Annotated in this window: 34 protein-coding genes; 21 read left to right on the top strand and 13 right to left on the bottom strand. The window is 35.6% G+C overall.

Features of this window, described 5'->3' with window-relative positions:
* The first annotated feature begins 238 nt into the window (after positions 1 to 238).
* The 12 genes from AABL87_RS15175 to AABL87_RS15230 all read left to right on the top strand — a co-directional run bounded on the left by AABL87_RS15175 (position 239) and on the right by AABL87_RS15230 (position 17,456).
* Positions 239 to 3,442, top strand: coding sequence for a glycosyltransferase family 117 protein (locus AABL87_RS15175; protein ID WP_016650264.1), 3,204 nt, complete (start codon positions 239 to 241; stop codon positions 3,440 to 3,442).
* A gap of 76 nt (positions 3,443 to 3,518) precedes the next feature.
* Positions 3,519 to 4,577, top strand: a complete 1,059-nt coding sequence (thiL, locus tag AABL87_RS15180) for a thiamine-phosphate kinase (protein WP_041894723.1) — start codon at positions 3,519 to 3,521, stop codon at positions 4,575 to 4,577.
* Between the two features lie 469 nt (positions 4,578 to 5,046).
* A complete protein-coding gene (locus AABL87_RS15185; RefSeq protein ID WP_006262361.1) occupies positions 5,047 to 5,532 on the top strand; it encodes an acetyl-CoA carboxylase biotin carboxyl carrier protein subunit in 486 nt (161 codons plus the stop codon).
* 2 nt (positions 5,533 to 5,534) lie between these two features.
* Positions 5,535 to 6,974, top strand: coding sequence for an acetyl-CoA carboxylase biotin carboxylase subunit (gene accC / locus AABL87_RS15190; RefSeq protein WP_225600433.1), 1,440 nt, complete (start codon positions 5,535 to 5,537; stop codon positions 6,972 to 6,974).
* 7 nt (positions 6,975 to 6,981) lie between these two features.
* Positions 6,982 to 8,523 (top strand): acyl-CoA carboxylase subunit beta, encoded by a 1,542-nt coding sequence (locus AABL87_RS15195; RefSeq protein WP_006259844.1) that lies wholly within the window; start codon positions 6,982 to 6,984, stop codon positions 8,521 to 8,523.
* Positions 8,524 to 8,807: 284 nt separating this feature from the next.
* Positions 8,808 to 9,368: a DUF4190 domain-containing protein gene (locus tag AABL87_RS15200; protein ID WP_341277564.1), complete on the top strand. Its 561-nt coding sequence runs from the start codon at positions 8,808 to 8,810 to the stop codon at positions 9,366 to 9,368.
* An 80-nt stretch (positions 9,369 to 9,448) separates the two neighbouring features.
* On the top strand, positions 9,449 to 10,138 hold the full coding sequence (locus tag AABL87_RS15205; RefSeq protein ID WP_341277565.1) for a DUF2625 family protein: 690 nt from the start codon (positions 9,449 to 9,451) through the stop codon (positions 10,136 to 10,138).
* The gene (locus AABL87_RS15210) at positions 10,139 to 10,630 is read left to right on the top strand and encodes an SMI1/KNR4 family protein (RefSeq protein ID WP_006259847.1); all 492 of its coding nucleotides are present in this window, start codon (positions 10,139 to 10,141) and stop codon (positions 10,628 to 10,630) included.
* 149 nt (positions 10,631 to 10,779) lie between these two features.
* Positions 10,780 to 11,265 (top strand): hypothetical protein, encoded by a 486-nt coding sequence (locus tag AABL87_RS15215; RefSeq protein ID WP_341277566.1) that lies wholly within the window; start codon positions 10,780 to 10,782, stop codon positions 11,263 to 11,265.
* A 219-nt stretch (positions 11,266 to 11,484) separates the two neighbouring features.
* Positions 11,485 to 11,838, top strand: coding sequence for a hypothetical protein (locus AABL87_RS15220; RefSeq protein ID WP_006259849.1), 354 nt, complete (start codon positions 11,485 to 11,487; stop codon positions 11,836 to 11,838).
* 99 nt (positions 11,839 to 11,937) lie between these two features.
* Complete coding sequence (locus AABL87_RS15225) at positions 11,938 to 16,287, top strand: CusA/CzcA family heavy metal efflux RND transporter (RefSeq protein ID WP_341277567.1); 4,350 nt, start codon at positions 11,938 to 11,940, stop codon at positions 16,285 to 16,287.
* 5 nt (positions 16,288 to 16,292) lie between these two features.
* Entirely contained in the window at positions 16,293 to 17,456 is a 1,164-nt protein-coding gene (locus AABL87_RS15230; RefSeq protein WP_341277568.1) for an efflux RND transporter periplasmic adaptor subunit, read from the top strand.
* A 286-nt stretch (positions 17,457 to 17,742) separates the two neighbouring features.
* On the opposite strand, the gene AABL87_RS15235 is transcribed toward AABL87_RS15230, so the two are convergent.
* Positions 17,743 to 18,120: a DUF6591 domain-containing protein gene (locus tag AABL87_RS15235; protein WP_006266722.1), complete on the bottom strand. Its 378-nt coding sequence runs from the start codon at positions 18,118 to 18,120 to the stop codon at positions 17,743 to 17,745.
* Positions 18,121 to 18,620: 500 nt separating this feature from the next.
* On the opposite strand from AABL87_RS15235, the gene AABL87_RS15240 reads away from it, so the two are divergent.
* The 6 genes from AABL87_RS15240 (at position 18,621) to AABL87_RS15265 (ending at position 25,833) form a co-directional block, all read left to right on the top strand.
* Positions 18,621 to 19,784 carry a pyridoxal phosphate-dependent aminotransferase gene (locus AABL87_RS15240; RefSeq protein ID WP_341277569.1) on the top strand — a complete coding sequence of 388 codons (1,164 nt, stop codon included), beginning with the start codon at positions 18,621 to 18,623 and terminating at the stop codon, positions 19,782 to 19,784.
* A gap of 35 nt (positions 19,785 to 19,819) precedes the next feature.
* Positions 19,820 to 20,560, top strand: coding sequence for a subclass B1 metallo-beta-lactamase MUS-1 (locus tag AABL87_RS15245; RefSeq protein WP_006259855.1), 741 nt, complete (start codon positions 19,820 to 19,822; stop codon positions 20,558 to 20,560).
* A 92-nt stretch (positions 20,561 to 20,652) separates the two neighbouring features.
* On the top strand, positions 20,653 to 22,197 hold the full coding sequence (locus tag AABL87_RS15250; protein ID WP_025125211.1) for a glycine--tRNA ligase: 1,545 nt from the start codon (positions 20,653 to 20,655) through the stop codon (positions 22,195 to 22,197).
* A gap of 575 nt (positions 22,198 to 22,772) precedes the next feature.
* Positions 22,773 to 24,020: a lactate oxidase gene (locus AABL87_RS15255; RefSeq protein ID WP_225600438.1), complete on the top strand. Its 1,248-nt coding sequence runs from the start codon at positions 22,773 to 22,775 to the stop codon at positions 24,018 to 24,020.
* Between the two features lie 164 nt (positions 24,021 to 24,184).
* Positions 24,185 to 24,760 carry a YceI family protein gene (locus AABL87_RS15260; RefSeq protein WP_006266719.1) on the top strand — a complete coding sequence of 192 codons (576 nt, stop codon included), beginning with the start codon at positions 24,185 to 24,187 and terminating at the stop codon, positions 24,758 to 24,760.
* Between the two features lie 194 nt (positions 24,761 to 24,954).
* Positions 24,955 to 25,833: a hypothetical protein gene (locus tag AABL87_RS15265; RefSeq protein ID WP_341277570.1), complete on the top strand. Its 879-nt coding sequence runs from the start codon at positions 24,955 to 24,957 to the stop codon at positions 25,831 to 25,833.
* A 50-nt stretch (positions 25,834 to 25,883) separates the two neighbouring features.
* Here the strand turns inward: AABL87_RS15265 and AABL87_RS15270 are convergent, their stop codons facing one another.
* From AABL87_RS15270 to AABL87_RS15285, 4 genes are all read right to left on the bottom strand, one after another.
* Positions 25,884 to 26,513: an NAD(P)H-binding protein gene (locus AABL87_RS15270; RefSeq protein WP_016650249.1), complete on the bottom strand. Its 630-nt coding sequence runs from the start codon at positions 26,511 to 26,513 to the stop codon at positions 25,884 to 25,886.
* A gap of 141 nt (positions 26,514 to 26,654) precedes the next feature.
* Entirely contained in the window at positions 26,655 to 28,055 is a 1,401-nt protein-coding gene (gene aspA / locus AABL87_RS15275) for an aspartate ammonia-lyase (RefSeq protein WP_006259861.1), read from the bottom strand.
* 69 nt (positions 28,056 to 28,124) lie between these two features.
* A complete protein-coding gene (locus AABL87_RS15280; protein ID WP_341277571.1) occupies positions 28,125 to 28,511 on the bottom strand; it encodes a YchJ family protein in 387 nt (128 codons plus the stop codon).
* Positions 28,511 to 28,714, bottom strand: coding sequence for a hypothetical protein (locus AABL87_RS15285; RefSeq protein ID WP_006259864.1), 204 nt, complete (start codon positions 28,712 to 28,714; stop codon positions 28,511 to 28,513). Before AABL87_RS15285 ends, AABL87_RS15280 begins: the two co-directional genes overlap by 1 nt.
* A 111-nt stretch (positions 28,715 to 28,825) precedes the next feature.
* Between AABL87_RS15285 and AABL87_RS15290 the strand changes: the two genes are divergently transcribed.
* Together AABL87_RS15290 and AABL87_RS15295 are read left to right on the top strand one after the other, a co-directional pair.
* Entirely contained in the window at positions 28,826 to 29,512 is a 687-nt protein-coding gene (locus AABL87_RS15290; RefSeq protein ID WP_341277572.1) for a ComF family protein, read from the top strand.
* Between the two features lie 67 nt (positions 29,513 to 29,579).
* Positions 29,580 to 31,184, top strand: a complete 1,605-nt coding sequence (locus AABL87_RS15295; RefSeq protein ID WP_341277573.1) for an Ig-like domain-containing protein — start codon at positions 29,580 to 29,582, stop codon at positions 31,182 to 31,184.
* Between the two features lie 42 nt (positions 31,185 to 31,226).
* Here AABL87_RS15295 and AABL87_RS15300 read toward each other — a convergent pair whose 3' ends face one another.
* The 6 genes from AABL87_RS15300 to AABL87_RS15325 all read right to left on the bottom strand — a co-directional run bounded on the left by AABL87_RS15300 (position 31,227) and on the right by AABL87_RS15325 (position 37,642).
* Positions 31,227 to 31,994: a nitrilase family protein gene (locus tag AABL87_RS15300; RefSeq protein WP_006259868.1), complete on the bottom strand. Its 768-nt coding sequence runs from the start codon at positions 31,992 to 31,994 to the stop codon at positions 31,227 to 31,229.
* A gap of 45 nt (positions 31,995 to 32,039) precedes the next feature.
* Positions 32,040 to 32,879, bottom strand: a complete 840-nt coding sequence (locus AABL87_RS15305) for an ion transporter (protein WP_071306975.1) — start codon at positions 32,877 to 32,879, stop codon at positions 32,040 to 32,042.
* Positions 32,880 to 32,973: 94 nt separating this feature from the next.
* Positions 32,974 to 33,717, bottom strand: coding sequence for a succinate dehydrogenase/fumarate reductase iron-sulfur subunit (locus AABL87_RS15310; protein ID WP_006259870.1), 744 nt, complete (start codon positions 33,715 to 33,717; stop codon positions 32,974 to 32,976).
* Positions 33,718 to 33,768: 51 nt separating this feature from the next.
* Positions 33,769 to 35,769 (bottom strand): fumarate reductase/succinate dehydrogenase flavoprotein subunit, encoded by a 2,001-nt coding sequence (locus AABL87_RS15315; RefSeq protein WP_006259871.1) that lies wholly within the window; start codon positions 35,767 to 35,769, stop codon positions 33,769 to 33,771.
* Between the two features lie 17 nt (positions 35,770 to 35,786).
* Entirely contained in the window at positions 35,787 to 36,611 is an 825-nt protein-coding gene (locus AABL87_RS15320) for a succinate dehydrogenase cytochrome b subunit (protein ID WP_006259872.1), read from the bottom strand.
* A gap of 182 nt (positions 36,612 to 36,793) precedes the next feature.
* Positions 36,794 to 37,642 (bottom strand): ChaN family lipoprotein, encoded by an 849-nt coding sequence (locus AABL87_RS15325; RefSeq protein WP_006264510.1) that lies wholly within the window; start codon positions 37,640 to 37,642, stop codon positions 36,794 to 36,796.
* Positions 37,643 to 37,792: 150 nt separating this feature from the next.
* Here AABL87_RS15325 and AABL87_RS15330 point away from each other — a divergent pair, with 150 nt between their 5' ends.
* On the top strand, positions 37,793 to 38,575 hold the full coding sequence (locus tag AABL87_RS15330) for an alpha/beta fold hydrolase (RefSeq protein ID WP_006262384.1): 783 nt from the start codon (positions 37,793 to 37,795) through the stop codon (positions 38,573 to 38,575).
* A 29-nt stretch (positions 38,576 to 38,604) separates the two neighbouring features.
* Here AABL87_RS15330 and AABL87_RS15335 read toward each other — a convergent pair whose 3' ends face one another.
* A complete protein-coding gene (locus tag AABL87_RS15335) occupies positions 38,605 to 41,367 on the bottom strand; it encodes a PD-(D/E)XK nuclease family protein (RefSeq protein WP_341277574.1) in 2,763 nt (920 codons plus the stop codon).
* Between the two features lie 70 nt (positions 41,368 to 41,437).
* A partial coding sequence (locus AABL87_RS15340) for an OmpA family protein (RefSeq protein WP_341277575.1) occupies positions 41,438 to 42,189 on the bottom strand: 752 nt, incomplete at its 5' end.

The following is a 42,189-nucleotide window of genomic DNA, read 5'->3' on the forward strand; positions in this document are numbered from 1 at the left end:
CGAACCTAGAACGACTGAACCAAAATCAGCTGTGTTACCATTACACCATAGGCCAATACCTTTTTTACATACCGTAAAGCGTAATTACTTCATCAATGCGGATGCAAAAGTATAACTATTTTTATAATCTCCAAACTTTTCTATCAAAAAAATTAATTTTTTCTAATTCCTTCACGCAACACAAAAAAAATCTTTTCTTTGTATATACAATCTGAAAAAATATCTAGTAATTACAAATATGTTGACATTCAATTACAAGAAGTGGAATGTTATAGGTGGATGGCTATGTTTTGCCATTGCCCTATTGACTTATACACTAACAGTAGAGCCTACAGTAAGCTTTTGGGATCCAGGAGAATATATTGCTACCTCTGCTAAACTACAAGTAGGACACCCTCCAGGGGCTCCTTTTTATCAAATGTTAGGAGCTTTCTTCTCGATGTTTGCTACCTCTCCAGATAAAGTTGCCCTAATGGTAAACATGGTTGCTGTTATTTCCAGCGCGTTTACCATTCTTTTTATGTTCTGGACATTATCTAATTTACTTAAGAAAATCGTCGTTGCGAAAAGTGAGTGGACGAATATCAATGCTATCGTTGTTTTAGGTAGTGCTGCTGTTGGTTCATTAGCCTTTTCATTCACAGATAGTTTTTGGTTTAATGCTGTAGAGTCTGAAGTATATGCTTCTGCGATGCTTCTGACATCACTTCTATTGTACTTAGGTGTGAGATGGTATGATGATATCGACACTCCTAAAGGTAATCGTTGGCTATTATTGATAGGATTAGTTATCGGAGCTTCATTTGGAGTCCACCTAATGGCTTTGTTGACAGTTCCATCTATCGCATTACTATACTTCTTTAAAAGATATCAAAAAGTAACTATCAAAAACTTTATCATAGCCAATATAGCGGCTGTGGGAGTTTTATTCTTCCTTTTTGCTTTCTTATTCCCTAAGACCTTAGCCTTATTTGGTAAGACAGAGATCTTTATGGTGAACTCGATAGGAATGCCATTTAACAGTGGGACTATTGTTGCCTTCTTATTGATTGTTGCCTTCTTTGTATTCGGGTTGAGATACACAGAGAAGAAAAACAAAATAATGGCGAACACGCTTATTCTAACACTTCTTTTTGTATTTGTCGGATTGACAAGTTGGATAATGTTACCTATCCGTGCCAATGCAAAAGTAGTGATCAATGAGAACACTCCTTCTGATGCTTCTGAGTTATTAGCATACTACCAACGTGAACAGTATGGAGAAGAAAGTATCTATTACGACTCTTACTTCACTAAAAAATATGTAGGATTAGATAAAAACAATCCTTGGAAAGACGAAAAACCAAACTACGAAAGAAACTACCAAACAGGTAAATATGAAATCGTAAACGAATATAAAAACGCAGGACAAAACTTCGACAGTACTCATAAAGGATTCCTTCCTAGACTGTGGAGTACAGACAAAAATCACCGTGTTAACTATATGCGTTACACTAAACCGTTAGACTTCAGAGTATCTTCTCAATATGCTGGAACAAAAGAGTTAGAAGAATTAGTATCTGGAGTAAAACAAGGTCTTGCTAGTGGTGAAATTGACTATGACGGACTTGATAAGTTCCTAGATCAATATGGAGAATACCTAGAAATCGAAGTACCTTCTTTCTCTAGTAATATCGGTTTTATGTTTGAGTACCAATTCGGATATATGTTCTGGCGTTACCTAATGTGGAACTTTGCAGGAAGACAAGATGATGTACAAGGTCAAGGTGACTTACAACACGGTAACTGGATTAGTGGTATCAAATTCTTAGACGAAATACGTTTAGGATCTCAAGACAACTTACCTTCAGATACATTAGAAAACAAAGGTAGAAACACTTATTTCTTCTTACCTTTTATACTTGGGCTTATCGGTATTGTATTCCACTATCGTAAAGACCCTAAGATGTTCTGGGTATTGTTAGTGTTATTCCTATTTACAAGTTTTGCACTTAAAATATTCTTGAATGAACGTCCATTCGAACCTCGTGAACGTGACTATGCTGTAGTACCAGCATTCTATGTATTCGCGATGTGGATTGGATTCGGAGTATATGCTATCTTCGACGGGCTTAAAAAATATGTACAACCAAAAATAGCTGGACCAGCTGTTCTAGTTGTATCATTATTTGCTGCTCCTGTATTATTAGCACAACAAAACTGGGATGACCACGACCGTTCAGATCGTTATACAGCCCTTGCTAATGCTAGAGCATACTTAGATTCATGTGATCCGAATGCTATCTTATTTACTATTGGAGATAATGATACATTCCCACTGTGGTATTTACAAGACGTAGAAGGATACAGAACAGACGTAAGAGTAGTATGTACGAGTTTACTTCCATTAGACTGGTATATTGACCAGATGAGAGCAAAAGCGTATGACTCAGAGCCTCTACCTATCTCATTCACACATGATCAATATGTAGGCAATAAAAGAGATGCTATCATCGTAAACAAGATGATTGACGAAAGAATAGACATCAACTCTCTTCTTAACTTCATTAAATCTGATGATGATAGAACGAAGATTAAAACAGAGGCAGGAACTACATTGTATATCGCTCCTACTAATCAGATCAGAATACCTGTAGATAGTGCTAATGTAGCGAAACACAATATCGTATCTCCTCACTTAAGAAAAGATATATTACCTTATCTAGACGTTAACATTACTGACCAGGCTATCTATAAGCACCGCCTTATCATGTTAGATATAGTGGCAAATAACAACTGGGAACGACCTATATACTTCTCTGGAGGTAGCTGGGGAGATGATGATTTCATCTGGATGAAAGACTACTTACAGTTAAGTGGTTTAGTATATAAACTAGTTCCTCTGAAATCTGATACAGAGAGTTCTCATGCACTAGATAGAGGTTCTATAGACGCAGATAGAATGTACGATATCGTAACGAAGTGGTACTGGGGTAATATGGGAAGTGATAAGATATATCACGATCCTCAGACTAGACGTAATGCACTTAGCTACCGTATCAACCTTGCTCGATTGATGGAACAACTATTAATAGAGGGGAAAGATGAGAAAGCGAAGAAAGTTATCGATATAGCGATGACGAATATGCCTATCAAATACTATGGTTTATACGAAGTGGTACATCCATTCGTAGAAGGTTCTTATAAAGTTGGCGAAAAAGAAAATGCTCGTCAAATGGCTAAAGAATTAATTCAAAAATCTCAAGAATCACTTACTTACTATAAAGGCCTTGAGATAAATGACATCGAATACTATGCTAGAGAGATCATTACTGAAATAGAAATATGGCGCTCTCTGTTACAAATAATAGAAGAAGAAGACCCTAGCTACTACGCTAGTCTAGTACCAGACTTCAATACATATAATGGCTATTTTAAATATTTTAAAAGAGCTAACTTATAGTTTAAAAGGCGATAGAAATAAATCTATCGCCTTTTCTTTTTACCTTTGCATTACTTTAAAATAAAGCAGATATACAATGATCGAGAATAAAAATCAATCTAAGACAGATATAGGACATTTAGGTGAGTTTGGATTAATAGAACATTTAACACAAAACTTTACAATAGAAAACGAGAGTACAACTAAAGGCATCGGAGATGACGCCGCAGTATTGTCTTTTGGAGAAGATAAAGTAGTTGTTTCTACAGATTTATTAATCGAAGGAGTACACTTTGACCTTGCATACTCTCCTCTTAAGCATTTAGGATATAAAGCCGTGGTAGTTAACCTATCTGATATCTGTGCGATGAATGCCGTACCTACACAGATTACAGTATCTATCGCAGTATCTAATCGTTTTCCTCTAGAAGCTTTAGATGAGTTATACGAAGGTATCGCCTTAGCGTGTAAGTATTATAAAGTAGACTTAGTAGGTGGAGACACTACCTCATCACAAAAAGGGTTGATTATAAGCGTGACAGCTATTGGTAAAGCTAAAGAAGAAGAATTAGTATACCGCAGTGGAGCGAATGACAACGACTTATTAGTGGTAACAGGAGATATAGGATCTGCTTATATGGGATTGCAAATCCTAGAGCGCGAGAAACAAGTATTCTTAGTAAACCCTAATAATCAGCCTGACTTATCTATCTACGAATACATTATCGAAAGACAGTTAAAGCCAGAAGCGAGAACAGATATCAAACAGCTATTAGCAGATCTAGGTGTAAAACCAACAGCGATGATAGACATCTCTGACGGATTGTCTTCTGAGATTATGCATATATGCAAAAGTTCTAAAGTAGGATGTAATCTATACGAAGAGAAACTTCCATTAGACCCTCAGTTTATGAACACTTGCGAAGAGTTTAATATCGATGCTACTACGATGGCTATCAATGGTGGAGAAGATTATGAACTGTTATTCACTATAAAAATGGAAGACTTTGACAAGATCAAAGGGAATCCAAACTTAACAGTGATAGGTCACACAACACAAGAGAGTGAAGGTGTTCATCTTATCTCAAGAGCAAACACAAAAATCCCTTTAAAATCAAGAGGATGGAATCCTTTAGAAAACAAAGACGAAGAATAATAACTATGATAAAAGGTAATTTCTAACTAGAGATTACCTTTTTCTTTTTAACCCCTTCTCTATTCTCCCTCCACATTCCCTTCACGCCTCCTTCAGGCTAGTTTTACATCTTAGCTCACGACGTATATCATCCCTCCATAATGACTCCGTTGTTTTGTATAAAATAACGGACTTACTACGGACTCATAACGGACTCACTACGGACTCAAATGCAATAAATCTCAATGCTGATTAAAGCCGTTTAGCTATCAGAGAAGGTCTGTTCTACTTAACGAGAATAGTATAAAAAATTCCGATTGAATACCTTGTAACCTCTTTTATCTTATTTATTTACAATCAGAATCAACCAAAATTATTGTAAAAAAACAATATTTCTGCCATAGTGTAGTAAAAAATTAAATTATCAATAAATATTATTTATATATCACACATTTAATTATATTTACGAATACCAAAAACTAAAAATATAATGAATAAAACGTATCAATTAAAAGTGAATGCTGATACTGTTTTTGAAAGTGAAGATTTATTACAAGGAGACATCAATGTATCTCGTGTAAATGAATCTACATATCACGTACTCAAAAACAACAGATCTTATGACGTGGAAATACTTGAGAACCACTTTACAGACAAAAACTATACTGTAAATGTCAACGGAAATAACTATTCTGTTAATATCCAAACCGAACTCGATAAGCTAATCAATCAATTAGGCTTCTCCTTAAACTCTACTAAGCAGGTTAATTCTATCAAGGCTCCTATGCCTGGTCTTATCCTAGATATTTTGGTAACTGTAGGGCAAGAAGTAGCTGAGAATGACAACTTATTAATCTTAGAAGCTATGAAGATGGAGAACAACTTATCTTCTCCTAGAGCTGGGATTATTAAGTCTATCAACGTGACTAAAGGTGCCACTGTTGATAAAGGATTAGTGTTAATTGAATTCGAATAAAGATGAAAAAAATATTAGTTGCCAACCGTGGCGAAATAGCTGTACGTATTATGACTACAGCTAAAAAAATGGGTATTAAGACAGTAGCTGTGTACTCTACTGTTGATCGTAATGCTCCACACGTACGTATGGCTGATGAAGCTGTATGTATCGGAGAGGCTCCCTCTAACCAATCTTATTTATTAGGAGATAAAATATTAGAAGTAGCAAAATCATTAAATGTAGATGGTATCCACCCAGGATATGGGTTCTTAAGTGAGAACTCTAACTTCGCTCTAGCATGTAATGCTGCTGGGATTACCTTTATCGGTCCAGATACGCATGCTATAGAAGTAATGGGTAATAAACTTGCTGCTAAAGAAACTGTAAAAGACTATAACATCCCTATGGTACCGGGTCTAGACGAGGCTATCACTGACGTAGCGAAAGCTAAACAAGTAGCGAAAGAAATAGGCTTTCCTATCTTGATCAAAGCTGCTGCTGGTGGTGGTGGAAAAGGGATGCGTATCGTAGAAAAAGAAGAAGAATTTGAAAATCAAATGCAACGTGCTATTTCTGAAGCAACCAATGCTTTCGGAGATGGTTCTGTTTTCATTGAGAAATATATAGGTTCACCTAGACACATTGAGATACAAGTGTTAGCGGATAAACATGGTAACGTAGTTCACTTATTTGAAAGAGAATGTAGTATACAACGTCGTCACCAAAAAGTAATAGAAGAAGCTCCTTCTGCTGTACTAACTCCTGAAGTGCGTAAAGCTATGGGAGAAGCAGCTATTAAGGTAGCTAAATCTTGTGATTATGTAGGAGCTGGTACGGTGGAGTTCTTAATAGATGAGCACCTTAACTTCTACTTCTTAGAGATGAATACTCGTCTTCAAGTAGAGCATCCAGTCTCAGAATTAATCACTGGATTAGACTTAGTAGAGATGCAAATCAAGGTAGCTCGTGGAGAGAAGCTTCCTTTTACACAAGAAGACTTAGAGATCAAAGGACATGCTATGGAACTTCGTATCTATGCAGAAGACCCTCTGAATGATTTCTTACCTAGTGTAGGGAACTTAGAAATCTATCAACTACCTAAAGGAAAAGGTATCCGTGTAGATAACGGTATAGAAGAAGGTATGGATGTACCTATCTACTACGATCCGATGTTAGCCAAATTAATTACTTATGGGCAGACACGTGAGGAGGCAATAGAGATTATGATCGAAGCCATTAAAGCATATAAGGTAAAAGGTATCAGTACTACATTGCCATTCGGTAAGTTCGTAATGGAACACAATGCTTTTAGAGAAGGTCATTTTGACACGAACTTCGTGAAAAAATACTACAATGCTGATTTAATCAAAGAAGAGTATAAAGATGAAGCAGAGATAGCAGCATACCTTGCGCTACAAATGTATTTAGAAGACCAAAAACAACTTCGATTACCAAACTAAGAATCCTATGAATCCGAAAATAAATAAATTACAAGAAATACAAGCCCAAGCTAAATTAGGCGGAGGGCAAAAAAGAATAGATACACAACACAGCAAAGGAAAGCTTACTGCTCGTGAACGTGTAGAATACCTACTAGACGAAGGTTCATTCGAAGAGATCGGTATGTTAGTGACACACCGTACGACCGACTTCGGTATGGATAAAGAAGTATATCACGGAGATGGTGTAGTGACTGGGTATGGAACGATCAATGGTCGCTTAGTCTATGTATTCGCACAAGACTTTACCGTATTCGGAGGAGCTCTGTCTGAAACGCATGCAGAGAAAATCTGTAAAGTAATGGATATGGCACTTAAAATGGGGGCACCAATGATCGGACTAAACGATTCTGGAGGAGCACGTATACAAGAAGGTGTAAGATCATTAGGTGGATATGCAGATATCTTTTACCGCAATGTACAAGCATCTGGTGTGATACCTCAGCTATCTGCTATTATGGGGCCATGTGCTGGAGGAGCAGTATATTCTCCTGCGATGACTGACTTCACAATGATGGTAGAAGGGTCTAGTTATATGTTCGTAACAGGACCTAACGTTGTAAAAACAGTAACTAATGAAGAGGTAACTTCGGAAGAATTAGGAGGAGCAAGTACTCACTCTACGAAGTCTGGAGTAGCTCATACGACATCTCCTAACGACGTAGCCTGTCTAGAGGATGTAAAAACGCTATTGTCTTATATGCCTCAAAACAATATGGAGAAGCCTATGAGCCTTCCTTATACTATTGGCGAAGAGTATAGATATGAACTAGATGAGATAGTACCTGAGAGCTCTAATAAGCCTTATGATATGAAAGAGGTAATTAATCATATCATAGACGAGGACTCTTTCTTCGAAATACACAAAGACTACGCAGAGAATATTGTAGTAGGTTTTGCTAGACTAGGAGGTAAAAGTGTAGGTATTGTGGCTAACAATCCTATGTTCTTAGCAGGATGTTTAGATGTAAACAGCTCTATTAAAGCGGCACGTTTCACTAGATTCTGTGATGCTTTTAATATTCCTCTATTAGTCTTAGTAGACGTACCTGGATTCTTACCTGGTACAGATCAGGAGTGGAATGGCATCATCGTACACGGTGCTAAGTTACTGTATGCATTAAGTGAAGCTACAGTACCTAAAGTAACGGTGATTACTCGTAAAGCATATGGAGGTGCTTATGATGTAATGAACTCTAAACACATCGGAGCAGATATGAACTTTGCTTGGCCAAATGCCGAAATAGCAGTAATGGGAGCTAAAGGGGCAAGTGAGATTATCTTTAAAAAAGAAATAGCAGAAGCAGCAGATCCAGCAGCAAAACTAGCTGAGAAAGAAGCTGAATATGCAGACAAATTTGCTACTCCATACAGAGCGGCACAACGAGGATTCATTGATGAAGTAATTCTTCCTAATGAGACTCGTAGAAAACTGCTTAAGGCATTCTCTATGTTAGAACATAAAGAAGTAAATATGCCAAACAGAAAACACGGAAATATTCCTCTTTAATAAATTCAACAGCCCTTTAGATATTTAACTAAAGGGCTTTTTTTATCTTCCCCTCCCTCCCTACGAAAAGGCTTTCTATTTCCTAATACTTATGCTCTTATTTCTTAAAACCAGCCTTTATTTTCTTAAAAAAACACCTTTACAAATTAACAACAAAGAAGCAGAAAAGAACATAATATATTATTTTAGCTAAAAACACTTAATTAAATATTAATTTTTAAACATATAAATATATTTTATTTGTTAAATAAAAACTATATTTGATCTATTAAAATAGAACCACTATGGAAGATAATAAAAACCTAGAAGGGAAGAAAGTTTCTGAAAATACGGAGCATACTCCTCCTCCAGTGCCTTCATCTGAAGAAACTAAACGCGACGAATCTATTGTTGATAGAGTAACTTCATCTATCGAAGAGACAGTAGACAACATAGAGAAAGAAGTTGTTGAGCCAATCGTTGAGACGATAAAAGAAGAAGTTATTGAGCCTGTAGTAGAGGCTGCAAAAGAACTTGAGAGAGAAATAGAGCAAGAGGTTAGATCTACACCTCCTCCTCCACAACAAGGATACAATCAACAACAAGCTTATTATCCTCCTATAGTTCCAGAAAAGAATAATCTTGGATTAGCAGGATTTATTTTATCAATTGTTACATTTCTTCTGTTTTGGCTTCCTTTTATAAACGTAATATGTTGGTTATTAGGGTTGATTTTCTCTGCTATCGGAGTATTTAGAAAACCAAAAGGATTAGCAATTGCAGGTTTAGTGATTTCATTAATAGGTGTTATCTTCTTTATATTGACACTAACTCTTTTTGCTACAGCAGCAGTCTTAGGTAGTTAAACATATAACATACCCACATACTTTATAAAAAGGTTGTCTAAATAGACAGCCTTTTTTCGTATTTTGCCGAAAAATAAAGGATGAAAACACTTACTGATTTAATAAACATAGAGGAACCAGGAATTGCCCTTATCAATGAATGGCTAAACGATGCAGTAAGACCAATAGCATTATTGCCTCAATACAATAAAGAGGTAGCTGAAGAAGCTCTCTTACAACTTCAAGTAACGACACGTTCTCCACTAGGTGCTATAGTATATGAGACTGGAGGAATACTGATAGACAATGGATGGATCAGAGTACTAGGTGGAGGAACAGAAACGCTACCTTCTAGTTATCAATGGAACAAAGGCAAAACAATAGATCAAAACAATCAATCTAGTGGTTACTATATTATCGCATTAGATGTCTTAGGTGGCTACTTCTGTATCAATAGTGGAGGTCTAGGAGAAGACCTTGGTAAGGTATATTACTTTGCACCTGACACATTAGACTTTGAGCCACTTGATATCAGTTATTCAGACTTAATTTATTTTTTCATAGCAGGTAATATAGATCAGTTTTATCAAGATTTTAGATGGAATACATGGAAAGAAGATACGGCACAACTTCCGTTAGACAAAGCTTTTCATATTTTCCCTCCTATGTGGACTAAAGAAGGAAAACACATTGATTCTACATCTATCAATCCTATTTCGATTGAAGAATTGTATCAAATCAATAAAGACTTTAAAGGAGGTTTAAATAATATAGAAGAGAAATATATATAAATGAGTAAATTCAATCACTATACAGTCATTCCTAATATCCATACACAATCATCAGAATTAGTATTACCATCTGTTGAGGATATTAACAATTGTGAACAAGTACTAAACTTCAACTTTGAAGAAGATTACAAGACCTATATTTTACAATATGGGGTAGGTATACTAGGGGGCACATATATCCGTATCTATGCTCCTAATCGAATGATAACAGAAAGAAAAGAATGGTTAGAACGAGTAACGCAATACTACTTCTGGGATGATGGTAAAGATGTACTAACTAAAGAACAAGTATTAGAAGGGATTTGTATAGGAGATACTTTTGATGGAGATGAGATTATATTCTATAACAATACCTATTTTGTATTGCCTAGACATGAGGAGAATATCTATGCTTTAGGAAACAATCTATATGATGCAATAGAATGGCTATGTAAAAAAGGAATACTTACTGAAGCATTTCCAGAAAGAGAATTTGAACCTTTTAATGAATAATAGCTTTTAAAGATAATCTTAGCACAATATTTGTATTAGTATTAATCTATACAAAGGTTTATTTTAACTTTTAAGCCTTTTATTTATACTTAATTTACAGTACTTTAGTTAAGTATTCTAGGGATGATTTAAACGCTTAACCATTATATATGCAAGACAAAATAACACTTTTAGAAAAGTACTTCGAAACAGGTCTATACGAAGATTTTCACTCTTTACAGAGCGACTTAGTGATCTGGGTAGATTGGAGTGAATACGATGATGCAATAGTAGAATATATAGAAACCTGTCTTCAAACAGGTCATCTATCAGCATCTATAGAAGACCTACCAAATGAGCAACTACAACTAAAGGTAAATTATGACAATAAGATTCATACTCATATTATCGTAAACAGAGATAATACGATTATATGGCTTAACAGTATATTACAGCCTGAGTATGAGATTCGCTTTTGCAAAATATCAGATGGGTCAGATACATTAGCATTCTTACCATTAACTAGAGAACATTGGAGACAATTAGAAACTATCTATACCTTAGAAAAAATAGAAGAACACTTTGAAGCTATTCACAGTGATTCTGTTTTCTTTAATAAGGAATATGATTTTGACGAAGATAGTTTTTTATCATAGAGATACTAAGCACCTACTCTTAAGAGCTAGGTGCTTTTTTATTCAACCTACATAACATCAACCTCATTATTAAAATCTCATTAGAACTTAACAGTATATTTACTTTGAATAAATACAAATTACTATCTTGCGTCATAATTATACAAGGAATTAGTAACTTTGTACTAGTCAATTCATAAACAACCAATTAAAGTGAAAAGAAAAATAGCAATATTTCTTATGGCACTCTTTTTAATTTCGACAACTGAGCTAGGTCAGGTGTTGAAGTTTCCGCTATTGGTTGAACATTACATTGAGCATACGACAAGTAATCCAGATTTATCACTCTGGGGATTCTTACAAATACATTACAGTGAAAGTCATAAAGAAGAAGGAGATCCTATGGATGAGAAACTTCCTTTCGTTACGCACACACACTTTGTAAGTATAGTAGGCATCGTTACCCCTACTCCTATTCTAAAAATAGACCGTATTAAGTTCAATACACTGGACAATAAAATACACGCTTTCAACGAAGATGAAGTTGAGAGTAATTACCTATCCTCTATTTGGCAACCGCCTAAATACTGTTAATACCTTTTCGCAAAGAATAAGTTAGCTTTCTGTGTATCCATACATGGATAAGTTGGCTATACCTATCACGCAATTTTAACGTATTAACAGACTAAAATCATGTTAAATAAAATAATTGAGTTTTCTGTAAAGAATAAACTCATCATTGGGCTATTTGTATTAGCTCTAATCGGTGTTGGTATCTACCAGACATCTAAACTACCTATTGATGCTGTACCAGACATCACAGATAACCAAGTACAAGTCATTACAGTTGCTCCTTCTTATGGAGCTACAGATATAGAGCGGTTAGTAACCTTCCCTATAGAACAAGCAAACAGTAATATTCCTGGTATTAAGAATATGAGAAGTTTCTCTCGTTTCGGATTATCACTAGTGACTATTGTATTTGACGAAGACGTAGATATCTACTGGGCAAGACAACAAGTAGGAGAACGCTTAAATCAAATTAAAGCTGATATCCCACAAGATATTGGACAACCAGAACTAGGTCCTATCTCTACAGGACTAGGAGAAATATACCAGTATGTAGTAAGACCATTAGAAGGATATGAAGACAAGTTTGACCTTACAGAACTGCGATCAATACAAGACTGGGTTGTGCGCCGTCAATTACTCTCTGTTAAAGGAGTAGCCGAAGTCAGCAGTTTTGGAGGAAAACTAAAACAGTATGAAATAGCTGTTAATTCTAACAAACTAGACGCCTATGGCATCACGATTAACGATGTGTTCTCTGCTCTAGAAAACAATAATGAGAATACAGGTGGGGCTTATATAGAAAAAGGACCTACTGTATTATATATACGAACAGAAGGATTAGTAGCCTCTATAGAAGACATAGAGAATATTGCTATTACTTCTAAAAATACTGAATTGCCTCTTCTAATAAGAGATGTCGCTAAAGTACAGATAGGGCATGCTACACGATATGGAGCCATGACTTATAATGATAAAGGCGAAGTATCAGGTGCTGTCGTAATGATGCTTAAAGGTGAGAACAGCAATGATGTCATCAAGAATGTCAAAGATAAAGTAGCCGAAATCCAAAAGACTTTGCCTGAAGGCGTTGTTATAGAACCTTTCCTTGACCGTACTAAAATGGTTAATAATGCCATCGGTACTGTAGAGACCAATCTAACTGAAGGAGCACTTATCGTCGTATTTGTACTAGTCCTATTCTTAGGAAATATGAGAGCAGGGCTGCTAGTGGCCTCTATTATACCCCTAGCGATGTTATTTGCTATTTGTATGATGAATCTCTTCGGAGTAAGTGGTAATCTAATGAGTTTAGGAGCTCTAGACTTTGGATTAATAATAGATGGAGCTGTAATTATTGTAGAAGCCGTACTCCATCAGTTCTCCCATAACGCCAGGTACAAATCAATGAATAAGCTATCTCAAGAAGATATGAATAAGACTGTAGTACACTCAGCATCTAAGATGATGAACAGCGCAGTCTTTGGTCAGATTATCATTCTTATCGTATACATCCCTATTCTTACATTAGAAGGCATTGAAGGTAAGATGTTTAAACCGATGGCTCAGACAGTAGCCTTCGCCTTATTAGGAGCATTCTTATTATCATTAACGTATGTACCGATGATGAGCTCTCTAATTATGAGCCGAAAAGTAACTCATAAACCAAATTTCTCTGAACGAGTAATGGCGAAACTAGAGAAGTTCTATCAGAAATGTCTTGTCAAAGTATTAGAAATACCAAAAACAATCTATGCTATTGTAGGAGTCTTATTTGCTATTGCCCTATACATCTTATCTACTTTAGGAGGAGAGTTCATTCCTTCTCTTGAAGAAGGAGACTTTGCGGTAGATACAAAAGTACTAAATGGTAGTACGCTAACCACGACTATAGAAAGTACTCAAAAGACTGCACATATCCTTAAATCACGCTTCCCTGAAGTAGAGAAAGTAGTGACTAAGATAGGTAGTGCAGAAGTACCTACAGACCCTATGCCTATGGACGCTAGTGATATGATGGTTATCCTAAAAGACAAAAAAGAATGGACATCAGCAAAGACATTTCCAGAACTAGCAGAGAAGATGACTAAAGCATTAGAAGAAGTACCAGGCGTGACTGTCGGCTTCCAATTCCCTGTACAGATGCGTTTCAACGAACTAATGACAGGTGCTAGACAGGATGTCGTAGTCAAAGTATTCGGTGAAGACCTTGATCAATTAGCAGAAATAGCGGGTAAAATAGGTAATATAGCTAATACTGTAAAAGGAGCAACTAACTTATATGTAGAACCCGTAACAGGAATGCCTCAATTAATGATTGAGTATAACCGTCCTGCTATTGCTCGTTACAGACTATCGATAGCTGAGATCAATAGAATAGTCAATTCTTCGTTAGCTGGTCAAAGTACAGGCATGGTGTATGAAGGAGAAAAGCGTTTTGACATGGTTGTTCGTATGGACGAAACCAACCGAAAAAACCTATCTGATATCGAAAATCTCTTAATCCCTACTCCTTTAGGTAATCAAGTTCCATTAAATCAATTAGCAAATGTAGAAATAAAAGAAGGTCCTAATCAAATCCAACGTGAAAACGCACAGCGTAGAATATTCGTAGGATTCAATGTAAAAGATCGAGATGTACAGAGTATAGTAGAAGAGCTACAAGAAAAAGTAGAAGCACAAATCAAATTACCTACAGGTTATCAAATTACCTATGGAGGGCAATTCGAAAACTTAAACGAAGCAAAAGAGCGATTAGCCATAGCAGTTCCCTTAGCGCTTGTCTTGATATTCCTATTGCTGTTCTTTGCCTTTAGAGATATCAGAGAGTGCTTAATGATCTTTACTGCCATCCCTCTTTCTATCATCGGAGGTGTATTCTTATTAGCGCTTAGAGGTATGCCATTCAGTATTAGTGCAGGAGTAGGCTTTATTGCCTTATTTGGTGTTGCTGTTCTAAACGGGATTGTGCTTATTGCTGAGTTTAATAGACTTCAGAAATCTGGAATAAAAAACATCGTATTCATCGTAGTTAGAGGAGCTAAATCTAGACTTCGCCCAGTATTAATGACTGCCTGTGTAGCATCCTTTGGTTTCTTACCTATGGCATTGAGTAACGGTGCAGGAGCAGAAGTACAGCGCCCCTTAGCAACAGTAGTAATCGGAGGTTTAATGTTAGCTACATTCCTTACCCTATTTATACTACCGTTGTTGTATATCACATTTGAACAAAAATTACACTTCAGCTTTATGAAAAAGAAAAAAGTGATAACAGCTATTGCTATCTTTTTAGGACTAGGTCTTTCTGCTCAGGCACAGACGCCTATCAGCCTAGAGAATGCCCTAGCCCAAGCGATAGAGAATAACAGTACTATCCGTGCAGAAAAACTAAAAACAGAATATGCAAAAGCGTTCATTCAGACTGCTACTGACATACAACAAACAACTATCACAGGAGAGTTTGGACAGATAAACGGCCCTTATACAGACAATAAATTCTCTATTGCTCAGGACTTTGCTTTTCCGACGGTATATAATAAACAGAAGAACGTATACAAAGCTGAACATCAACAAAGCATTTATAACCTTAACCTAAAGGGATATGAGCTAAAGAAAACAGTCACTCAAAACTTCTATGATTTTATCTATTGGCAAGAGAAAGAGGCTCTGTTACTACGTGCAGATAGTCTGTACGCCAATTTCTACAACAAGGCTACTCTTCGTCTACAAAAAGGAGAGAGCAATATCTTAGAGAAAACAATGGCTCAGAATCAACAACTAAGTATTCAAGCACAATTAGGTGAAGTACAAAAAACAAAACAGTTAATCCAACTTCAGCTTCAGTATTTATTAAATACATCTGAGAACATCGTTCCTTCATTAGAACAGAAAAAACTAGAACTGTCTAGTCTAGAAAGTGATTTAGAAAACAACCCTGTGCTTCAATTAATAGAGAACCAAAAGATAATTGCACAAGAGCAAACTAAACTAGAGCGATCTAAACAACTTCCTAACCTACAAGCGGCTTATAATAACAGTAGCTTTATGGGTATGGCGGCTAACGATGTGTATTATGACAGGAATAATCGTTTCCATTCCTTTCAGGTAGGTATCTCACTACCCCTATTCACTAGTGGGCAGAGAGGTCGTATTAAAAGTGCTAAAATAGCAGAAGAAGTAGCAGAAGCAGAATACACGATGACTAGAGACCTTATGAACTCACATTATCAACAGTTATTAATAGCCCATCAGAACAACCAAGGTATTCTAAATAAATATGAAAGTTTCTCTTTTGATAACTCTAATACAATTACAAAGACAGCCCAATTACAGTTCATCAACGGAGATATCAACTATCTAGAATATGTGATGCTGATTAACCAAGCTCTAGAAACTGTCAATAAGTACTTAGATACACTAAAAATGTACAATGACAATATCATCCAGATTAACTACTTAACTTCTAATAATTAATAATCATGCTATCTAAATATATCAATACCAAATACTTTGTTCTAGGACTTGCCTTAGCGAGTATCACACTATTCACCCAATGTAAGACAGAGCCAAAAGAAGAAGATCCTATCTCTACAACAGACGAAGACACAACCACTGTACATCTAACTGATGCACAGATGAAGAATACAACTATAGAAACGGGCTCTCTGACTGAGCGCAAAATAGCAACAACGCTAAAACTAAATGGAAAGATAGATGTGCCTCCACAGAACCTCATCTCCATAACTAACCCTCTAGGAGGATACCTTAAGAGTACTAAGTTATTACCAGGTATGCATATCAAAAAGGGTGAACTAATCGCTACGATGGAAGACCCTCAGTATATCCAATTACAGCAGAATTACTTAATCGCTAAGGACAAATATGAGTTTGCAAAACTAGATTACAACCGTCAGAAAGACCTAAACGCAAGTCAAGCGAGTAGCGATAAGGTCATGCAAATCGCGCAAGCAGAGATGAATAATCAACGCATCACGATGAATGCATTAGCACAGCAGTTAAGTTTAATCAACATTAGCCCTGCTTCACTGACTCATACTAACATTAGTAGAACTATTAATATCTACAGCCCTATTAGTGGTTTTGTGAGTAATGTTTTTGTCAATGTGGGTAAGTATGTAACTCCTTCTGATGTAATGTTCGAATTAATTAACCCTACCGATATACACCTAAACCTAAAGGTGTATGAAAAAGACCTTGATAAGCTAGAGGTTGGACAGCGTGTAGTAAGTTATACTAACGGTGCACCAGATAAAAAATATGAAGGAGAGATTATACTAATCAGCATGGATGTAAACACAGATGGAGTATCAGAAGTACATTGTCACTTTGAAGCTTTTGATAAGAAGCTAGTTCCTGGTATGTATATGAATGCTGACATAGATACACACGCAGCTGTATCACAAGCTTTGCCAGAAGAAAGTGTTGTTTATTTTGAGAAACAAAACTATGTTTTTATAGAAACAGCAAAACAAACTTATGAGATGACTCCTGTACAAATCGGCCCTAAAGAAGATGGATATGTACAAATAATAAACGCAGATCAATTAGCTAATCAGAAGATAGTTACTAAAGGAGCCTACACATTACTTATGAAGTTAAAAAATACAGAAGAGGAAGAATAACTTCACTTCTCATCTACTACCAAAGGGGGTATTATCTAGATAATACTCCCTTTTGCTTTTTACGCAATAAGGAATCACTAATAAACAATATGTCAAAGAACTACACCACAAAGCTACTACTCTACTGATACTGCTTTGATGATATAGACTCTTATGACCATATCTGACCCTATATGCCCCATAATGGTCGCAACTAATGGGACACTATAGCCTTAAAACCTCAATTATAAAAAAAATGCTACCCAAAAAGGATAGCACTCTCTAAGTATACTATTTAAAGCCGTAATTAAGGCATTAAAGCTTTTTGATATTTCTCAGCGATAGCTTGGAATCTAGCAGTTTGCTCTTTAGTGATAGTCGATGGGTCAGTTTTTTGTAACTCCTCAGCGATTTTCATTAATTCCTCGCTTACTTTAGTAGCATCAGTAAGAGCTGCAGTGTCTCCAGCTTGTACTTTTTTCATCAAAGCGATGTGCTCATCAGCGATTTTTTCATACTTGTCTAATACTGCATCGTATCCAGAAGCAGCAGGAGCCTCTTCTTTTGCAGGTGCTTCTACTTCAGTTGTAGTAGCCTCTCCTTCTTTTGCAGTTTCTTTTTTCTCACCACAAGCAACAGCTACCATAGCAGCCATTCCTAATACCATAAACGTGATTTTTTTCATAGTTAATTTTGTATATAATTAAACAACCTTTAAATTATTTGGCAATACCCTTATTTACTTAATTATCATAAAGATATGCACCTCATTAAAGACTATGTAAATTTAACACAAATTAACTTACAACAAAATATTTAGTAGAATATTTTTCATTTACCACCCTCATTGACAATAAGTAGCGCTATTTCGCAAAATATTCACACTACTATATTAACATCTGCTCCGCTATTCATAAGGATTAGCAATATTATAATGTTATTTTTTACTCCTAGCCTACCCTAGTGCATTCTTACTTATTTATAATTCAACTACTTATTTCTCCTTGATTATTACACTACTTTTAACCAAACATCATAATTCTGATGTAATTCATAAAATTATACCAAAATATTCTAATCTAAGTATCGATTATTCAATAGATATCCACTAACTTTAATTTTTCTAAGAGCCTTATCTTCCGATTGAGGCATTTTTTATTTACAAATACAGTAATTCTATTCACTATGAACAGACGTGATTTATTAAAACTATCAGGAACGTTGTTCGCAGGAAGTATCCTTACACAAGGATTTGCAACAACACAAGCATTAGGATCTATTGCAGATTTAGGTTTACCAACATCAGTTGACGACCCGTTATTTTTACACTTTAACGAAAATAGCTTAGGTATATCTCCTAAAGCTAAAAATGCAATTATTGACGTTTTATCTAATGTAAATCGATATCCTGACAGTTATATAAAAGAATTACAACGCACCATCGCTGATATATTTAAGATGTCTCCAGCTCAGGTAACTCTAGGAGTGGGATCTTCTGATCTAATTAGAGCTACAGTGAATTTACAAGTATATAAAGCAATCAAAAATGGGCAGAAAGTACAGCTTATCTCACCAGATCCATCGTTCTTCTTAGCTGCTAGTCATGCAGAAGGCATGGGTATTCCTGTCGTTAATGTACCACTAGATAAGGAGTTCTGTATGGATCTAGCTAAGATGAAGCAAGCAGCAGACAACTTTGATGGCATCTCTATCATCTACTTATGCAACCCTAATAACCCGACAGGGACATTAACTAGCTCTAGTGCTATCACAGATTGGGTGACTAGTGTTGACGCTAAGAAGAACTTCTTTATGGTGGACGAAGCCTATGCAGAATACATCACTGACAAAAGCTTCGTGAGTGGGACTTCTTTTATCAGAGAAGGAAGAGAGAATGTCATTGTACTGCGTACCTTTTCTAAGATATTTGCCATGGCAGGTATGAGATTAGGATATAGCCTATCTACAGAAAATATAGCGAATGAACTAAGTCCATATATGGCAGTAGAGAACATTAGTATGACTACTGCAGTAGCAGGTACAGCCTCTTTAAAAGACAATGCCTTCATCGTACACAGTAGAGCAGTGAATGCTAATTCTCTTGGTATCACGACAGAGACCTTTGATGCACTAGGAATAGAATATCTACCTAGCCAAGGAAACTTCTTATTCCACAAGATAAAATGTGATCAACAGCAGTATATAGATGGCATGGCATCAGAAGGTATTATCGTAGGTCGTCCTTTCCCTCCCCTATTACAGTGGAGCAGAGTAACGTTAGGCACACCAGAAGAAATGAACCAATTCTTAGCTGTTATCCAAAAATTCAAGAAGAAAGGATGGGTATAACCTCATCACTAATCTCAATACGAAATAAATAAGCCATGCACAGAATACTTAGTGTCATAACGATGTTAATCTGTACTACATTAGTACACGCTCAATCTGACAAACTAAAAATCAAACAACTCAATGATAATATGTATATATACACTACTTATCAAGAGTTTCAAGGAGTAACATACTCTTCTAATTCGATGTACGTACTGACAGACGAAGGCGTTATTCTAATAGACACACCTTGGGATAAAGATCAGTACGAACCTCTATTAGAGTACATCAGATCGAATCATAACAAAGAGGTTAAATGGGTCATCACTACCCACTTCCACGAAGATCGTTCTGGTGGATTAGGTTACTTTAACAGTATAGGAGCACAGACGTATACCTATGCATTGACCAATGAAATATTAAAAGAACGCAATGAACCACAAGCTCAACATTCTTTTAATAAAGAAAAACAGTTTACCTTTGGCAATGAGAAGTTGGCTGTATACTTTTTAGGAGAAGGACATTCACTAGATAATACCGTAGTCTGGTTTCCAAAAGAAGAAGTATTATACGGAGGATGCCTGATTAAGAGTGCCGAAGCTACCACTATAGGTAATATAGCCGATGGTAACGTGATAGCTTGGCCTAAGACTATCGAAGCCGTAAAACAAAAATTTAAGAATGCTAAAGTCATTATACCAGGACATGATGAATGGGATATGACAGGCCATATCGAGAATACTGAGCGTATATTATCAGCATACAATCAACAACATTCAACTAAAAACGATTAATTAATATAGTAAATCAATAAACTTTAGGTTATTAACACTAAAATGCCAATGGCAGAGTTCCTAATCTTAAAGTCTTTTATTACTTTTGCACTATGGCAAAACAAGATGATATTTTTAAGAACGTTATTTCGCATGCTAAGGAGTATGGATACATCTTCCCTTCTAGTGAAATATACGATGGTCTAAGCGCAGTATATGACTACGCTCAGAATGGTGTGGAGTTAAAGAGAAACATTAGAGAGTACTGGTGGAAATCCATGGTACAAATGCACGAAAATATTGTAGGAATTGATGCCTCGATTTTTATGCATCCTACCACTTGGAAAGCTTCTGGTCACGTAGATGCGTTTAATGACCCATTAATTGATAATAAAGACAGTAAGAAAAGATATAGAGCTGACGTTCTTATCGAAGACTACTGTGAAAAATTATACCAAAAGGCTCAAAAGGAAATCGAGAAAGCGAAAAAGCGCTTTGGCGAATCTTTTGACGAAGAACAATTCGTAGCTACTAACCCTCGTGTAGTAGAATATTTAGCGAAGAAAAAAGAGATCTTAGAGCGTATGGCTCGTGGTCTTGATTCAGGAGATTTAGCAGATGTAAAAGCACTTATCGAAGAGCTAGAGATTGCTGACCCTGATACAGGTTCTAAAAACTGGACTGAAGTACGTCAGTTTAACCTAATGTTTGGTACGAAATTAGGAGCTTCTGCAGACTCTGCTATGGACTTATACTTACGTCCTGAGACTGCACAAGGTATCTTCGTAAACTTCCTAAATGTACAGAAGACAGGTCGTATGAAGATTCCTTTCGGTATCGCTCAGACAGGTAAGGCGTTCCGTAACGAGATCGTTGCTCGTCAGTTCATCTTCCGTATGCGTGAGTTCGAACAGATGGAGATGCAATTCTTTGTAAAACCAGGTGAAGAGATGAAGTACTACGAGTACTGGAAAGAGACTCGTCATAAGTGGCACTTATCATTAGGTATGGGAGCTGAGAACTACCGTTTCCATGACCATGAGAAATTAGCACACTATGCTAATGCAGCTACTGACATTGAGTTTAACTTCCCATTCGGATTTAAAGAATTAGAAGGTATTCACTCACGTACTGACTTTGACCTTAAAGCACATGAGAAGTTCTCTGGTAAGAAACTACAGTTCTTCGATAACGAGACCAACACTTCTTATGTACCTTATGTAGTAGAGACTTCAGTAGGTCTAGACCGTATGTTCCTTTCTGTATTCTCTAAATCATTAGTAGAAGAGACATTAGAAGACGGTTCTACTCGTACAGTATTAAGATTACCATCTGTACTAGCTCCTACTAAGGCAGCTGTACTTCCATTAGTGAAAAAAGATGGTCTTCCAGAGTTAGCTCAAGAGATAATCGAAGAGCTTAAATGGGACTTTAATGTAGCGTATGATGAGAAGGATGCAGTAGGTCGTCGTTACCGTCGTGCAGATGCACTAGGTACGCCATTCTGTATCACTGTAGATCACCAGTCATTAGAAGATAAGACTGTGACTATCCGTCACCGTGACACGATGAAACAAGACCGTGTAGCAATCGCTGACCTTAAGAACATCATAGAGAACGAAGTATCTATGAAAAACTGGTTAAAGAAAATGATGTAATCCATCATCTACCCTATACACAAAAGCCACTCTGTATTAGAGTGGCTTTTTTTATGTCATTAAGTGTGTACACTATGATTCATGTTGCACTTTACAAAAAATATAACCGATTTTTAGTTCTTCTTTATTAGGAGATTGTTCGGATACAGATTTGATTTAGTTCGGTAAAACACTCTCTAGTCTGAGTAAACACAAGGTATTACCGAACAACTTCCGAACAGTATTAATCCAAAAACGCACATACACTTAATATACAACAAGTTAAAACAACCATCAAACTCCAAAATAACTTAAAAAAGTCTTTTAAGAGCATAAACTCCAAACAAGGTCAAAAATATTCAACTACATTCTTATAAATAGATTTAAATAAACAAAAAACACACCCTAATAGATAATATATACAATTATTTAAAAACAATCATCATTACCCCATTCTCATAAAAAACAAAAAATAATGAATTTAACATGCTACATATTGTTTTTATTCAACTAAATACGTTCTTAATCTATATTAACCACTAATACATCTACCCCTCCGTAACTTTGTCCTATAAATAAAGTAAAACAGATTTTTTATGAAAAAGACAATATTCACATTAACTGCAATAACACTAATGACAAGTGCCTTTGCTGATGTAGTAACAAAGGATACTACAACAAAAACTGTATTTCAAGATAAAAACAAAAAAGGCAAAGGATACCAAGCGAGTACAGCTGATAAAAAACTAAAAATAGTAAACCTACACGAGCTAGAAGGACAAGTAAAAGCAGAGATGGATCAGGGTGCCTTTGGGTATATCGTAGGTGGAGCTGAAGACCAGAATAACTTAAAGATTAACACGGAGAACTTCGATAAGAAATACATCATGCCTCGTGTACTAAAAGGGATTAAACATGAGGATATTGACTTATCTACTTCTCTATTCGGTATTCCTCTAAAAACACCTATCATACAAGCACCAATGGCAGCTCAAGGACTATCTCACGTAGATGGAGAGATAGCTACTGCTAAAGGTATGATAGCAGCAGGATCACTATTCTCACTTAGTACTTATGGTAACAAAACAATAGAGGAAGTAGCAGAGGGTATTAATGGAGCGCCTTTCTTCTTTCAATTATACATGAGTAAGAATGATGACTTTAACAAGTTTACGCTTGACAGAGCTAAGAAATACGGAGCTAAGGCTATCATCCTTACAGTAGACTCGCCAGTAGGTGGATACAGAGAAGAAGATATTAAGACAGGCTTCACTTTCCCACTAGGAATGGGTAACTTAGAGTTATTCACAGCACAACAAGCAGATGGCAACAAGACTGGTAAAGGAGCTGGTATCACAGAAATCTATGCTCAAGCCAAACAAGACTTTAAGCCTTCTGACATTAAATATGTAAAGGACTTAACTGGACTACCTGTTATCATCAAGGGAATACAGTCACCTGAAGATGCCGAAATCGCCATCCAAGCAGGAGCAGATGCGATATGGGTATCTAATCACGGAGGAAGACAGTTAGATGCAGGGCCATCTTCATTCGATGTACTACCACTAGTAGCTAAGACAGTGAATAAGCGTGTACCTATCATCTTTGACAGTGGAGTGAGAAGAGGGTCTCATATATTTAAAGCCATAGCTAGTGGAGCAGATATTGTAGCGATAGGACGTCCTATACTATACGCCCTACACCTAGGAGGTAGTCAAGGGGTAACGTCTGTAATCGATCAATTAAATAAGGAATTGACTATCAATATGTTCTTAGGTGGAGCAAAAAACATCAAAGAAATACAAAATACTAAACTATATACAGATAAAGATTTTCAATTATAATAAACTCCCCTATCCTACTATTAAAGAAAGGATTACGATTAAATAAAAGAAATAAAAGACCACAATTGCACAAGATAAAAACACTTCTTAATGTAGGTTAAGTGCTTAAAGCTAAATGTGGTACTAAATTTGTAATAAATAACAGAACAATTAAAATTATTATCATGAAAAAAATAGCATTATTATTCGTAGCAACATTATTCTCTGTTGCATCATTCGCTCAAACAAAATGGAATGTAGATAACTACCACTCATTTTTAAACTTCTCTGTGAAGCACTTAGGAATTTCTTTCGTAGATGGTCGTTTTGATAAATACGAAGGAACATTCGAAGGAACACCTGAAGACCTAACGAAAGGAACATTTAAATTCTCAGTAGATATGAACAGTGTGAACACATCTATCGAGATGCGTGACAACCACTTAAAAGCAGATGATTTCTTCGCAGCTGAGAAGTTCCCTGCAATGACTTTTGAGAGTAAATCAATCAAAAAAGTAGGTAAAGATCAGTACAAATTAGAAGGTAACTTAACAATCAGAGATATCACTAAGCCTGTAACTTTTGACCTTACTTATGGTGGTTTATTAAAAGATGATGGACAAGGAAATACTAAATTAGGATTCCAAGCATCTACTACGATCAACCGTTTTGACTTCGGAGTAGCATATGATCCATCAGGACAAGCTATCGCTAAAGATGTAAAAATCAATGTGAACTTAGAGTTCAATCAAGTTAAATAATCCTTTTACACATACTTAATTTCTGAAATAGGCTTCGCATTATTGTGAAGCCTATTTTACATTATAGCTACTCCCTAACTCACTCATACAGAGCAACCATAATCGTCAATTAATTATAGATAATAAACTATGAACAAGAACATTATCTCGTTTATATTGCTTATTTTTATTATATATTAACAAATATAATTGCTATGAAAAAGATTTTATTGAGTGCTTTTATTGGAGCATTAGTTCTTACATCGTGTGGAGATAAGAACAAAAATGGTGTAGGAGACGGAGAGACTATGAAAGAACTAGTCGCAAAACCTACTCCGCCTAAAGCAGAAGGTCCTATACGAGTACTATTCGTAGGGAATAGCCATACGGAGTACTTCGCTAGTTTTCCGAAAATGCTAGACGCGCTAGCTAAGGAAAACAATAAACAAGTAGAGGTAAAATCCCTTTTAGAAATGGGGGTAAGCATTGATCAGATCATCTCTTCAAACAAGAAAAATGCTGAAAAATTATTTAAACAAACGGATAAAGATGGAAACTATCTAGACTATGTGATTCTACAAGAATCAACACCTGTAGCCATACAAGAACTAGGCAAGTATAAATCTAACACAGCAGAAGTACATGATCAGATAGCCAAAAACAGCCCTGATGTAGCTACTTATATCTATGGTCTGACGGTTCCATTTGAGTACAATAGTGCAGATTATAAAGATTATCAACCTCTACTAGTAGAGAATGGTGTAGCAGTAGCTAAAGCGTTACCTAACACTGGATTCTTAAACTTCTCTGCTGTATTAGGTGCTGCCTATGCTGGCAAAGAAGGTTATACCGCTACTAAGGATGGTAAAGATATGCTACGTCACACAGATAGATCACGTCATATGCTTAATGACGCTGTCTTCGTAAACTCTATAGTGCTATATCAAACGCTGTTTGGTGAGACTCCTAAGATCCCACAGCAGTTACCACTGAGCACTGGTCTAGGAGATGATGATACGATAAAACTGATGGATGTAAAAGAAGGTGTCAGCGATCCTGAGGCTTTACTTAAGATAGCAACTAGCTTTAAGTAATACTATACAAGATAAATGAAAGGCTTGTCTCTAAGAGATAAGCCTTTTTATTATATCTCATTGCTTTCGATAATCAAGCGACGACAGCAGTAATTCTTCGCTTCTCTACGCATACGATTGGCTACTTTAACCACCTCTATCGGTTTATACTTCATAAACAATCGCATCTTATTAAAGAAAAACAAAATCTTAGCAGCTATTCGCTCCCCCATACGGTTAGTCCCTGGACGTAATAAAAGTCCTGGACGCAGAATAATAGTATTCTCAAAGCGCAAATTCAATACAGAGCGCTCTAATGTTCCCTTTAGTCTACTATAGAAGAATGCACTCTTATCAGAAGCTGCCTTAGCTGATAATAATACAAAGTTAGTTACTCCATTTCCTTTTGCATACTGAGCGAACTGCATGACATAATCATAATCTATATGCCATTGCTTTTGTTTAGAGCCTGCCTGCTTCAGCGTAGTCCCTAAACAACTAAAAGCTACATCTCCTGCTATTAGATGCTTCCATTGGTCGATTTGTTCAAAATCGACTAAATGAACGACTAACTTAGGATGCTGAATATCCCATTCTTTACGAATAAATATGACTACTTCGTGAAAATCATCGTCACAAAGTAGTTGACGTACGAGTACTTTACCAGTTGCTCCAGTACCTCCGATGACTAATGCTTTCATAACAAACATTTTAAAGCTATTATATCACTACAATAAACTTACCAATTTGTATTGAGACAACAGATTTTAAAAAAGTTACATCTATAAACAATAAAAAAGTCTCCTAGTAGGAGACTTTTTATATTTAATAACACGTATCGATTAGATCGAATGCGGTGCTAACATATGTTTAGGGTCTAGAATCTCATCTAGTTTCTCCTTAGTTAATAGATTGTGCTCTAATACTAATTCATAAACTCCTCTACCAGATTCTAATGCTTCTTTAGCGATTTTAGTACTCGCTTTATATCCGATATACGGGTTTAGCGCTGTAACGATACCGATACTTCCTAATACTAATTCCTTATTATGCTCTACATTAGCCTTAATACCTACTACACACTTCTCTACTAATGTTTCCATAGCATTCTCTAACCATGTCATAGACTCCATTAGAGTATGAGCTAATACAGGCTCCATCACGTTTAACTGTAACTGAGCTGCCTCAGAAGCCATTGTGATAGTCATATCGTTACCGATTACTTTAAAACACACTTGGTTTACTACTTCTGGGATAACAGGGTTTACTTTACCTGGCATAATAGAAGAACCTGGCTGCATAGGAGGTAGTTGAATCTCGTTAAGTCCTGTACGTGGTCCTGAAGATAATAATCTAAGGTCATTACAGATCTTAGATAACTTAATAGCTACTTTCTTCAAGATTCCTGAATAAGCAACAAATCCACTTGTATCAGATGTAGCCTCTACTAAATTCTCAGCAGAAGTAACAGGTTGTTTCATCAACATTCCTAAGTTCTTAGCACATAGATCTGCATAACCTGGTACAGCGTTTAATCCCGTACCGATAGCGGTAGCTCCCATATTAATCTCTAAGAACGCTTGGCTAGCTTGGTTAAGAACTGCTATTTCTCTCTTCAAAGTGAAAGCAAAACCACCGAACTCTTGCCCTAGAGTCATTGGCACTGCATCTTGAAGTTGAGTTCTTCCCATCTTGATAATATTCTCAAACTCTACAGCCTTAGCCTCAAATCCTTTTACTAATTTCTCTAGCTTCTCTACTACTTTCTTATTCATTTCGAATACAGCTACCTTAAGAGAAGTAGGGTATGCATCATTAGTAGATTGAGATAAGTTTACATGATCGTTTGGAGAACAGTGTTGATAATCACCTTTCTCGAAACCTAAGATTTCTAAAGCTCTATTTGCGATAACTTCATTCGCATTCATATTAACAGAAGTACCTGCTCCCCCTTGTATCATATCTACAGGAAACTCAGCATGTAGCTTACCGTCTATTATCTCCTGACATACATCAGCGATAACCTTATATATTTTTTCGTCTAAAACGTTTAATTCAAAGTTGGTTTTAGCTGCCGCCCATTTTACAATAGCTAATCCTTTAACAAACTCGGGGTAATCAGACAACTTACTTGTCGATATCTTAAAGTTATTGATTGCTCTTTGTGTCTGTACACCATAATAAGCCTGTTGAGGAATTTCTAATTCACCTATTAAGTCGCTTTCAATTCTGGTTGGTTTCATACTTATACAGTTTTATATTTTCACTAAGTTACGAAGTAATTTTTATTTACCCTCTCTAAAACACAAGGATTATTCCTTAAATGTTCCCGATACATAATACCACTTCCCTCCTAACATTTCAAACAAAGAATCCTCATAGTGTTCACACACATTGCCCTCTGCATCTTTATAATAAGCCTTAAATACTACACGACTCTCCTCACTGACAAGAATTTCTAAGCGTTGCCATGTATTTTCTTTAGCCCACTGTAGAATTGCCTTCTTACTATGAAAGTGTCTAGTCTTAGGATGGGTAGTATTAATGATGTATATCGCATTAGCTAAGGCATAGGCTGTGTACCTAGAGCGCATCAGCTGCTCTGCTGTAGAAGGAGCTTTAGTATTCGTCACATACGGCTCACAACACTCACTATATGCGTTACCACTACAACAATAACAAGGTTGGTGCTGCTCCATTATCCTATCTTCTGTTTTAACTCTTCGATAATCTTCAGGAATTTACCCCAACGAACGACTTCGTCATCTGTCTGTGCATAATCAAGTCCATCATTGATACTTTCTTCTATTTTCTCTATTGCTACAGAGGCTTCTTCTTTCTTATTTTGAGCAATTAATACCATTAATTGCATGATTTGCTGTTGTACTTCTTCTATTTTCATTTCTATATCTTCATTTCAACACAAAGATATTTGTTATTAATAATTACGTAGAGAAAGTTCTGATTAATTTTAGCATAACATCTAAATAACCCACATAGTAACCTAGAACTGATGATTATAACTGATATTCTGAATCTCCTCTTTCCGAAGAACTGTATGGCTTGTAACTCCATATTACTGAGAAATGAACAATATCTATGCCTAACTTGTAGAGAGGAAATACCTTATACACAAGAACATCTTATAGATCAAAATGATTCTATGGCTAAGTTCTATGGTAAGATACCCATAGAGTTTGCTGCTAGTTTACTCTTCTTTTCTAAAGGAGGCAAAGTGCAGCAGATCATCCATAATCTCAAATATAGAAATCATCCTGAGCTAAGTTATTTCTTAGGTACTATCTATGCACATCAACTAACCAAAACAACGCGTCTAAAGGAGATCACTTCTATCATACCTGTCCCCATGCATAAAAAGAAACAAAAGAAACGAGGGTATAATCAAGTAGACGGCTTCGCGAAAGCACTAAGTGAGCACTTTCACATCAAAATAAACAATAAACTTCTAATCAAAACACTTCAAACCTCTTCTCAGACAACTAAATCACGTTTTCAGAGAAAAAGTCAAACAAAAGAAGTCTTTGATCTAGACCTAAACTTTAAAGACGACGAATACAATCACTTCTTACTGCTAGATGATATCCTCACTACAGGGAATACCTTAGAGGCATGCTGTAAAAAATTATTACAAATACCGAATACTAAAATCACGATTCTCTGTTTGGCTCGTAGCATTTAAAAGTTTTAATAATACATATTTTCTAACTAAAAAATATAGTCGTTAATTTGTCTTTTAAATTAAAACTATGTCTAAGTTTCGTATATACTTTATTGTTTGTTTTACAGTATTTTGTTTTATAACGTTTTCGAACTGTGCTAAAAGAGGGTTTATTTCAGGAGGACCTAAAGATACTATTCCACCTGTAGTACTAGGAAGTAGTCCTAAGAACCACTCTATACATTTTGACAAAAAGCAAATTACTATTGATTTCGACGAATTCGTTAAGATCAAAAACGTAAATCAAAACTTGATTATCTCTCCTCCTATGGATAGAATGCCTGAAGTATTACCTATGGGAAATGCTAGAAAGACGGTTACGATCAATCTTATAGACACTTTAAAACCGAATACGACTTATAGTTTTAACTTCGGGGACGCTATTACGGATAACAATGAAGGTAATGTCCTAAAACAGTTTAAATATATCTTCTCTACAGGAGATTATATCGACTCTCTGAAACTAAGTGGAACGATAAGAACTGCACATCAATTAAAGTCGGATAACTTCGTCAATGTAATGCTATACGATGCTGAGACATTTAAAGATTCTACTATCTATAGAGAAAAACCTCTTTATGTAACGAATACACTAGACAGTCTTACAACTTTCTCTATAGAGAATATTAAAGCAGGAAAGTATTACTTAGTAGCATTAAAGGATAAGAACAGTAACTTTATGTTTAATCCTACTGAGGATAAAATAGCTTTTATAAAAGAACCGATTGAGATTCCAACAAATCAATCTTATGATTTGACACTGTTCAAGTCTGATGAGAAATTCGAAGCTTCTAGACCTGCTCAGATTACCCAAAACAAATGGTACTTACCGTATATAGGAAACGCTGAAGGAGCTACCGTAGAAGTTAAAAAAGATGGGGTAGTAATCCCTAGTGCTTATACACAACTAGCAGATAAAGATAGTTTGCAAGTTTGGTTCCCAAAGATAGAAGCAGACTCTCTGCACTTCACTGCTACGAAAGGTGAGTTTACAAAGACATTTATGGTTAAACCAAGACCTAAGATGAAAGAAATAGATTCGCTATCCGTGTCAGGAAAATCAGGTACACTTGATTTCTTATCTGATTTACTAGTAGAAACAACTACACCTGTTAAGTCTATTAATAAAGATCTAATCACCATCTTTAATAAAGATTCTGTAGCAGTCCCTTTTACTATAGATAACAAAGCAAGGGAACAAAAGTTCTATCTAAAGTTTAAGAAAGAAGAACTAGATAATTACAAGGTAACACTATGGCCTGGAGCTATTACAGACTTCTTTGGAAAAGCAAATGATACAATCGTGCTGAACAATAAAACGACAGCTTATACAGATTATGGAAACTTGACCATTACACTAAATGGATTAAAGCGTTATCCTGTTATCGTTGAATTACTAGATGACAAAGAAAAAGTAATCGTTAGTCAATATAGTGAAAGCTCTAATACATTCGAGTTCTTAGCATTACCCCCTAGAATGTACTACATAAGAGTTATCTATGATGACAATAAAAATGGCGTATGGGATAAAGGATACTATTGGGACAGAAGACAACCTGAAGAATCTGTCTACTTCCCTGAACAGATAGATGTCCGTGCCAACTGGGATATTAAAGAACAAATCAACTTATAAACAAATAAGGCTCTTAGCATAAAAACTAAGAGCCTTTTTTGTTTATAGGATAGTAAATGAATCAGCATCTCTAAGTACACCGAAACTCTTTCTTATTTTATCTTGTTTTGCTTTATCTAAGGTTACATACACTACTTGTTCTCCTGTCAATGGTTCTACTAAATAGCCTCCTAGCATATCTAAGGCTTGTGAATGGCCTGAATAGATATTGTCATTCTCATCACTTCCACATCTATTTACAGCTACCAAATAACTCATATTCTCTATAGCACGTGCCTTTAGCAGAGAATCCCATGCGTAAATACGCTGATCTGGCCAACTAGCCACATAGATTAATAAGTCATATACTCCGTCATTATTTCTACTAAAAACAGGGAATCTTAGGTCATAACAAACTAAAGGGCATATATTCCATCCCCTATAGTTAACTACTAATCTATCTACCCCTGCTTTATATACCTTCTCTTCTCCTGCTAATGAGAATAAGTGTCGTTTATCATAAGTACTAATCTCACCTTCATCAGAGATAAAGAACATTCTATTATAGTAGTCTTCTCCTTCTTTAATAACAATACTACCTGTAAGCGCATATAGATGCTTTTTACACAACGATTGTAACTCGGTGATATATTCGTCTTCCATAGTCAAAAAAACGCGCTCAGGCTTCATTGTAAAGCCTGACACAAACATCTCAGGTAAAACTACCAAATCTGTATCTTGTTCTATAGAATCTAGCTTTTCTAAAAAATGTTCTTTATTCGCTTCTATATCTTCCCATACCAATGGTGATTGTAACATGGCAACTTTCATTACACTACGATATTTAGATTATACTCCAAAAATAAGCAATAATTCTTACTTCTCTTCTTGAGGTCTACCACAACACGGGCAATTACAACTAGAAACATTCGTTTTTTGTAACGCTAATAACTTCTTCTCCTTTCTTTCAGCCAAGATCTCTGAGAAACCAGATGAGATAATACCTGTAGGTAAAGCAAAAAAGCCTATCCCAATAACCGCAAGTACTCCTCCTATTAGCTTACCTATCACAGTTACAGGGTAGATATCTCCATAACCTACAGTACAAATCGTAATAACAGACCACCACATAGAATCAGGAATACTAGAAAATGCCTCAGGCTGAGAAGGGTTCTCTGCATAATAAATAGCTGTAGAAGCTATTAACAATAAAAAGATCAACATAAATGCGGCAATCGCTAACTCACTCGCTTTTCTCTTAAATACATTGACCACAAGTGCCAAAGCTGATACATAACGAGTAATCTTAAATACGCGTAATAATCTAAACACACGCATTAATCTTATGATACGGAGATCCACATGTACAAAAGCTAGATAAAATGGTAACACAGCACATAAATCTATTAACTGCATAGAAGTAAAAGCATATTTTAACCTTCCTAAAAAAGGTTGATTAAATCGCTCATCACAGGTAATAGACCACATTCTCAACACATATTCTACTGAAAAGAAGACTACAGAGAATAAGTTAAATGACGAAAAAAAAGAACTGTACTCTTCACTAACTTCAGGAATTGATTCAAAGATCAGTGAGATAGCATTCAGTAATATCAAAATAATGATTCCTCCTTGTATTATTTTGCTTTCTAAAGCATTAGAATCATTATTTAATAAATTAAAGACACAGTGCTTTATTGACTTTTTACTCCTCATAACTCGAATTCTCTTTCCAATAAATTAGAGTACAAAAATAAAAAAAGCAGATATATCTCTATATCTGCTTTTTCATTTATTTCAAGAAAAACTATTATTTCAAGCTTGCTTTTAAGTATTCTCTGTTCATACGAGCGATGTTCTCTAAAGAAATTCCTTTAGGACATTCTACCTCACATGCTCCTGTATTAGTACAGTTACCGAATCCTAAAGCATCCATCTCAGCTACCATATTAAGTACACGATCAGCTGCCTCTACTTTACCTTGTGGTAACAAAGCAAATTGAGAAACTTTTGCAGATACGAATAACATAGCAGAAGAGTTTTTACATGTAGCCACACAAGCACCACATCCAATACAAGTAGCTGCGTCAAATGCACGGTCAGCATCATGTTTAGGAATTGGAATAGCGTTAGCATCTTGTGTATTACCTGAAGTATTTACAGATACGAAACCACCTGCATGTTGAATTTTATCAAAAGCAGTACGGTCAACGACTAAGTCTTTAATTACTGGGAAAGCTTTCGCTCTAAATGGCTCGATATAGATAGTATCACCATCTTTGAACTTTCTCATGTGTAACTGACATGTAGTAATACCTCTGTCTGGTCCGTGTGCTTCACCATTGATAAATAAAGAACACATACCACAGATACCCTCACGACAGTCATGGTCGAAAGCTACTGGATCATCACCTTTCTCGATTAACTCGTTGTTTAATACATCAAGCATTTCTAAGAAAGACATATCAGGAGAAACATTGTTGATTTTATAATCAACCATTTTTCCTTGTACTTTAGCGTTTGATTGACGCCATATTTTAAGTGTAAGATTCATTTGTGTCGAATTTTTACAAAAAGACTAGGTCCGAAGACCTAAGTCTCAATATTATTTATAACTACGAGTTACCAATTTAATGTTTTCATAAACTAAGTCTTCTTTGTGAAGCACTGCATCACTTGGGTTTCCTTTGTATTCCCAAGCAGCAACGTATGCGAAGTTCTCATCATCACGTTTTGCTTCTCCATCCTCAGTTTGGTGCTCTTCACGGAAGTGACCTCCACAAGATTCTTCACGGTGTAAAGCATCTTTCGCGAATAATTCACCTAATTCTAAGAAATCAGCTACTCTTAAAGCTTTCTCTAACTCTTGGTTAAAGCTCTCTGCAGTACCTGATACTTTCACATCTTTATAGAACTCTGCTCTTAACTCAGCAATCTCAGCCATAGCTTCAGTTAAACCTTTTGCGTTACGAGCCATTCCTACTTTATCCCACATAATTTTTCCAAGCTTCTTGTGGAAGTGGTCAACAGAATGTGTTCCTTTATTGTTCATTAAATGGTCAATGATATCACGAACATTTTTCTCAGCAGCTTCGAACTCTGGCAAATCTGTTGGGATAGTTCCAGTACGAATATCATTAGCTAAATAATCTCCGATAGTATATGGTAATACGAAGTATCCATCAGCTAAACCTTGCATTAATGCAGAAGCTCCAAGACGGTTAGCACCGTGATCAGAGAAGTTAGCCTCACCTAGGATATAACATCCTTCGATAGTTGACATTAAATTATAATCTACCCATAATCCACCCATTGTATAGTGAACTGCAGGGTAAATCATCATCGGAGTTGTATATGGATCCTCATCTACGATCTTCTCGTACATTTGGAATAAGTTACCATATTTGTTTTCAACTACATCTTTACCTAATTTGTAAACTAGCTTAGCGTCGTTTTCATCTAAGTGTTGAATACGAGCTTGCTCTTTACCATAACGGTCAATAGCAGAAGCGAAGTCTAAGTATACAGCTTCACCTGTAGCATTAACTCCATATCCAGCATCACATCTTTCTTTAGCAGCACGAGACGCAACGTCACGAGGTACTAAGTTACCGAATGATGGGTATCTTCTCTCTAAGTAGTAATCTCTATCTTCTTCAGCGATTTGAGTTGGTTTTAATCTACCTTCTCTAATTGCTATAGCATCTTCCATTTTTGCAGGAACCCAAATACGTCCATCATTACGTAATGACTCAGACATCAAAGTAAGCTTCGACTGGTGGTCACCAGTTACAGGAATACAAGTTGGGTGAATTTGCGTATAACAAGGGTTAGCAAAGAATGCTCCACGTTTGTGTGCTTTCCAAGCAGCAGTAACGTTAGAACCCATTGCATTTGTAGATAAGAAGAATACGTTACCATATCCACCTGTACAGATAACTACAGCGTGAGCAGAGTGACGTTCTATCTCTCCATTGATTAAGTTACGAGCGATAATACCTCTTGCTTTACCATCAACTTTAACGATATCTAACATCTCATGACGGTTATACATTTGGATTTTACCACGACCGATTTGACGGTTCATAGCAGAATATGCTCCTAACAATAACTGTTGTCCAGTTTGTCCTTTAGCGTAGAAAGTACGAGATACTTGTACCCCACCAAAAGAACGGTTATCTAATAAACCTCCGTACTCACGTGCAAAAGGTACACCTTGAGCTACACATTGGTCAATAATATTTTCAGAAACTTCAGCTAAACGATAAACGTTTGCTTCACGTGCACGGTAGTCTCCTCCTTTTACAGTATCATAGAATAATCTGTAAACTGAGTCACCATCACCTTGGTAGTTCTTAGAAGCGTTAATCCCCCCTTGAGCAGCAATAGAGTGCGCACGACGAGGTGAATCCTGATAACAAAAAGCTTTTACGTTATATCCTAACTCAGCTAATGTAGCAGCAGCAGAACCACCTGCTAATCCAGTTCCTACAACGATAACATCAATATTACGTTTATTCGCTGGGTTAACTAATTTAATATGATTTTTATAGTCAGACCATTTTTTATCAAGTGGTCCATTAGGTATTTTAGAATCTAATTTCATGATCAATTTCTTTAGGACTATTTAATAAAATGAATATATAATGGGATGATAGCAAATAGCGCAGGTACAACATACGCAATTAAGAAACTAAGCCCTTTAAGTACTCCCTTATATTTAGGATTATTAGCTCCTAAAGATTGGAATGCACTACCAAATCCATGAGATAAGTGGAATCCTAAAACCACCATAGCAAGTACATAAGCAATTGTAGCGATTAATCCAGTACTTTCGTTTTGGAAGAACTCAATTGTAATTTTATGTAAATCTTTATATCCATCAGCAATCTTTAAGTCTGTACCTGCTTGATAAAACTTAGTACCTTTTACTTCTATCTGTCCCATTTCAACAGCGTTTACTGGGATAGCTTGCTCTTGTACTGTTTTATATACTACTACAGGATCTTGACCCTCTACTTTTACTTCTACAGTTTGTAAAGGCATTTCACTAAAGTGCATTTTAGCCCAGAAGTTGGCCATGTGAGTCACGATGAATACTAAAAGTAAAGTTCCTAATACCGCCATGTTTCTTGAAGAAAATGAGCTATTAGAAGCAGCATTGTTTTTTGCATATCCGATTGGACGTGCTTTTTTGTTTTGAATCGTTAAAACGATACCATCAATCGCGTGAAAAAGGATTGAAATATACGTAACATAAGATAATACTTTTACTGCTGGATTAGTAGTCATAAATAACGCATACTCGTTAAATGCAGAAGCGTCACCAAATATCAATTGAAGGTTTCCCGCCAAGTGACCTACTAAAAACAAGCATAAAAATAACCCTGTAAGAGCCATCCAATATTTCTTAGCTAAGGATGACTTTAAAAGTGCAGATTTTGCCATAATGTAATTTTAATTGTTTTTCTTGAAAAAATCTCTCAAAAATACACCTTCTTAACGTTATCAACAAAGTCTACCCTTCTATTTATACTCGATATAAACAAAGAATAAAACAATGCTAATTCACTAAAATAGACCAATTGAGACTTTTTTTAAGAAAAAAAAAGGTTTTTTATAGTAAAGCGTTAAAATGACTTTAAAATATTCGCATCTATAACAATAATAAAGTTAGCCAAGTCTAAATTATCATATTCGAAATGACCAACATTATCACTCTCTACCATCGTAATAGTAGCTATTTTTAGCGAAGGCCTATATTGGTTAAGATACCAAACTATACCTTCATAATTATTACTGTGATAAGAACCATTATAGTGCAAGAATAAATGGTTTGGTTTTAAATTTTGAACAATAAAGTGCCCCATAGTAGCATCTTTAATTGCTTGCGCCTTCGGCAAATTCTCATCTTTATGATCCTCAAACATTGCCATCATATTCTTATATCCTGGCAAATTAGCATCATAAGGAAATGGCAATGGTGCAATCCAGCTCTTCTCTTGTACACTTAAAGTATCTAATGCTGCAGTACCTTTTTTAAACAATAGACTTGCATATCGTCTAGGTACATTAGTCGCAATAAATTCTAATTTATTCTCCTTTGCATATTCTACTAATGGTCTATAATCAGTTTTATAATTATTCCACAGCCTCACCTCTTCTTGAAACTGCTCTTCTGTACTATTTCCTTTTACATATTTAGTTAGTCCCTCCTGATTATCTGCTTCAAACATTTCTGCACCAAGAGTTAGCTCTCTTTTATTACCTAAAGACTGTGTTACTTGTAATTGCAACCAATGTCCTAATGAATTATTGTGAAACTCTCCAAATAAAACAACCTCACTTTTACTAAGTGATTTTATCATCTTTTCATAAGAAACTTTCTTTCCTTTATTTGTATAAATCTGATAAGGTAATCCTGATTGTCCATAAGTTATTCCACATAACAACAAAAACGCACCAACTATTTTTTTCATTTTACTAAATATTTTGAAATTAGAACTGCAAAGATAATCTTTTCTATTATTTAGACTGGTTTAATATAACTGTAATACCTGGAGTTCTGTTGAATGTTAAAAGATTTGACAAAGTCATAGTATATCATACATTTGCAACAAAATTAAAGAATGGCTACTACAAAAATTCTATATAAAAACACCAATTTATCATATACTGACAAAGGAAAAGGAAGCACTTTAATCTTTCTACACGGATTTCTAGAAGATAGTAAAATGTGGAATTACTACCTTGACTATTTTTCAAAGAAATATAGAGTGATTGCTATTGATCTTTTAGGACATGGTGAATCAGGTTGCATTGGTTACATACACAGTATGGAAGATATGGCTGACGCAGTTTTTACAATTACAAATTCTTTAAATCTAAAAAAGGTAACACTAATAGGTCATTCTATGGGAGGTTATGTATCACTAGCCTTCGGAGAATTATATCCAGATAATGTAAAGAAAATAATATTAGTTTCATCTACTACCAGAGCTGACAGCCCAGAAAGACAAGTTAACAGAGACAGAGCAACTGAAGTAATCAAAAAGAATAGCGACCTCTTTGTTACTATGGCAATTAACAACACCTTTTTAGAAGACACTAAAATCACTCACGCTAAAGAAGTACAAGAACACTTAGATACTGCTCTTAAAATACCTAAACAAGGCATACTAGCAGCTGTAGAGGGAATGAAATCAAGAAATGACAGAGAAGTTCTACTCCATTTTGCTCCATACCCTATAAGTATGATTGTAGGTAATGCAGATCCTGTTCTTTCTATTGACGACATCACTAAAGAAGTTGAAAATACAGACTCTGATTTAACTATTATCCCTGGAGGTCACCTACTTCAGATTGAAGCAAAAGAAGAGCTACTAGAAGCACTAAAAAATACGATAAAATAAAAATAGGGAAGCAAAAGCTTCCCTATTTTCTATAATTCTTTTTCTATAAAATCCTCATCTGGATTTAGTATTTCTAACAACAAGGCAACTAATTCATCCTTGAATAAGGTTAATGTATCATTTGTAATAGCATGATCAACCTCTCTTCCTTCTTTTACTCCAAAAAATAAGAAGCCACCTTTTCTATTCTTGAATGAATAAATACCGGCTTCCACAGATTGATTTGTATTGTGTTTCGTATACATTAAAGCATAACACAATAACTGAATAATCTTATCATTTTTCAGATCAAGTGTAAGTCCTTCCCATGTACTTAACTTAACATCATTTGCTTCTACTTTACCACTTTTATAATCGATAACTCGGATTACACCATTTCGTTCCTCTATTCTATCTACAAATCCAAATAGATTAATAGGATAAGGTAATCTAGGATCTTCAAGTGTAAAAGTAAGTTCTGTCTCTAACTCCAATAATAAAATATCATCCCCTCCGTTTATCTTTTCTATCTCTCCTTCTAGAAAATGATACACATTTCGTTTAGCTACTTCAAAAGCGAGCAGATTCTTTCCTATCTTCTCCTTATCACTGTTGTACACCTCTTCAAACTGTAACTGTACTTCTGCATCAGCTTTTGTTTTTATTGTGTTAATAATCTCCACTGTAAGCCTAGCTCCTTTAAAGGGTTTATACAAATTCTCTAAAGAGTTGTGTATAATAGTACCCAAAGTATTTAAAGCCACACTCTCCTCTACCTCTTCCACTTCTCTAATCCTTAAGACACGTTGCAAGTAAAACTGTATAGGATTACGAAGATAATTAGATAAAGCTGATGGTGAGAAACCTTTAGTTGTAGCAATATTCTTTAGCTCTTCTTTTAAGAGGTCTGACTTCGGAATCTGAATCAACTCATTTGCTTTTTCAGGTAAATCCGCAGAATAGGTAACATATTTTACATCATGTGCTTCTAACTGTTCTACTTCTAACTGCGTTAAGAATCTACTCTTTTCTCCAGCATCCATTCCCTCTGATTGAGAGTTATACAAAAGGTAAATATTCTTTGCCCTTAACAACAAGTGATAAAAGTGAAAACTATAAATAGCATCCTTTTCCTTATAAGTTGGCAAGCCTATTTCTCTCTTTATATCATAAGGAATAAAAGAATTAACTGACTTACCTGCAGGGAACTTCCCTTCATTAACAGAAGTCACAATAACAGTGTCAAAATCCAAAACACGACTCTCTAACACCCCCATTATCTGTAGTCCTTCTAAAGGTTCACCCTCAAAAGATACTTCAGACATATCCATCACTTGTTTATACAACGAATACAAAGTATCGTAACTTTGTATAAAATCATATTTCTGACAATAAGAAACTAACCTATTCAACATCTGATAGGAAGAATACAAGAATGTTTTACTAATTCGGTCACTGTGTACCTCATCATTTAAACTATACTTAATAGCTAATACAATCTCAATAAGGTTTTGTAAAACCTCAACAGATGACCTTTCATTCCATCTACCGAAAACAAGCTTACGAACAGGAAAATCAGGATCCTCTATCCACTCTGCAAAACGATTCATGCTAAAGAAGCTAAGATTTCGATCATTAATTTCTTTAATAACCTTTTCAGGAACAATAATTTGCGTTAATACAGGATTAGTCAATACATCTAAAATTTCCTTGTAGTAAACAACATATTGTTTATTTGAGCGTCGTATAGCGGCCAAATGCATCTTAAAAATCTTGTTCAATAAGATCTGAATAGGATTACTCTTACCACTATACCCCATTGTGATATTCAAACTTGATACTGAAGAAGGCAAACTATGCAATACTGGTAATAGCAAATTCTCCTCCCCTAAAACAATGGCAACCTTCTCTAATCTCGAAGCTTCCTCTCCAAGTCCTTCTACTATTTGCCCTGCGATCTTTGCTTGCCCTACACTCTTAGGAGTTTGTATCACTTGTATATTCTTTTCTTTGCCAAACTCATCTACTATCCATTCAAAAGGGTTGTATTGATAATGTATCCAGTTGCGTTTTATACGTCTCAAAAAGAGCGCTGCATCGTGATAAGGATCCTCCATAAAATGCTTATCAATATCCCAAAACACCTTAGCTCTTTTCTCCAACAAGAAATGTTGAATAATTTTCTCCTCTGCTGCATTTAATGCATTAAACCCAGCAAAATAAAACACCTTATTATTACTGTTCAAATACTCTTTATGCGACTTAACAGCTTCACGATATATCAACCCTTGATAACCGATACGCTCCTCTAGTAAAACCTCATAGAACTTTTTATAGTAAACTGGTATCTGCTCCCAAAAGGCTAAATAATTTACAATTAAGTCTGTCTTTTGTTCAGGATCTAAAGACCAGTGTTTAATGTCTTCAATATTCTTTAAATATGAAAACACATAATCAGGATTCAACAAGTAACGATCTACTTCATTAAAATCACTTAACAACATATTAGCCCAACTAGAGAAGCGATCAAAATCCTGTGCATTACCTCCCTCTATTTCTTGATAAACTACATAAAACTTAAAAAGTAATTCTATCGAATCGATCCCTCTAATCTTAGACACTTGTTGAATGAAATCCTCAATATTAATAATCTCTGGAGCGAAGACACTATTTCTGTAATACTTCTTTAAATTTTCTAACAAAAAGACCTTAGCTCTTTTATTAGGAAGAACGATCACCAAATTGTCCATGGAATTAGGAAAATCGGCATAAATCTGCGCACTCAGCTTATCTAAAAAAGTATTTGATTTCATAAAATAAAGGTACAAAAAAAACGCTCCGATTACTCGAAGCGTTTTCTATAGATTATGTGTTTTAAATCAATTATTTAGCTAATTGGATTTCAACACGTCTGTTTAACTCACGTCCTTTAACTGTTTTGTTAGAAGCGATTGGATCTTTAGATCCGTATCCTTTAGAAGTTAATCTAGCAGAATCGATTCCTTTTTCAATTAAATAAACTTTTACAGCGTTAGCTCTGTTATCAGATAATGGTAAGTTAATTCTGTCAGATCCTGTACTGTCAGTATATCCAGCGATGTGGAAATTAGCAGTTGGGTATTCTTTCATGATTTTAACCATATTATCTAACACTGCGTAAGAACCATCTTGGAAAGTATATTTTCCAGTGTGGAATAATAATGTTTTTCCGTAGTCGTTAAGCTGTTTTACTTTCTCAGGCTCGATTTCTTTAACTTCAGGACATCCGTTGTTAGAAGCTGGACCAGGTACATCTGGACATTTATCTAAATGATCAGGTACTCCGTCTCCGTCTCTATCTGGCCAAGGACAACCATTGTTTTCTTTTGGACCAGGTACTTCTGGACACTCATCTTTATTATCTGGCACTCCGTCTCCGTCTGTATCAGGACATCCGTTGAACTCAGCTAAACCTGGGATCTCTGGACATTCGTCTTTATTATCTGGAATACCATCTCCGTCTGTATCAGGACATCCGTTGAATTCTGGTAAACCTGGTAAGTCTGGACACTCATCTAAATGATCTGGAATTCCATCTCCATCTGTATCAGGACATCCGTTGAACTCAGCTAAACCTGGGATCTCTGGACATTCGT

The organism is Myroides sp. C4067, from assembly GCF_038039665.1.
Lineage (GTDB): Bacteria > Bacteroidota > Bacteroidia > Flavobacteriales > Flavobacteriaceae > Flavobacterium > Flavobacterium odoratimimum.

Excerpts from the sequence above, each read along its gene's own strand:
- AABL87_RS15175 (WP_016650264.1), top strand. The coding sequence starts at position 239 with ATGTTGACATTCAATTACAAGAAGTGGAATGTTATAGGTGGATGGCTA.
- thiL (WP_041894723.1), top strand. The coding sequence starts at position 3,519 with ATGATCGAGAATAAAAATCAATCTAAGACAGATATAGGACATTTAGGT.
- AABL87_RS15185 (WP_006262361.1), top strand. The coding sequence starts at position 5,047 with ATGAATAAAACGTATCAATTAAAAGTGAATGCTGATACTGTTTTTGAA.
- accC (WP_225600433.1), top strand. The coding sequence starts at position 5,535 with ATGAAAAAAATATTAGTTGCCAACCGTGGCGAAATAGCTGTACGTATT.
- AABL87_RS15195 (WP_006259844.1), top strand. The coding sequence starts at position 6,982 with ATGAATCCGAAAATAAATAAATTACAAGAAATACAAGCCCAAGCTAAA.
- AABL87_RS15200 (WP_341277564.1), top strand. The coding sequence starts at position 8,808 with ATGGAAGATAATAAAAACCTAGAAGGGAAGAAAGTTTCTGAAAATACG.
- AABL87_RS15205 (WP_341277565.1), top strand. The coding sequence starts at position 9,449 with ATGAAAACACTTACTGATTTAATAAACATAGAGGAACCAGGAATTGCC.
- AABL87_RS15210 (WP_006259847.1), top strand. The coding sequence starts at position 10,139 with ATGAGTAAATTCAATCACTATACAGTCATTCCTAATATCCATACACAA.
- AABL87_RS15215 (WP_341277566.1), top strand. The coding sequence starts at position 10,780 with ATGCAAGACAAAATAACACTTTTAGAAAAGTACTTCGAAACAGGTCTA.
- AABL87_RS15220 (WP_006259849.1), top strand. The coding sequence starts at position 11,485 with ATGGCACTCTTTTTAATTTCGACAACTGAGCTAGGTCAGGTGTTGAAG.
- AABL87_RS15225 (WP_341277567.1), top strand. The coding sequence starts at position 11,938 with ATGTTAAATAAAATAATTGAGTTTTCTGTAAAGAATAAACTCATCATT.
- AABL87_RS15230 (WP_341277568.1), top strand. The coding sequence starts at position 16,293 with ATGCTATCTAAATATATCAATACCAAATACTTTGTTCTAGGACTTGCC.
- AABL87_RS15235 (WP_006266722.1), bottom strand. The coding sequence starts at position 18,120 with ATGAAAAAAATCACGTTTATGGTATTAGGAATGGCTGCTATGGTAGCT.
- AABL87_RS15240 (WP_341277569.1), top strand. The coding sequence starts at position 18,621 with ATGAACAGACGTGATTTATTAAAACTATCAGGAACGTTGTTCGCAGGA.
- AABL87_RS15245 (WP_006259855.1), top strand. The coding sequence starts at position 19,820 with ATGCACAGAATACTTAGTGTCATAACGATGTTAATCTGTACTACATTA.
- AABL87_RS15250 (WP_025125211.1), top strand. The coding sequence starts at position 20,653 with ATGGCAAAACAAGATGATATTTTTAAGAACGTTATTTCGCATGCTAAG.
- AABL87_RS15255 (WP_225600438.1), top strand. The coding sequence starts at position 22,773 with ATGAAAAAGACAATATTCACATTAACTGCAATAACACTAATGACAAGT.
- AABL87_RS15260 (WP_006266719.1), top strand. The coding sequence starts at position 24,185 with ATGAAAAAAATAGCATTATTATTCGTAGCAACATTATTCTCTGTTGCA.
- AABL87_RS15265 (WP_341277570.1), top strand. The coding sequence starts at position 24,955 with ATGAAAAAGATTTTATTGAGTGCTTTTATTGGAGCATTAGTTCTTACA.
- AABL87_RS15270 (WP_016650249.1), bottom strand. The coding sequence starts at position 26,513 with ATGAAAGCATTAGTCATCGGAGGTACTGGAGCAACTGGTAAAGTACTC.
- aspA (WP_006259861.1), bottom strand. The coding sequence starts at position 28,055 with ATGAAACCAACCAGAATTGAAAGCGACTTAATAGGTGAATTAGAAATT.
- AABL87_RS15280 (WP_341277571.1), bottom strand. The coding sequence starts at position 28,511 with ATGGAGCAGCACCAACCTTGTTATTGTTGTAGTGGTAACGCATATAGT.
- AABL87_RS15285 (WP_006259864.1), bottom strand. The coding sequence starts at position 28,714 with ATGAAAATAGAAGAAGTACAACAGCAAATCATGCAATTAATGGTATTA.
- AABL87_RS15290 (WP_341277572.1), top strand. The coding sequence starts at position 28,826 with ATGATTATAACTGATATTCTGAATCTCCTCTTTCCGAAGAACTGTATG.
- AABL87_RS15295 (WP_341277573.1), top strand. The coding sequence starts at position 29,580 with ATGTCTAAGTTTCGTATATACTTTATTGTTTGTTTTACAGTATTTTGT.
- AABL87_RS15300 (WP_006259868.1), bottom strand. The coding sequence starts at position 31,994 with ATGAAAGTTGCCATGTTACAATCACCATTGGTATGGGAAGATATAGAA.
- AABL87_RS15305 (WP_071306975.1), bottom strand. The coding sequence starts at position 32,879 with ATGAGGAGTAAAAAGTCAATAAAGCACTGTGTCTTTAATTTATTAAAT.
- AABL87_RS15310 (WP_006259870.1), bottom strand. The coding sequence starts at position 33,717 with ATGAATCTTACACTTAAAATATGGCGTCAATCAAACGCTAAAGTACAA.
- AABL87_RS15315 (WP_006259871.1), bottom strand. The coding sequence starts at position 35,769 with ATGAAATTAGATTCTAAAATACCTAATGGACCACTTGATAAAAAATGG.
- AABL87_RS15320 (WP_006259872.1), bottom strand. The coding sequence starts at position 36,611 with ATGGCAAAATCTGCACTTTTAAAGTCATCCTTAGCTAAGAAATATTGG.
- AABL87_RS15325 (WP_006264510.1), bottom strand. The coding sequence starts at position 37,642 with ATGAAAAAAATAGTTGGTGCGTTTTTGTTGTTATGTGGAATAACTTAT.
- AABL87_RS15330 (WP_006262384.1), top strand. The coding sequence starts at position 37,793 with ATGGCTACTACAAAAATTCTATATAAAAACACCAATTTATCATATACT.
- AABL87_RS15335 (WP_341277574.1), bottom strand. The coding sequence starts at position 41,367 with ATGAAATCAAATACTTTTTTAGATAAGCTGAGTGCGCAGATTTATGCC.